We start from the raw sequence: 57,671 nt of genomic DNA, 5'->3' as shown, positions 1-57,671 counted from the left end.
GTTAATAATTGCGTATTCGGACTCCACGGCGGTTGGTAACGGTCGGCTGGGAGCCGCTTTTTAGGTGGTATGAAACAGCTCATCAGCTTTATTTTACGAAACGTACCGCGCCCGGCCTTGCAGCGCGTCAGCCATTACGCCATGAAAGTGATGATGGTGTTTTACCGGGGAAACAATGTAGAGTGTACGGTTTGCAGCAAACATTTCCGGGAATTCATGCCATTTGGGCGAACCAACCCACGCCCAAACGCCTTATGCCCCAACTGTCTGGCCCTGGAACGCCACCGGCTGATGAATCTTTACCTCGAGCGAAAAACCAACTTTTACCGGGATAAACTGAAAGTGCTGCACGTGGCCCCGGAATACTGCTTTATCGACCGGTTTGATAAATTACCCAACCTGGATTACATCACCGCCGATATTGAGTCGCCACTGGCAAAGGTGAAGATGGACATTCACCAGATTCCGTTTCCCGACAATACGTTCGATGTAGCGTTTTGCAACCACGTCATGGAACACGTTGAAGACGACGTGAAGGCCAGTAGCGAACTGCACCGCGTTCTGAAACCCGGCGGCTGGGCCATCATCCAGTCCCCGATTGACTACAACCGCCCCACTACCTTTGAAGACCCGACGGTTACGGACCCCAAAGAACGCGAACGGCTTTTCTGGCAGAGCGACCACCTGCGGCTTTTTGGCCGGGATTATGCGCAGCGGCTGGCCAAAGGCGGCTTCACCGTCATCGAAGACCGGTTTGTGTTTGAATTACCCCGGGAAGAAGTCAAACGGTTTTCGCTGCCTGCGGGTGAGGTCATTTACCTCTGTAAAAAATAGCGTAAGTTTTCCTGCACGTTTACTCCACCGGATACGGCCCTTCCGAAAAAGTATCGGCATGATAGTCTTTTGATCCGATCTGTTTGGCCAGCGGACTTTTCAATTCTTCGCCCGCTTCCAGCCGGTTAATGACGGCTTTAAAATCATGCCGGGGCTGCCAGCCCAGTTCGGTTCTGGCCCGCTCGTTGACGTATACCCGGTCAATATTTGGAAACATCCGCCAGCCCCGACGCTGGTAAGCGGCTTTGTATTCCGGCACCAGTCGTTCCACCACCCCGGTTGCGTTTACCCGAAGTTCCGCCGTGTCGTCCGGAGAGAACGGTGTTGTGGCGCTGATGATGTACGTTCCGAAGCCGATGGATTGCGCCCGTGCAGCCGCCACCAGATGGGCGCTTACTGCATCTTCAATGTCCACGCGTCGGAACAGATATTCGTTCGCTTTGACATTATCATCCGCAAACGCATCCCGCACGCCCTTGTTGTCATCGTCTTCGGGAAAAAACCGGGAGGTTCGCAGGACCAGGCACGGCAGGCCGTAATTTCGGTAAAAAAGCTGGCAAAGGTTTTCAGCGGCCGCTTTGGTAACTCCGTAGATATTTTTGGAAACAGGCGTCACGTCCTCCGTAATCCAGGCCGCGGGGGCTCCGGGCGGTGGCACGAGCGCGTCCCCAAAAACGCTGGTGGTGCTGGTAAAAATAAACCGTTGTACACCGGCAGCGAGGGCTTCCTGCAACAGATTGAGCGTACCGGTAATGTTGGTATCAATAAAATCCTGATGACTATGGGTAGCAACGTGCGGTTTATGCAGCGTTGCGGTATGAAAAACCGTTCCTACACCGTCCAGACAGCCTTGCACAAAGGTAGGATCGGTAATTGAACCAACGTGCGTTGTGAAAGGAGATGCCCGTTTATCCAGCCCCACAACCTCGTAATCCATACCTTTCAACGTGCGGGCCAGGGCTTCACCAAGATGTCCGGCACTACCTGTAACCAAGACTTTCATGCGGTAATTGTACTGAATATATCCTTAATTAATGGCATTCCGTTACGAAGGGTATTCCAGATTAGCCCCGGTTTCCTGATGGCCTTTGGGTTCACGCAGCCGTTTCCAGCCCTCTGTTAAAAAGCCGATTCCGTATCCGATCAGCTGAACAAAAGCCGCTCCCACACTCAGAAAAGCCACTTGCCAGCGTTTTTCTTTCCCGTAGGCATCCAGCAGAATCAGCACGGAGAACAACAACAACACCGATACCGCCAGCCCAAACAGAACCGGATGAATCAGCAACCAGATGGGTAGCGAAAAAACGAAGAGGGTGAAAAGCGCGGGAAACGTATGCACCAGCCGAAGTTCCGAGGGATAGAACCGGGCGATATTGATGCGGGCGCGGCCAAAAAACCGGAGCTGGCGGTAAAACTGCCCCAGACTCGTCCGGCGCTTGTGATAAATGAACGCTTCGGGCAGCAAGCCGGTTTTAAAGCCGGTTTCAATAATTCGAATGGCGAATTCGATATCCTCCCCCATCCGGCTGATTTTGTAACCGCCAATCGTCTCATAAACCTTCCGCGAAAACCCCATGTTGAAGCTGCGCGGATGGTATTTCCCACCCAGGTTTTTCTTGCTTCCCCGAATACCGCCCGTTGTAAAGGGAGAAGTCATCGAATAGCTGATGGCTTTCTGAATAGGCGTAAAACTCGGATGGGCCGCATCCGGACCGCCATAGGCATCGAGCCAATCCGTTTGCAGGTGTCGTTCAACGGCTTCAAAATAATGGGCAGGCACCAGCGCATCAGAATCAAAAATCACGAAATAGTTGCCGGTAGCCCGCTCAAAACCGTAGTTTCGGGTAAAGCCCTGCCCGCTATTGGGCTTAGAATAATAGTGAATAGTCAGCCGGTTCTTAAACGACTCCACCACGCCGTCCGCCCGGTTTACCGAACCGTCTTCAACCACCACAATTTCATCCGGAATACGGGTTTGCTGACAGAGCGTATCGAGCAGTTCGCGCAGTTCGTCCGGGCGGTTATAAACGGGAATGATAACAGAAAATCGGAGGGTCATTGACGAACAGGTTAATGAAAACACCACATTTAAGGCCAGAAAGTCAGTTTGCCAGCTTCGCTTCCAGCCAGTGCCGCAAATCCGACACCGAGAAAAGGAGCGCGTCCGGTTCCATCGAACGCAGCAGGTCCGGTTCGGCCGTTGCGGCCCAGGCCGCCGAGACAATGGGAACCCCGGCTTCCCGGCAGGCCGTTATGTCGCTGGGGGCATCGCCCACATAAACGACCTCATCGGGGGTAAGATTCCACTCGTTCAGAATGCGCTGGATGTTCTTTGCCTTATGCCCTTTCGTTAAATCGCCGTGGCCGATCTGCTCAAAGCAGTCGCGAATCTGGTAAAAATCCAGCGAAATGAGCGCACTCTTGAGGGCCTTACCGGTAACGAGCGCCAACCGGACATTCCGCTGCTTCAAAAACGCCAGCAGTTCTTCAACCCCTTCAAAAAGCGTCGGAACCTCGGAATGAAAGGCCACGTAATGCTCGTGGTAAGCAGCCAGCCCCTCGTCAAACCGGTCGGGAATCAGGACCTTGATGGTACCCTCTTCCGATGGTCCGAACGTTGCAATGATCTCTTCATCACTCAGCGTACGGCTCAGGTGCGGCTCAATTGCCATTCGGAACGCTTTGATACACAACGGCAGCGTATCAGCCAGGGTACCATCAAAGTCAAGTATAACGGCTTTTAACATGCACTCTAATTGATTACGCCCGCTCCACTACTTCTTTTAAGGATTCCTCATTCGCCCAGACAATCTGATCGACCAGTTGATCGGTCAGGGCAACCGACAGGAACAGACTTTCGAACTGGGAGGGAGCCAGGTAAACACCCCGCTTGAGCATGGCCTGAAAATACCGTCCAAACAGGGGCAGATCAGCGGTTTTGGCATCAACAAAATTGGCAACCGGGCGCTCGGTCATGAACAGCGTATACATGGAACCAATGTGGTTGATCGTAAAATTCAACCCCAGCTTGAGCAGGCTGTTTCGGAAACCGTCGGTGAGTTTGGCACCAGTTGCTTCCAGTTGCGTATAAACCTCCGGATGCTCGTTCAGATACCGCAACATCGCCAGTCCGGCCGACATAGCAATGGGATTCCCCGACAAGGTTCCGGCCTGATAGACGGGTCCAGCGGGTGAAACCATATCCATAATCTCCTTCCGACCGCCGTAGGCGCCCACCGGCATCCCGCCACCGATGATTTTACCCATCGTCGTCAGATCGGGCGTAACACCAAACCGTTCCTGCGCACCGCCTTTGGCCAGTCGAAAGCCGGTCATTACCTCATCAAAAATCAGGAGAATATCATTTTTATCGCACAAATCGCGTAAGCCTTGCAGGAAACCCGGATCGGGCAGGACACAACCCATGTTGCCCACAACCGGCTCCAGAATGACAGCCGCAATCTGATTCGCGTTGGCATTTATCAGTTTTTCGACGGCTCCCAGATCGTTGTAGGGAGCAGTCAAAGTATCCAGAGCCGTTGCTCTGGTAACCCCGGGGCTATCGGGCGTGCCCATCGTAATGGCCCCGCTACCGGCGGCAATCAGAAACGAGTCGCCATGCCCGTGGTAACACCCTTCAAATTTGATTAGTTTGTCGCGTCCCGTAAAACCACGGGCCACCCGAATAGCCGCCATTGTGGCTTCCGTTCCGGAATTAACCATCCGCACTTTCTCGACGGACGGCACCATTTCGACGATCAGTTCGGCCATTTCCACTTCTTTGCGGGTGGGGGCACCAAACGAAAAAGAATGCTGAATGGCTTCCCGGACGGCTTCTTCCACCGGCTCAAACGCGTGGCCCAGAATCATCGGACCCCACGAATTGATTAGTTCGATATACCGATTTCCATCCTCGTCGAACAGGTAAGCCCCATTCGCGGATTTAATAAACAGCGGATTGCCACCCACGGCCCGAAAGGCCCGGACCGGTGAGTTTACCCCGCCGGGAATCAATGTTTTTGCTTTCTCGAAAAGTTGTTCGCTCTTTGTCATATTTCAATGAGTGAATGAATGAATGAGTGAATGAGTGAATAGCTGCGCAGAAAGTAACTAATCAGCAACGCTATTCACTCATTCACCACTCCGGCGGTCCGGGTCATTCGCTCATTCACAATTAGGTTCAGTTCACTCATTTAGCCAGTACAAACCGGGTTCCGTCGAATTTGATGATGGGCACAACCTGGTTTTCATTGCTGACCGTATAGTCGTAGCCCGACAGCAGATAACCATCTTCCGGCTCGGCCCGGAGTTGAGACCGGTTGGTCAATTCCCCCCGGGTGCGGGCCAGCGCTCGGCCAAAAAACAGCAGCATGTCGTACCCCTGATAGGCGTAGGTCGACGGAATCAGGTTTCGTTGCTCCAGGTATTGTTCCTCAAACTCGGTCGTCTGCGGACGCTGCGGATCGACAAACTCAGGATATACCAGATACAGATCGTTTTTTATAAACGTTGACAACGGATCTTTCACAAAATCGAACGCCGAGGACGTAGCAATCACCGGCGCACTCACTTTTCGCTGGGCCAGAACCCGGAGTAGTTTCGGTCCCGCATTTTCATCGCTGCTAACCAGAAAAATATGGCCCGGCTTGCTGGTTTCAGTGATCCGAATGGCCTCCGGATCGTTCCCGATTTTCCGAAAATCCATCACTGCAAAGCCCAGCCGCTTCATTTCATTTTGGTACAGAACGGCCAGTGTGGAGTCCTTTCGGCTTGTTCCAAAATAAATGGCCGTTTTCTTAACCGTCGACAGCGTTCGGGCAAAATTGGCCGTTTTGAGTGCCTGCTGGTTTAGCGAAGGCGCAGCCAGGAAAGCCAGCGGCTGATTGGCCACCAGTTCACTGCTCGTCGAAATGGGGTTGACGAGCAAAATATTGTTTTTATTAGCGAACTCGGTGGCGATACGGTTCGGTTCGGCGTAGAGCGGACCAATCAGCAGATCATTCTGTACAAAAGCCGGATTGTTTACCAGAGCCGTCATTTTGGACGCGTCATTATCTACATCGTAGGCAAACAGATTAACCGTTATTCCCTCCGACTGTAGTTTACTTTTTGCCAGCTTCATGCCATTATACAAATCCAGCGCGTACTGATTCGAACGCCCTGTGGCTCCGGGATCAATCTCGTTGACGCGGAACGGAAACAGCACCGCCACGTTGTAATAGCCTTTGTTACGGTTTTTTTCCGGCTTTGAAGCCGTGCTTGTGCTTGCCGTCGGTTCGGTCGTAACAGGCCGCGTAACGGTCGGTACGCCAAACCGGTTGGATAGACGGTCCGACAGTTCCAGATCAGCCGTGGCCGTCGATGTGCGTTGAATCAGGCCGATCAGGGCCAGCGCCAGATTGCGATTGTCCGGAAACTCCTTCTGCATCTGCTTCAGACGATTCAGGTCGTTGATCTGGCTGAAATGATGGGTTTCGAGCTTACCGGCTTCCGTCTTCAGGGCCGAATCACCAATGCGGCTGAGGCTTTCCGTTCCTTCCTCATATTGCCCCCCTTCAAAATAAGCGGCACCCATCAGGTAGTGAGCATCGTCCATCATTTTCCAGTCTGGAAACCGATCCATCAACTGCTTCAGCATCATCCGGGATTCCGAAAACCGCTTTTGCCTAAAGTCAGCCAGCGCGTGGTAATAATAGGCAAACGGCACAATACCACCAGAACGCAGTTGGGTTAACGGTATTAACTCCGCTTTGGCCTTCACATACTCTTTTTGCTCAATGAAACGCACCGCCAACCGGAACCGTCGCTCGTTCGCATCGGTTTGCGCCAGTGCCGCGTGCATAGCCATCCACAAAAGAAGGCCTAAACTGAACGATCGTAAACGTGTCTGAGAGCGAGAAAATGGTTTCATCGATTTGGATACGGAAGCTGTACAAAACTAACAAAACCAACGCAGACGCGTTGGTTTTGGTTATTAATGATACCAAATTTCGGTTAACTTACTGCTTTTTGGCCCGTTTCTTGGCTTCTTCAGCTTGTTTCTTAGCATCTTCGGCCTGTTGAAGCGAACGTTGCAGCATCTCCTGGAATTTCGACTTCTTCACATCGCCCTTGGCAAACTTCTTCCGGTTTTCTTCCAGAACAGCCTTGATTTTATCTTCGTCGACAAACTTCCGGATCAGCAATTGCTGCGCGATCGTAACGACGTTGGACACGAAATAGTAGAAGGTCAAACCAGCCGGGAAAGAGTTCAGCACAAACATGAACATCAGCGGAAATACGTAGCTCATGGCCTTCATATTCACCGGACTGTTGGGCTGGGCGGGCGTCATCTGGTTGTTATAATACGCGTACGCCAAACTCGAAGCCGTCATGAAGATGGTAAACAAACTCAGGTGAGAGCCTAAGAACGGAATCGTGAACGGGAATTTGATAAACGAATCGTAGGTCGACAAGTCATTCGACCACAGGAACGTCTTCTGCCGAAGCTCAATCAGGTTCGGAAACAGGAAGAACAGCGACATCAGGATGGGCATTGTTGCCAGCACCGGAATACAACCGCTCAGCGGACTAACACCCACCTGCTGGTACAGCTTCATGGTTTCCTGCTGTTGCTTGGCCATGTCGTCGCCCACTTTCTCGCGAATCTCATTTACTTCCGGAGCCAGCACGCGCATTTTCGCCATGCTGACATACGAACGGTAGGTCAACGGTGTCAGCAGCAGTTTTACAAAAACCACCAGCACAATGATCAGCACACCGTAGTTCGAGATAAACTGCTCCAGGAAGTTGAACACCGGCACAAAAAAGTACTTATTAACCGGCTTCAGTATAGCGTACCCCAGGTAAACGTTGCGGTCAAATTCGGGTGCCACTTCGTCGAGCAACTGGTAGTCGTTCGGCCCGAAGAAAAACCGAAAATTCCCTTTGCCGCTTTTTACATCGGCCATCGGAATCATCACATCGGCAATGGCGGTTTTGACCGTAATGGGGTCGTTGGGATTTACCTGCGTTTTGAAAACGGCATTTTTGAATGGGCTGCCTTCGGAAATAAATCCGGCCAGAAAATACTTGTGCTTGATGGTAAACCACTTAACGGGTTCCTCCAGTGTGGCCTCCTGATCGCTGGTTCCTTCCGATAGACCATCAAAATTCTCGTCGGCCGACAGGTAGTTAATGGTAGCCGATTTGCGGTTTTCGGTCATGTCATTCTCGAACTGCCGCATCTTATCCTGCCACAGGAACCGGATATCATTGTTATTCACGATATTATCCAGCCCGTTCAGCTTCAGATCATAGTCCACCACGTAGCCTTTGGCCGGAATGGTATACGTCTGTTCGACGGTCTGGGTGGGCGACAGTGCCAGTCTGAACGTGATGGTTTGGGCATTTCCCTGAACCGTGGACTGGGCTGGCGTTGTTGTTTCAAAATACAGCTTTTCGACGTTGACCTTGCCGCGGTTGGTGGGCAATTCCAGCGCCATCTGGCTGCTCTGTTCGTTGATCAGGACCAGCGGTTTCTGGTCGTAGGTCTTATAATTTTTCAGCAGAACCTCCTTCACGCGTCCGCCCTGCGTACTGAACGTTACCCGAATGTCGGGGTTTTCAACAACAATATCGCGGCTTTGACCGCTGGCAGCCGCGGCAAAATCACCGTACAGGCGACGGGAAGCAACCGAATCCAGGGGTTGTTCGGCGGGGCCACTAGTGGCTTTCTGGGCAGTTTGTTGGGAAGGAGCAGAAGTGGTTTTTTCCTGTTCGGGTTTGAGTTCCGGAGCGGGCTTCGGCATCAGCAGTTGGTAGCCCAGCAACATCCCCAGAATCAATACAATACCAATAATTTGATTACGATCCATTTTTTTCGATTAATGCCTAAAGCTCAAGGTTTAATCCGCACAGCAGACGCAGAGGGACGGCAGCACGGGTTAAACCTCAAACTTTAAACCAATTTTAGTCCGCAAAAGTACGGATAAGCCTATGCTTAACCAACATTTGCCGTTGTGTCAACCATGCGTTTTTCCTGAGAGTGCCCCAGCGACGCCCGCACGAACTGCACAAACAACGGATGCGGGTCCATCACCGTACTCCGGAGTTCGGGGTGAAACTGCACGCCCACGAACCAGGGATGGTTTTTCAGCTCCACAATTTCAACCAGACCGGTTTCCGGATTGATTCCCGTCGCGGCCATCCCGGCTTTCTCAAACTGACCGATATACTCGTTATTAAATTCGTACCGATGACGGTGACGCTCACTGATTTGCGTCTTTCCGTAGATCTTATACGCCAGCGAATCTTTCTTGATTTTGCAGGGATACGCGCCCAGCCGCATCGTGCCCCCTTTGTTGGTCACCTTTTTCTGGCTTTCCATCATGTCGATAACCCGGTGTGACGCATTTGGGTTCATTTCAGCCGAGTGCGATTCGGTCCAGCCCAGCACGTTCCGCGCAAACTCGATGCAGGCACACTGCATACCGAGGCAAATACCGAGGAAAGGCACGCCGTTTTCGCGGGCACACCGGATGGCATTAATTTTTCCCTCAATACCGCGTTCGCCAAAACCGGGTGCTACCAGAATACCGTCGAGATCGCGCAGACGCTCGGCCACCTGGTCAAAATCGCCCAGCGTTTCCGATTGAATCCACTCGATGTTGACCTTGCACTCGTTCTCGGCACCGGCGTGAATAAACGCTTCGGCAATGGATTTGTAGGCATCACGCAGTTCGACGTATTTCCCGATCAAACCAATCGTAACGCTATCCGTCGGATTTTTCAGATGCCCCAGAAACTCCTTCCAGCTATCGAGGTCGGCGTCCTGATCGTTGTAAAGGTCGAGCATATACAACACCCGCTGATCAAGTTTCTCTTTCTTCATCAGCAGCGGAACGTCATAGATGGTTTCGGCGTCGATGGCTTCGATAACCGAATTAACCTGCACGTTGCAGAAGAGGGCAATTTTCCGGCGGATGTCGTTGGGCAGCGGATGTTCGGTGCGGCAGACGATGATGTCGGGCTGAACCCCGTTTTCGAGCAGCATCCGAACCGAGTGCTGCGTCGGTTTGGTTTTCAGCTCACCCGCCGACGCCAGATACGGCACCAGGGTCAGGTGAACCACCAGCGTGTCGTGCTCGCCCAGCTCAAATTTCAACTGCCGGACAGCCTCCACAAACGGAAGCGATTCGATGTCACCCACACAACCACCAATTTCGGTAATCACGATGTCGTATTCACCGGTTTCGCCCAGCAGGCGGATGTTGCGTTTGATTTCGTCGGTAATGTGGGGTACGACCTGTACCGTCCGCCCGAGGAAATCGCCCTTGCGTTCGCGGGTGATGACGTTGTTGTAAATCCGGCCCGTGGTAACGTTGTTGGCCTGTGAGGTGCGAATATTCAGAAAACGTTCGTAGTGCCCCAGATCGAGGTCGGTTTCTGCGCCGTCGTCGGTGACGTAGCATTCGCCGTGTTCGTAGGGATTGAGCGTACCGGGATCAATATTTATATATGGATCGAATTTTTGAATCGTGACCGACAGGCCGCGAGACTGAAGTAATTTTGCCAGCGAAGAAGCAATAATGCCCTTGCCTAATGATGAAGTTACACCGCCCGTAACGAAAATGTACTTAGCGGTTTTCTGACCGGATGAAGCCATGTCTGAAAACGAATTGGGATTGTTACGGGATATAAAGGTACGGAAATTTCCGGAGAAAAGGCGGACCTGGTCCGATAAAAAGTTAAGAAATACCAGTAACCGGCTGACGGTCAGCGGAACGGCGGGTTAGGCAACAGCCGCCATCTTATTGTATTTGTTCCGGTATTCGATCGGCGACAGTCCCGTGATTTTTTTAAAGATCGTCCGGAACGCTTTTGTGTCTGAATACCCGACGTCGTACATGATTTCGTTAATGTTCTTCCGGCTGATTTCCAGATTCTTCTTGGCCGCTTCGATTTTCACGCGCTGAATGTATTCGGCTACGGTATTGGAGGTGGCTTTCTTAAACCGGCGCTCCAGATTCCGCCGGCCCAGGGCGTGCATCTCGGCCAGTTGATCAATGGTTATCTTGTCCTGAAAGTTGTTTTCGATAAACTCCTGCGCCTTTCTGACCGGCTCATCCTCGTGTTCCTTCTGCCCCCGGAAAATCGTAAACGGCGACTGCGTGTCCCGGTCAAGCTCAATGGCAAACACCTTGGCCAACAGCACGGCGAGATCGCGACCGGCGTATTTTTCGATCAGGTACAAGATCAGGTTGAGGTACGAGAAGGCCCCTCCGCTGGAATAAATACCGAATTCGTCGGTAATGATTTTCTCCGTCACCAAGTTTACATCCGGGAACCACTTCCGGAAGTCGTTGGCGGCCATCCAGTGCGTAGCGCAACTCCGTCCCTTCAGCAAACCGGTCGAAGCCAGCAGAAAAGCGCCCAGACATAAACTGGCCACCTCCGCTCCGCTTTTGTAATGATGGGTAATCCAGGGTATGAAATCCTGATTTTTTTCAACGGCCAGCCGCAGATCACCATCGAGGGCAGGAATGATAATTAAATCGGTTTTTTTTACTTCATCGATCAGAACATCGGTATGGGCCGTAAATAAACCGCCACTCAGCGGGGTCTCTTTGGAAAGCCCCACCAACTGAACCTGAAACATGGGAGGAGCGCCTTTCGCGACAGCGAACTGATTGACCTGCGTAAACAGCTGGCGGGTTCCTTCCAGACTACCTAAAATAGCCCCGTTAGGGACTAAAATCGATATATGTTTCATAGTTCCAAAAGTATACAAAAAGGCCTATTCTCTTTATTCACCGTGCTGGGATCCCAAAGGCTGGCCTACTAACGAGTTTGTCTTGCAAACCGACCTGTCGGGACTTACCCAGCGTCCGCAGATCGTTCTGTACCATAAGCATGATGCTGTCATGCTATTCTCTCATTGGACCATTGTGCAGGTTAATGCCGCAGCCTACGGCTCGTGAGCTGGACACTTATGGAAATCTCTTTGAGAAGGCTGCCCGGAATACGACACTAATACAAGGCAAATATAAAGAAAAACAACTATCAAACACTTGTATTATATCGATAAAATTTAAACCTATTTGCGCATCTCGCTATTTAAATTTCAAACGTTGGTAATTTAGCTAATCCTACGGAGCAACCGATTATGGGAACACGCGTCTGCCTGCGCCCCGCGACCTTATCAGATCGCCAATCGATTTATGAGTGGCTGGCCCACTCGGATCTAACCGCCCTCATGCTGGGTCCGCCCACTTTTCCGGAGAATCCGGCCAACTTGGAATGAACTTGTGAGCGACTATGTCGAGCATTATTTTGACGGTTCCCAGCCGCTACTGGGCCGCTGCTTCGTCATCGAAGTGAATAACCAGCCTATCGGACAAATCAACTACAACGCAATCAATACCAGCGACCTATCGACCGAACTGGACATCTGGCTGGCGGGTAGCCAGTACACCAATAAAGGCTACGGAACCAACGCCCTGCTTACACTCTGTAACTATGTACATAACGAGTTTGGCTGCACAAAATTTATGATTGCGCCATCCCGACGAAATCCCTGGGCAATCAAATCCTATCAAAAAGCCAGCTTTGTCGAATCAGCGTTTCATTCAGGGCATTGTTCGACCGAGTATGAGGATACCGTCGTAATGATCAAGACAATGGTAAAACAGTGAGATCAACGGGAGGGCTTCCTGGTCTTAACCGCTATAGCAATTCCAAAGACGCCGAAAATCCCAGCGTTACCTTAACTCAACCGGTCTTTGAAGCTTTCGTAGCCGTAGGTTTTCACCAGCCGGAAGGTTTTGTCTTCCTGCCAGATACCGATGGCGGGCAGATTAACCCCGTTAAAGGTGGTGGTTTTCACCATCGTATAGTGAATCATGTCGTCAAAAATCACCCGGTCGCCAACGTTCAGCGGCTCATCGAAGCTGTAGTCGCCCATGAAGTCGCCGGCCAGACAGGTCATGCCGCCGAGCCGGTAGGTAGGCTTTCCGGCCACGGGTTCGTGGTACGAATTCAGAATACGGGGTTTGTACGGCATTTCGAGCGTATCGGGCATGTGTGCGGCAAAAGACGTATCCAGAATAGCCACCTCAATTCCCTGGCTGTTCACAAGGTCCAGCACGGTCGAAACCAGGACGCCCGTTTGCCAGGCGATGGCCGAACCGGGTTCCAGAATCACCTGTACATCGTACTTCTGCCGGAAAGCCGTCAGCAACTGAACCAGGTGGTCGGTGTTGTAGCCTTCTCGCGTCATGAGGTGCCCTCCGCCCATATTCACCCATTTAGCCTGATGCAGTAAATCGGCAAAGCGGCTTTCCAGAGCTTCGAGCGTCCGTTCGAGCGTGAACGAATCGTTTTCGCAGAGCGTATGAAAATGAATTCCTTCAATGCCGTCGGGCAGCGTATCCCCGATCAAATCCCGGGTAATGCCCAGCCGGGAACCCGGTACGCAGGGATTGTACATATCCGTACCTACTTCCGAATACTGCGGATTCACGCGGATTCCGCAGGAAACGCCCGAATTCATTGCGCGGTCCTTATACCGCTCCCACTGGCTCAGCGAGTTAAAAGTAAGGTGGCTGCTGCGTTCCAGAATTTCGTCGAACTCATCGTCGCGGATGGCCGGGATGTACGTATGCGCCTTTACGCCCATGTACTCGTTCACTAGCTTGATCTCGTTTAGGGAACTGGCGGTAGCTCCGGGTAAATACTGCTTGACCAGCGGAAAGGCGCTATACATCGAAAAGCCCTTGAGGGCCAGAATAATTTGAATACCCGCCCGCTGCTGAACGGAATTGATGAGTTCCAGATTGGCGCGGAGCCTGGCTTCTTCCAGGACAAAACAGGGCGAGGGAATATGGCTATAGTCAATCATCAGATCGTGCAAACTTGGTTTTTCAAACCGCAAAAGTAGAGAAAACCGTCGTTTGCTAACCACAAAAAATCCCCGCCGGTTCCAGACCGGCGGGGTAACCCAACCATCGGGTCCGTTATTCCAGCGTAAACACCACCGGCAACGTAAACTTAACCCGCACCGGGCGACCTCCCTGCTTGCCCGGTTGCCAGGGCGGCATTTTCCGGACTACCCGAAGGGCTTCTTCATCGCAACCAAACCCAATTCCTTTTACCACCGACACATCGACAATACTGCCGTCGGTATTGACGACAAATTGCAGATAAACCCGACCGGAAATATTGGTCCGGGCGGCTGCGGGCGGATAATTCAGGTTTTTTTGCAGAAAATTAGCCATTGCCTTCGGGCCACCCGGAAACTGCGGCTGCTGTTCGACGGTAACGAAAACTTCATCCGGTTTGCGCTCCACCTCGAGTGCCTGCTCCACTGGCGCGGGGCCAACGGTTTCTGCCGGAGCCTCGATGGCGTCAAGCGCGTTTGGATCACCCTCCACCGTTTTGTCGCTGGCTACCCTGTCTTTCAAATCATCGACTGTCGGAACCGTCACCTCATCGGGCGCATCCGTTACCACTTCGGGCGGTAAGCTGCGAATGGTAGGAACCTTTGGCGCAAGTTGTTTCGGAGGAGGTACCACAACGGGCGGTTCTTCTTTCGGTAGTGTTTTAATATCCGTCAGTGTCACGGGCGTCATATACGGCTCCGGCGCTTTCTCTGGCTTCAGCCGGTCATAGAGCGTTGGCGTGACTAAAGTGGCCACAAACAGGGCAATCCCCAACCACAGCGCCCGGTTGGTAATGCGGTTATAAGACCGTCGCAGGTCGTATGCGCCGTACAATTTGTTGCGGTTTTCAAACACAATGTCGTCAAGCGACGCAACCTGAAGCTGTTCGGATGTCATAGCGGTTAAGATTTAATAGTTGATTCAAATATATATAAATAAATTATATATAAAATATACAGCTAATATATTTTGTTATCTAAACTTTATCTTTCGGTACGACTCCGCTTAACCATCAGGTAATCATGCGTTTCAATGGGTTAAAAAAATGGCACGCTGGCCTTTCATTCCGCTTTATGCTCCGAGTGGGGCTATTTATGCTGCTGTTCATTCCTTTTCAACCAGCTGCACAAGCCCAGTTGCGCGGAATTTCCTACTCGAAACGGTTCCTGGACTCCCTGCAACGCGATACGTTTCGTTATTTCTGGGAACTGGGCGACAACCCGCACGGCCTGATTCCAGACCGCCACCCAACCCCTTCTTTTGCGAGCATTGCCGCCACTGGTTTTGGCCTGACGGCTTATCTGGTAGGCGTTGAACGGGGGTATATCAGCCGTCAGCAAGCGGCTGAACGGACTTTAAAAACACTACGGTTTTTTAATTCTGCTCCGCAGTCAGCACAGGAGAAAGGCACAACGGGATACCGCGGTTTTTTCTACCATTTTCTGGACATGAAAACCGGGCATCGCTACAAACAGGTGGAATTATCGACTATCGATACGGCTTTACTGCTGGCCGGTATGCTGAGCAGCCAGTCGTATTTTAATCAGAATACGGCGATGGAAAAAGAAATCCGAACGCTCGTCGACCGGATTTACCGCCGGGTCGACTGGCAGTGGATGCAAGTCCGCAAACCGCTGGTGTCGATGGGCTGGCATCCCGAAAACGGGTTTATCCAATCCGACTGGAAAGGCTACAATGAAGCGATGATTCTGTACATTCTGGCTCTGGCGTCGCCCACTCATCCGGTCAGTTCCGACGCCTGGACCGAGTGGACTTCTACGTACGAATGGCGCGAGTTTCAGCGATTCCCGCACGTCAATTTCGACCCGCTGTTCGGGCATCAGTATTCACACATCTGGATTGATTTTCGGGGCATTCAGGACGCCTACATGCGTCAGAAGGGCATTGATTACTTTGAAAACAGCCGCCGGGCAACACTCGCCAATCGGGCCTACTGCATGGAAAATCCGGGAAAATTCGAGGGGTACGAAGCCGACCTGTGGGGTTTAACCGCCTGCGACGGCCCGAAGGATACCGTCATCAACGGCCAGACTTTCTATTCATACCGTGCGCGTGGGGCCGCAGCAACGCAGGTTGTCGACGACGGCACGATTGCTCCCACCGCAGCCGGGGGCTCCATACCGTTTACGCCGGAAGAAAGCATCCGGACGCTTCAACTGATGAAACACCGGTACGGCAAAAAACTCTACGGTCCTTACGGTTTCAGGGATGCCTTTAACCTCTCCTACCCGGGTCAGTGGTTCGACAACGACTACCTGGGCATCGACAGTGGCCCCATCCTGCTCATGACCGAAAATTACCGCACCAACCTGATCTGGAACCTCATGATGCACAACGCCATCCTTCGTAAAGGCTTGCTGCGCGCCGGATTCCGGGGAGGCTGGTTGAGGAGTTAGGAGTTATTAATTAAGAGTTAAGAGTTGGCTACCGCAGCACAACTCTTAACTCTTAACTCTTAATTCTCAACTGTTAAAGGCTGGTTGACCTGATCCTGAACCGGGAGGCCCTGCTTATTCATTTGTTCGATGAACGGGTCGGGGTCCAGTTGTTCGCAGTTCCAGACACCGGGCTGCATCCAGACGCCTTTCAGCATCAGCATGGCACCGATCATGGCCGGAACGCCTGTGGTGTAGCTAACGGCCTGTCCGCGAACCTCCTTGTAGGTTTCGGCGTGGTCGCAGTTATTCCAGATGAAGTACGTTTTTTCCTGTCCGTCCTTAATCCCCTTAATCTGGCAGCCAATGGAGGTCTGGCCGGTGTAGTTTTCGCCGAGCGTGTCGGGCGCGGGCAATACGGCTTTCAGAAACTCCAGCGGCACAATTTCGGTACCCTGAAATTTAATGGGTTTGATGCTGGTCATGCCGACATTTTCCAGCACCTGCAAATGGGTAATGTACTGCTGCCCGAAGGTCATCCAGAACCGCGCCCGCTTCAGGGTCGGGAAGTGTTTGACCAGTGATTCCAGTTCTTCATGGTAAAGCACGTACGATTCTTTCGGGCCAATACCGGGGTATTCAATCGGTTTATGAATCGACATGGGTTCAATCTCGACCCATTCGCCGTTTTCCCAATACCGTCCGGGCTGGGTTATCTCGCGGATGTTGATTTCGGGATTGAAGTTGGTGGCAAATGCCTTGCCGTGATTCCCGGCGTTGCAGTCAACAATGTCCAGGTAATGCATCTCGTCAAAGTGATGCTTGGCGGCATAGGCCGTAAAAACCTGCGTGGCGCCGGGGTCGAAACCGCAGCCGAGCAGGGCCATCAGACCGGCTTCCTTAAACCGTTCCTGATACGCCCATTGCCAGCTATACTCGAATTTGGCCACATCCTTGGGTTCGTAGTTGGCCGTGTCGAGGTAGTGGACTTTGGTTTCCAGACAAGCCTCCATGATGGTCAAATCCTGGTACGGCAGGGCAACGTTGATCACCAGTTCGGGCTTGAATTGCTTGATCAGGATCACCAGTTCGGCCACAATGTCGGCATCGACCTGCGCCGTTTTGATTTCCACACCGTGCATATCCCGGATTTCGGCGGCAATCTTTTCGCATTTGGAAACCGTCCGGCTCGCCAGCATAATCTCCGTAAAGGTGTCTGCATTCATCGCGCATTTGTGCGCTACGACACTGCCGACTCCACCGGCACCAATAATTAGCACTTTAGCCATTGCGTATGTTCGCGATTTAAGGTTGCCATTCATCAGTCTGATAACACAACTGAATAATGGCAAGAGAGGTTAAACAAATTCGCGCAAAGATAGACAGCCGGGTCACGTCGCGCTAGAAAATAAAAAAAAGATTGTGGGCGGGTCATTTGCTAAAGATTTCCCATAACAGCTAGGACTTCTCCAGGCTAAATCCTATATTTGGTTATTAAGCAGCTAGTTATCTCTCAACTCAACCCTCCCGCAACGTTATGAAACTCAACAGTACAACCGGCTCATTCGAACTCCTCATCAAAGGATACGGCCTCAAGGCCACCAACTGGCGGGAACGCAACAGTCTCCTGTGCGAGCTGTCGACCGAACGCCAGCACGAACGCTGCAAACGTTCGGCTCCGCTGCAAACCTATGAAATCCGGCAGTTGATCAATAACCTGAAACAGCTCTGGAACCGCGCCAGCAACCACGTAACGGTTTCGTTTGCCGAACCGGGTCTGAATATGGAAGCCTCCTCGCTCCCGAACGGAAATTACCATCTGCAAATTCAACTGGATCATTCCCTGACACCGACCTGGCATCCGTATCCCGATTTTCCGTTGCAACTGAATGTGACCCTAACCCGTTTTCAACTACGCGAAGCCATCAGGGATCTGGCCAGACAACTTTCTCTTTTTCCCGAACGGTAAACCGCCTGCAAAAAATGACGGATTGGTCGTTTTGGCATTCCTTCTGCCAGGGGAGTGCTGAAACGACCAATTCCATTTATAAGACAACCGGGATACGGAATTAGTAAGGTTTCATATGTTACCACTTGCTATTTTTTTTTAACTTATTGTAAACTGTTTCTTATTTACTGGCGATTTTTTCACGAATATATGCCTACATTTGTCCAGCTTTAGACACATAAACTACCCAAAATGAACTGTTAACGGGCTTTACCGCCGGTATACGGTTTACGAACAGACGAATGACAGAAGTACGGAAAAGAAATCGTACGCAGACGATGGCACGTTTACTTCAGGCCGTCGGTGAGGTAATTTCAGAACGAGGAGTCAACCGGGTTGGGATTAACGCAGTAGCTGAAAAAGCGGGCGTCAACAAAGTGCTTATTTACCGGTATTTTGGCGGTTGGGAAGGTCTTCTGCAACAGTTTTTGACGGAGGGCAATTTCCTGACTGATTATAATAAGCAGTTTCTGGACACGAATACAGAGGCAGCACCGAGCCCCTGTCAGATCCGGATTGATTACCTGAAGGGTCTGCTTCGCCAATTGAAGAACCACCCACCCGCCCAGGAGATGCTGAAATGGGAAATTAGTAGCCCCAGTTCAGCATTAAGCCAGCAATTGGTGCTCAGTCGCAACGAATCGTACCAAAAGGTCCTCGATAAATTCTTCCAGTCTGATCAGGAAGACCTTAACGCCGTTACTGCCCTCCTGACTTCCGGTATTGCCATGCTCCTTTTGATTGCACCCAGTCAGAAACAATTCATGGACCTCAACTTACAATCCGAAGAAAGTTGGAAACGAATTGAACACGCCATTGGCCGCATTTACAATTCATTGCAGTAACATTCTGTTTTGATTGTCGAAGATAAACGATTGAACTTACCCAGACCATTCAACCGCTTATCTTCGACAATCAAAAATACTATTGTTTATTCATCAGGTCCTCGATTTCTTCGATTTCCACCGGAATGGAAGCCATGAGATCGATGTTGCCGTCTTCCGTAATCAGGATGTTGTTTTCGAGCCGGATGCCCAGTCCCTCCTGGCGTATATAGATTCCCGGTTCGCACGTAAAAACCATGCCTGGTTCAAATTTCCGGTATTTGTTTCCAACATCGTGCACATCCAGCCCCAGGAAGTGCGAGGTGCCGTGCATGAAATACTTCCGGTACAAGGGGGCATCGGGGTCCTGTTTTGCTACTTCGTTGCGGTCGAGCAGGCCCAGGCCGATCAGTTCGGATTCCATAATCTTCCCCACTTCCTTGTGGTACTCATCCCACAGGTTGCCCGGCACCAGCATCTTTTTTGCCTCTTTCATAACGTTCAGGACGGCCTGGTACACGGCTTTCTGCCGCTCCGTAAACCGTCCGCTCACGGGCAGACTGCGGGTCAGGTCGGCGTTGTAATTACCGTATTCGGCTGCTACATCCAGCAGAATCACCTGTCCATCCTGGCATTGCTGGTTGTTCTGAAGGTAGTGTAGCACGCAGGCGTTGGCTCCTGTGGCAATGATGGGTTCGTAGGCAAACCCGCGCGACCGCTGCCGGACAAATTCATGCAGCAATTCGGCTTCAATTTCGTACTCCCAAACGCCCGGTTTGATAAAGCCCAGCAACCGCCGAAAACCGTCTTCCGTAATCCGGATGGCTTCCTTCAGCAGCGTCACTTCTTCCGGTTGTTTGATGGCGCGCAGGTAGTGCATCAGGGGCGCCAGCCGTTCGTAGCGGTGCAGCGGGTACTTCTCCTTAAACTGCCGGATGTTGCGAACGTCGCGCGTTTCAACCTCCGACGAATTGCGGGTGTGTTCGTTGGTATTCAGATAAATATGTTCTGCTTCAAACACCATCTGAATAAAAATCCGCTCGAACTCGTGGGTCCAGAAAATCGTTTTCCGGGAAATGCCCGACGTTTGTTCGGCTTCTTCTTTGGTGAGTTTATGGCCCTCCCAGATTTCAATCAGTTCGCTGGTTTCGCGCAGAAACAGGACTTCCCGAAACCGTTCGTCCGGATGATCAGGAAAAAGCACCAGAATGGTTTCCTCCTGATCGACGCCAGACAGGTAGAAAAGGTCGTTGTTCTGCCGGAATCCCATTGTGCCGTCGGCATTCGTCGGCATACTATCGTTGGCATGCAGCACCACCACCGATTTGGGCTTCAGTAATTCCGCCAGTCGCCGGCGGTTTCGGATAAACAATTCGTTGCTAATGGACGTATACTTCATAGGGTTACTATTTCAAAAGCCGTGCGGTAATCTGACGATCATTTAGTACTTTAATGCCTAAAATTGACGCTTTCGTTTCAATGAAAAAAATTGTTTTGCTTCTTTTTGGGATAATAATCGGCTGGGCCGGTACCGCAAACGCCCAATCCAAGTACTGGATCACGCTGAAGGACAAGCCGTCTGCCGGTCAACCCTCCCTTTCTCTCCGCACCCTTGCCAATCGACAGTCGCTGGGCCTCTCCATTGACGAAACCGACCTGCCCCTCAATCCGGCTTACCTGCAAGCCCTGGCGACGGAAGGCATTCGTCCTTTGCACCAGTCGCGCTGGCTCAATGCCGTCTCGGCCCAACTGACACCCGCGCAAATGCAGCAGGTCAAAGCCTTACCGTTTGTGAAAGAACTGGTTCCGCTTGATCAAAATATTGTCATTAACAGCATCGACCACGATGTAACCAAAACCCTGATGGCGCCGGTCATGTCGCAGATTCAGGCAGATGTTTTCGGTCGAGCGGGTATCTCGGCCAAAAATGTAACCATCGGCGTCATTGATGCCGGTTATTTCGGGGCCGATTCAGCCAGCGCTCTGAAGCATATTTTTCAGCGCAACGGAATTAAAGCCATTCGGGATTATGTCAATCCGGGTCGGGCACGCGACGCTTTTTTTGGTTCGCTCGAAACCCTCTCCGACTTCCACGGTACCGAAGTAATGGCAGCTATTGCGGGCCACGATCCAAACGAAAATATTCAGTACGGTCTGGCAACCGAAGCGACCTTTTACCTGGCCCGCACCGACCACGGTGCCCGCGAATTCCGGGGCGAAGAAGACAACTGGGTGGCTGCGATGGAGTGGCTGGATAGTCTGGGCGTGCGCATCATCAACACCTCACTCGGTTACGCCAAAGGCTTTACGAACCCGAAAGAAAACTACCAGCCCAGCCAGATGGACGGCCACACGAGCCTGATCAGCAAAGCCGCGCAACTGGCCGCCGATAAAAAAGGCATTCTGGTGATTGTGTCGGCCGGTAATGAGGGTGACGACCGTTCGTGGCGCATCATCTCCACCCCCGCCGACGCGCAGGGCGTGCTGGCCGTTGGCGCTACCAACCATAAAATCTGGAACCGCATTGGTTACAGCAGCATTGGCCCCGAATTTTTGCCCTACCTGAAGCCCAATGTCTCCTGCTTCTCGTTGTATGGCACGTCGCTTTCTGCGCCCGTAATCACCGGTTTTGCGGCCTGTCTGATGCAGGCGAATCCGAATCTGACCAACAAAGAGCTAATCAGCATCATCGAAAAATCCTCGCATCTGTATCCGTACGGTAATAATTACATCGGCTACGGTGTGCCTCAGGCTTCGCGGGCGCTGGCAATGGCGAAAGGTCAGTCGACGGCTTCAACGGCTCGGTCCATTAAAGTTTCCGGCAAGACCTACTCCTTACCCTTGGCCGAGTATGCCGATGCCTCGGTATCGGTTTTTCACAAGAAAGACGAATTTCGGGTGTTGCAGCAGGAAGCCATGCGGGTTCAGAATGGCGCGCTAGTCCTGCGTCGAAACCACGACGAAAAGCGCACGACGGTCGATTTAAAGAAAGAAGTAATCGAAATTATCTGGCAATAAGGATTTCCCAAAAACGTCTAGCCCGTTTGTCTTTGCCTAAGACAAACGGGCTAGACGTTTTTAATACGGTATATTACAGGTACTTGCCCGGAACCAGGTAGTTTTTCACGTAATCGGTGATGCCTTCTTCCAGCGACTGAAACGATTGCGTATAACCGATGGAACGCAGTTTGCTCATGGAAGCCTGCGTATAGTACTGGTACTTGTCACGGATATCTTCGGGGGTGTCGACGAATTCGATCTGGGGCGTTACGCCCATCGCCACAAACGTATTATTGGCCAGATCCAGAAAGGTGCGGGCTTTGCCGCTGCCAAGGTTATAGATGCCCGAATTCCGGCGGTGATGCATCAAAAACAGACAAACGTCCACCACATCCTTTACGTAGATAAAATCGCGCATCTGTTCGCCATCTGCAAAATTAGGATTATGTGACCGAAACAGCTTCATGGTGCCTTTTACCTTGATCTGGCAGTAGGCGTGGTAAATGACCGATGCCATGCGGCTTTTGTGGTATTCGTTCGGACCGTAAACATTGAAGAATTTCAGCCCGGCCCAGAAAAACGGATGCCGCTCCTGCTCCAGCACCCATTTATCAAAATCATTTTTTGAATCGCCGTACGGATTGAGCGGTTTCAGCTGCGGAATCAACGATTCATTGTCATCATACCCCAGTTCGCCCAGGCCGTAGGTAGCCGCCGAAGAAGCGTACACCAGCGGAATCTGGTAGTCGATGCACTTTTGCCAGATTTTTTTCGAATATTCGACATTAAGGTGTTCGAAGATACTCCGGTCGAACTCGGTCGTATCAGTCCGGGCACCAATATGGAATAAAAATTCAATCTCGTGGTAATTGTCATCGAGCCAACTGAAAAACTCCTCGCGGTCGACCCGTTCCAGGATGCGTTTCCCTTCCAGGTTAGCCTGCTTTTCTTCCCTTGAAAAATCATCAACGGCAATGATGGCATTGAAGTTTTCCTGATTCAATCGTGAGATCAGACAGCTTCCAATGAAGCCGGTTGCGCCCGTAACAATTATCATATTTGGTAGAAATTGAACAACGATTCTTTTAGGTTAGATCAATTTTGTATAATCTTTCTTATAAACTGGTTGTAAAGTTAGACTATTTCGTTACACCAACCTATCCACCATTTAATGAAAAAATAGGATTATTTTCATTTTAACTTCGCAGACGGCTACTTAAAACAAGCCGTCCGTATATCTGGTCGGACCTTATAATCCCGTTGAATTTGGATTTTTATTAACGCTCCGAAGACCGTAATTTTGTAATCAGACAAGAGCAGGCAACGGCCTGCCGAAAATGATGCATCGCTCCGGCGGTGGTATGTAATGGTATACGTTAGCAGAAAAGAACACTTCAACGCGGCTCACCGGCTCTTCAACCCGGCCTGGTCGGACGAAAAGAATAAAGAAGTTTTTGGCGCCTGCGCCAATGTAAACGGCCACGGCCATAATTTTGAATTGATTGTAACCGTCAAGGGGCAGCCCCATCCGGACACGGGTTTTGTGATCGACCTCAAAGTACTGGGCGATCTGGTAAAAGAGGAAATTATCGATAAAGTCGATCATAAGAATCTCAACGTAGATGTCGACTTTATGCAGGGAAAAATGGCCAGTTGCGAGGTATTTATCGTCCAGATCTGGAACATCTTGGAACGCGCGCTCGCCAGAATTTCCGACGCCCGGCTGCACCAGGTTCGACTCTACGAAACCCCTAAAAACTACGTGGATTATTACGGGGAATAAACGATGATGTATTACCTGATTGCCGGTGAACGCTCCGGCGACCTCCACGGCGGAAACCTGATTAAAGCCATTCGGCAGCACGACTCCGATGCCCGCTTTCGGGCCTGGGGCGGTGAGCAGATGGAAGAAGCCGGGGCCACGCTGGTCCGCCATTACCGCGAAATGGCGTTTATGGGTTTTCTGGAGGTTGTTCAGAACCTGGGAACCATCCGGCGGAATCTGCGCGACTGCCAGCAGGACCTGCTCGCCACCCGGCCCGACGTGCTGATTCTGATCGACTATGCCGGTTTTAATCTGCGCATGGCCCGGTTTGCCAAAAAACACGGTATTCAGGTTTTCTACTACATCTCGCCCAAAGTCTGGGCCTGGAATCAGAAAAGGGCGCTGAAAATTAAGGCGGTGGTGGATCGGATGTTCGTTATTTTCCCGTTTGAGGTCGGGTTTTACACCCAATTCGATTACAACGTCGATTACGTGGGCAATCCGTTGATGGACGCCATTGCCGCTTTCCGGCCCGACCCGGGTTTTCGTGAAAAATACCGGCTGAGCGATAAACCCGTCATTGCGCTCCTGCCCGGCAGCCGTCGGCAGGAAGTGGTCCAGATGCTGCCCGCCATGCTGGAAACCGTTCGCCATTTCCCGGATTACCAGTTCGTCGTTTCTGGCGTCAGCAACCTGCCGGAATCGCTGTACAAAACGGCCATGACCACCAGCCCCGATCTACCCATCGTGGTTGACGATGCCTATAACCTTCTGGCCGTTGCCGATGCGGCCTTGGTCACCTCTGGTACGGCTACGCTGGAAACCGCCTTATTGAACACGCCGGAAGTGGTGTGCTATAAAACGTCGTGGATATCGTTCGAGGTCGCCAAACGCCTGATTGCCGTTTCTTACATTTCGCTGGTCAATCTGATTCTGGACCGGGAGGCCGTGAAGGAACTGACACAGCACCTGTTGACAACGGAGAACCTTATTCGTGAATTGGGTAAAATCCTACCGGGAGGCTCCAGCCACGCGCGTCAGCAGGCCGACTATGCCGAATTGCGGGAAAAAGTAGGCGGGCCGGGGGCATCCGACCGGGCGGGCCAGCTGATGGTCCAGTATCTCCGTACCGGCAAACGGTAGCCCACACGACTCCATCATTGAAGTGCTTTCTGAAGCATCTCACTGACCTTCATCCGCAGGTATTACATCAGGAGATTAAACCCGTTTGCTCATACCGTTTCAGCCACGTTTTCTTCTTGCCCTGAAGCTGGCTGAAAAACTCGTAAATGGGGCGCATATCTTCCTCGTAATTACCGGTAACATACACGGGGTCACTCAGAAAAATCGTTTTACGCGGATAATCGAACCCCGTCAGAATGAGCGGCACGTTGGCTTTCAGGGCAATGTAGTAAAAGCCGGTTTTGAGTCGTTCGACATCGGAGCGGGTGCCTTCGGGCAGAATACAGACGTGCAGGTATTCATTTTGATTAAGCACATCGGCCATCGCATCGACGAGGTTATTGGAACGGCTGCGATCGACCGGTTTGCCGCCCAGAATCCGGAACAGCCAACCGGCATACCAGGTAAAAAGCTCTTTCTTCGCCAGATACTGAATCCAGATACGGGTTGTGGCCCTTCCACCCAGCCCCACCGGAAAATCCCAGTTGGTCATATGCGGAGCCAGTACCCAAATGGCTTTAGGCACCGTCGGAACCGGGCCAACGAGTTTCCAGCCAGCCAGTTTATAAAGCCACCGGGCGATTGCATTGAACATACGCGTCAGTAACAGGTTAGCCTATCGGCTTCGGGGTTAGGAAAAAATAAACGGTTTCGGGCTGAAACAGAGAACAAAAATAAGCAGTGCGAGCCAGCCGAGAATAACCCGCCCGGTGCCCAGTGGCTCATCATCTTCTGTTTCAGGATGATAAACACCCAGAAATCGGCCCAGAATCAGGACAAATAACAAAAATCCGGGGTAGCCTTCCACCGTTGGAAAAAAGAACGATACCAGAAACTGCCCGGCCACCACACTCAATGCCAGTATCAGCGTGGTCATGCGGTTGTCACTGATGCTCCGGAAGCTGGTAAACAACCCGAGTACGTACAAACCGAGATAGCCCAGTTCATTGACAAAATCACGGTCCTTGGGAACCATAAAATCCGTCGGCTTGATGAAGCCCAAACCCGCATAAAACGCGAAAGCGACGAACAGAACCGGCGCTACCGTCCGAAAAGCCCGACGACCGATGAGGCTATAGAGCACGTGGCCGCCGTCCAGTTGTCCAATCGGAATCAGGTTAAGCGCCGTGAAAAACAGGGCGAAATAACCCGCCATCAGATACGGGTAATGAATCATCTCGTAAGGATGCGGCAGCCGGGCCGGATCGGCTACGTAGGTCTTGAAAAACCAGAAAATCAGGTTGTCGCCCAGACTCATTACACTATCCGGCGGCAGATTCTTGTAGACATTCTCGCCAAATGCCAGACCGTATTGCCGGTATTCGGGGTGGATTGTAAAGATATGCTCCGGGGGTGGCAGATGCGTAAAACCGTACCACAGTACGATCAGGGCCAGCACAAACCCCGCCAGCGGCCCCGCAATGCCGATGTCGAAAAACTTTTTACGGCTGTTGATGAAATCCTGAATCCGGATAAATGCCCCCAGCGTACCGAGCGTTTGCCCGATTCCGAACCAGAGCGGGATGTAATACGGCAAGGTAACCCGGACGTGATGGTAACGGGCCGTAAGGAAATGCCCGAATTCGTGCACCGTCAGAATCGCCAGAAAGGGAATGGAATAATGCAGTCCATCCCAGAATTCGGGCCAGCCAATACCGTGTTCCAGATCCAGAAAAAAACGACCGTACATCCATTCCGCACCAGCCGCGGTCGTCGAAAACAGGGTAAGGACAAAAAGGCTAGCTTGAATGAGGTACGTCCTCGTTTGTGGATTCATCGCGCAGATAATCAAGAATCGTCAGGGGCGGCTGCACCTGCACCGCCTGAATACCTAACTCGGCAGCCGCCCGGATGTTATGCGGATTGTCGTCCAGAAACAGGGTTTCTTCCGCTTTCAGCCCTGACGTATTTAGCACGTACTGGTAAATTTCCGGCGACGGTTTAGCCAGTTTTACCTCGTACGAATAATATACCCGCTCGAACAGGTCCTCGAGCACTGGCTGTCCGAGTTCGGCAAAAATTTTATTGACTTTGGCAATGTGAATGGCGCTGGTATTACTCAGCAAAAACAGCCGGTATTGGCCATGAAGCTCCTGGATGCGCTGGACCCGTTCGATGGGCAAATCGAGCAATACGGTATTCCAGGCGGTGTCGATCACCTCGTCGGCCCAGGTATCATTTTTCAGTAGTTGGCGAACGTGCTGTCGAAAACCAGCGTCGTCGATCAGGCCCGTTTCGTATTGCAGCGTCAGGCCGTGTTCGCGCCAGAGTGATTCCACTTCGTCTTCGCTCAAGCCCGAAAGCACCGCAAAATTTCGGATGGGACCCCGTAGATCAATGGGAATGATTACGTCGCCGAGGTCGAAAATAATGTTTTTAATACCGGATTTTAAGACACCTGCCATCGATTATTCATTATTCAAGTACGACACCCATTGCGCAGAATTTCTCGATCCGCTGATCGATCCGTTCTTCGGGCGTTAATTTAGTTAACTCAGCGAGTGTGTCGATGATGGTCTTTTTAATCCGTTGGGCCATTTCAGCATGATCGGTATGCGCACCGCCCTGAGGTTCTTCAATAATACCGTCCACGAGTTTGTTTTTCTCCATATCGCGGGCCGTTACTTTCATGGCTTCGGCAGCCTGTTCCTTATAATCCCAGCTACGCCAGAGAATGGTCGAACAGTTTTCGGGCGAAATCACCGAGTACCAGGTATTTTCGAGCATCAGGACCCGGTCACCGATTCCGATGCCGAGCGCACCGCCCGACGCCCCTTCGCCAATCACTATGCAGATAACCGGCACCTGAAGCATGAACATCTCTTTCAGGTTACGGGCAATAGCCTCACCCTGACCACGTTCTTCGGCTTCCAGACCCGGATACGCACCCGGCGTGTCGATCATCGTCACGATGGGCTTGTTGAATTTTTCGGCCAGTTTCATTAACCGCAGTGCCTTCCGGTAGCCTTCCGGATTGGCCATCCCGAAGTTACGCTGCTGGCGTTGCTTGGTATTGCGCCCCTTCTGCTGACCGATCAGCATCACCGTCTGACCGTCCATTTCCACAAAACCACCCACCATCGCCGGATCATCCCGAACGGTGCGGTCGCCGTGGAGTTCAATAAACTGTTCGCTCATCAAGGCGATATAATCGAGCGTGTAGGGCCGGTCGGGGTGGCGGGAAAGCTGTACGCGCTGCCAGCGGGTAAGATTGTCAAAAATCTCCTTGCGGAGTTTTTCAATGCTGACTTCCAGCGACGCAACAGCTTCAGTAACATCTACGTTACTGGTTTCGGCCAGTTTTTTCATTTCGACCAGTCGTACTTCTAAATCAGCGATGGGTTTTTCGAAATCCAAATACGTCCTCATCCAAAGTTAGGTTGAGTTACCAATGATTTGACGTGAAATCCGCTCCCTTCCAAAAGTGAATGTAAGCGAAAACCGACGACTGGTAACTTTTTTCAGTTGGCAAAGTTAGCGGAAAATCCGGTTCAGCAACCTTCTCAGGTTATAACTCGTACTGCTGACCCTTCGCCGGGATCTCTACCTGATTAAATCCTTCTTCCTGTAAGGTCTGCTGAAAAGCCACCATACTCGGATAATCTCCATGGACCAGAAAGATTTTTTTAAGTCGGTCGGGCGACTGGTGTTTCACAAAACGGACCAGGTCATCGCGGTCGCCGTGTCCGCTGAACACGTCGGTGCGTTCGACTTTGGCCAGAACCGGTTCTTCCTTATCCTTGATCGAGATCGTTGGCTGACCGTTCAGCAGCCGCCACCCCAGCGTACCCTCGGCGCAGTAGCCGATAATCAGAATGGTACAGTACGGATTGCTGATGTTGGCCGCTACGTGCTGTTCGACGCGCCCGCCTTGTACCATACCCGACGACGAGATGATGATGCAGGGCTGGTTGTAATTGGAAACCTCCCGACTGGCTTTTGAACTTTCCAGGTATTCGAAATTGGCAAAGTCGAACAACGACTCGTTTTCGTCGTAATATTCCTTGGCTTCCCGGTTCAGCATCCGCAGATTTTTCTGGTAAACCTTCGTGCTTTCCAGCGCCAGCGGACTGTCGGAGAATACTTTAATATTCGGGAAGCCCTGTTCGGTATACAGCCGATTGAGCGTATACAGCAGCGCCTGCGTACGGCCTACCGAAAATGACGGGATAATCAGCCGCCCCGGAATGTCGATGCACGTCCGTTTGATCACGTCAGCCAGCACAGATTCCGGCGTTTGTGTATCAATGTGCAGCCGGTTGCCGTACGTTGATTCGCAAATCAGGTAATCGACCGGCGGCATGGGTTCGGGATCGGTCAGCAGCGGGTAATTGCGCCGTCCGATGTCGCCCGAAAAACCAATGCTTTTTTTCTCGCCGTTTTCGTACACGTTGATCACAATGTGGGCCGCCCCGAGTAAATGCCCGGCCGGAATAAACGTGACATCCACGCCGTCGGCCAGCTTAAACTTCCGGTTGTATTGAATCGGCACCACATTGTCCATCGATTCGCGGACTTGTTTTTCCAGAAACAAGTCTTTTTGCAACGAGACAAATTTCTTCTGGACCTTCTGCTTTTTGCTTTTCCCCATCTCGCTGAGTCGCCGGGAATTGAGCGAAGCCGCGTCCTGCAACAGCAGGTTGGTAAGCGAAAAGGTAGGGTCGGTACACAAAACCTGACCTTCGTAGCCTTCCCGGTACAGATTCGGAATATTACCGCTATGGTCGATGTGGGCGTGGGTCAGCAGAACAACATTGATCGTGGATGCCTCGAACGGGAAAAAACCGGTATCCAATTTAGGAGATTCGTCCTCCTGGCCGTTCGAGCCGGCTTTTTTATCCATATCTGCCCCGCAATCAATCAGAATCCGGTAATTATCCTCGGTTTCTAACAGAAACATACTACCGGTTACCTGACGGCTTGCCCCCCAAAATGTTAACTTCATTCGATTCAGTTATGCCTAAAATACCTGATTATCACGATTCTGTAGCTTCAAAGGACGCTACAAATCTTTATTATTTTGTTAGAACAACAGAAAAGGGCTTTAAATTCTATCTATTTTTGCAAAGCTACAAATCCGCTTTCATATTCTATCAGTACTTTTCGTACTTCCATGCACCGGTCCTTCACCTGTCTGTTAAGTTGTTTTTTACTAATTGCTCAGGTTAGTCACTCCCGTCCCTGTACGGATTCGCTGGCGCTGCAACGGCTCCAAAATACCGTTCATCAATTGCAGACGAGTCCGTTGGTTCGCAACGGAACGGCGGCTCTCTCGGTACGACGCGTGCGGGATGGCGTGGTCCTGCTGGATTATAACGCCCAGATGAGCCTCCCCTCGGCCTCAACGCTGAAACTGGCTACCACCGCCACCGCCCTGGCCGTGGTGGGCGACAATTACACGTACCGCACGACGCTGGAATACGACGGAACAATCCGGGATAGTGTGCTGAACGGGAATCTATACATCCGGGGTTCGGGTGACCCCTCACTGGGAAGCAACCGCTTCGCCGAGTTTGCCGACGCCCCCACCCTGCTCCGGACCTGGACAGAAATGGTGCAAAGTGCCGGTATCAAACAAATTGGCGGGGCGGTGATTGGGGATGCCACGGCCATCCGGTCGCTGCCGGTGCCCGATACCTGGGTTTGGGGCGATATGGGCAACTACTACGGCGCGGGTGTTTCCGGCCTGAACTTCAACGAAAACCTATACCGGGCGGTGTTTAAACCCGCCAGAATCGTGGGCCAACCCGCTCCGCTGCTCCGCACGGAACCCGCTACGCCGTTTCTCCGGCTTCAGAATAATGTTCGAACCGGCCCCAGGGGCTCGGGCGATGAAGTGATTATTTACAATGCGCCTTTCACGACGCAGGTATTTCTGGAAGGAACCGTTCCGACCGGGGTGAGCGAATTCGGAGTAAAAGGCTCACTGCCGGACCCGTCTTTTTTTACGGCATTCGCCCTGCACGAACAACTCGCCAGGGTGGGCATTACGGTCAGTAATCCACCCCAGGCCATCGGACCGGGCCGAAATCCGGAAATTGCCATTGCGCCGGGCGGCAAACGTACGCAACTTCACCTGCATACGTCGGTTCCGCTGGCCGAACTGGCCCGGCTGACCAATCACCAGAGCATCAATTTATACGCGGAGTCGCTGCTGCTGCTGGCCGGTAACGCACTGGCCCAGGCGCCGGTAACCACCGAACAGGCCATTCAGCACCTGGTGCGGTTCTGGCAGAGCAAAGGAGTTGATCTGAGCGGTTTCCGGCCTAAAGACGGCAGCGGTCTGTCGCCCATTGGAGCCGTGACAGCGGCCAGTTTGTCGGGTATTCTGGCGGCCATGTCAAAGGAGAAAAGCTTCCTCCCGTTTTACGACAGCATTCCGGTCGTGGGCGAATCCGGCACGGTGAAAAGTCTGGGACGCGGTACGGCAGCAGCAGGAAATGTTCGGGCCAAAAGCGGCACCATTGAGGGCGTTCGGGCGTATGCCGGTTATGCTACGTCGGTCGACGGTGAGCTCCTGAGCTTTACCCTGCTGGTCAATAAATACCAGCCGGGTTCGCTAAAAGGCGTCATGAGTTACCTGGAACAACTCATGGCGGAACTAACCGCCCTGAAAGCCAACGACTAAATGTTCCGCCAGGTTGAGTACGGGCGACCGCTTACTTTAACGACGTTGAACCAGTATTCACCGATCGTTTGCGTAATATCCATCAGTTTTTTAAACGATGCCGGTTTGGTAATGAAGCTGTTGGCACCCCACAGGTACGAATTATCGATGTCGATGCTGGCGTCGGACGTCGTTAGTACCACTACAGGAATATGCCGCAGGTCGCGATCGGCTTTAATTTCCTGCAGGGCTTCACGGCCGTCTTTGCGCGGCATGTTCAGATCCAGCAGAATCAACTCCGGCAGAGGATGCTCAGCACGCTCGTAACGGCCTGTACGACGCAGAAACTCCATGAGTTCCTCGCCATCCTCCACCACATTCATTTCGGTTACAGGAAATTGCTGGCGAAAGGCTTCACGCGTCAGGAAGCGGTCGTCTTCGTCGTCATCAGCCAAGAGAATATGTACTGGTTTCGTGGATTGCTGCATTGTCATGAACAGATAGGGTCTGTTTTTCGGGTAAAATAATAATAAAGGTTGTACCGACACCGGGTTGGCTCTGGGCCGTAATCAGGCCTTTATGATAGCTGACAATCCGCTTGCAGATGGCCAGTCCGATGCCCGTTCCTTCGTAGGTGTTCTTGCCGTGTAGGCGTTGAAAAATCTTAAAAATATGGTCAATGTACTTTTCATTGAAACCAATTCCATTATCCCTGACGGTTATCTTATAATATTTTTTACCGGGAATTAGTTCTTCATACCCCTCTCCCTCCATGGTCTCTCCGGTAATTTTTATCAACGGTACCTGATCCGGTTTGGTAAACTTCAGGGCGTTCGAGATTAGGTTCGAAAAAAGATGATCCATCTGACTCTGGACCGCTTCAATTTCGGCTAACGTATCCATCTCAAACGCAGCGCCGACCGCCTTAATGGTAATCTCCTGATCACTCAGCACTCCCTCCAGAACCTCCGACAACCGAACCCGCTGGAACGGCTCCTTCTTGCTGGAAATTCGCGAAAAATTAAGCAAATCCTTGATCATTTTCGACATTCGCTCGGCCGACTGGAGGATTTTACTGAGATAAACCGTCGCTTCGGGCCGAAGGTCACTGCCATACCGGTCGCGCAGCAGATAACCAAACGACTGGATTTTTCGGAGCGGTTCCTGCATGTCATGCGAGGCCACAAAGGCAAACCGCTCGAGTTCTTCGTTGGATATTTCCAGCAACTGAATCTTCTCCCGCAACTCATCTTCATAAGCCCGCAGCTGATCTTCGGTTGACTGCCTCGTATTCAATTCATTCTCAAGAACATTGTAAGAAAGAATGAGCGTAACAGCCATTAAAAGCGTTACCGTAAAAATGCCGACAAGCGTGTTCCAGAAGTAGGCGGTAGCAGACTTTGAATAAATATTGAACCGGTTCTGCTCCAGTTTGTTCATCGCTCTGAGTTGGTCGCGTACACGGTCCATCCGGCTTATTCCGAGCATCATGTACGTCCGGGCGATGGAAAGGGGCAGCTTCTTTTTAACGGCATCGACCTGCTGGCTGGCCATCTCAATCTTCATATCGATTCGTTTCGATAGCGAATCGAGGTTCCGGAGTTGATCCGGCCTGTCGGCTAGCAATTTGTTGAGCGAATCCAGTTCGGTTGGAAACTGAGGCAACGCATTTTCATACGCTTTCAGATAAATAGGGTCGCCCGAAGAAGCTAAAAAGCCCCGCTCCCCGGTTTCGACCTCTGTAATAAGCGACAAAATACGCCCCAGCCGGTTAATCACCTCCTGACTGTGCTTGATCTGATCGCTCGCTTTCCGGTACTGATTATAGGTGTATAACGTCAGTCCAAGCGCCACGACAATCAAGGCCAAAGCCACTCCAAATCCAATAATAATCCGCTTTTTAACGGTTTTTGGTAAAACTGATCGCAAACCCTTCATATAAAACAGCTGGCCAGTTTCTAAAGCATGGTTTCGGTTTCTACGCTGCCGTATTTCGGCAACAATAGTGTGCCCCGCCGGATCCTGAAAACTAAAACAAAATAGGATTAATCGCTACCGAATGGTTTCAACCACCAGGTTATGGTTGGTATAGATGCAAATATCAGCCGCAATATGCAAACTTTCCCGCACCATTTCTTCCGCCGTTAATTGGGGAGCGTGCTTTTTTAAGGCAACGGCCGCCGACTGCGCGAACATACTGCCCGACCCGATAGCCGCAATCTGATGGTCGGGTTCGAGCACATCGCCCGTACCGGAAATCACCAGCAAATCTTCTTTGGAGGCCACAATCAGCATCGCTTCGAGCCGGCGCAGATACCGGTCCGTCCGCCATTCTTTAGCCAGTTCAATAGCCGCCCGTTTCAGGTTTCCGCCGTAGGCGTTGAGTTTTTCTTCAAACCGTTCGATCAGCGTGAAGGCATCGGCGGTGGATCCGGCGAAACCCGCCAGCACTTTGCCGTTCATCAGGCTCCTGACTTTCCGTACATTACTTTTTGCAATCGTATTGCCCATGGTGGCCTGTCCATCGGCACCAAGCGCAATTTCGCCGTTGTGCAGAATACCAACGACGGTCGTGGCGTGAATTTTTTGCATTCGTTCTATTATCAATGGATAAGGTTTAACACCTGACAGCCAAAAACCGAAATTCGATCTCCGGGTCTGTCAGGCATTAAACCTTAAACGAAAAAAACTAGCTTTTTATACCAGCATACCGAATGGATTTTCCAGCAAGCCCTTGAAGGTTTGCAGGAAAGCCGCACCCGTAGCGCCGTCAACCGTCCGGTGGTCGCACGAAAGCGTCACCTTCATTACATTCGTCGGCTTGGCTACATCGCCTTCAAACTTAACGGTCTGTTTAATCGCGCCCACGGCCATGATACACGAATCCGGCGGGTTGATGATGGCCGTAAATTCGTCGATGCCAAACATACCAAGGTTTGAGATCGAGAACGTGCTGCCTTCCCAGTCTTTCGGCTGGAGCTTTTTATCTTTCGCTTTTCCAGCCAGGTCTTTCACTTCGGCCGAAATGGTCGACAACGTTTTCTGGTCAGCGTTCCGAATCACCGGCACGAGCAGCCCTTCGTCAACGGCCACGGCCACACCGATGTTGACGTAGCTGTACCGCCGGATTTTGTCGCCCAGCCATGAGGAGTTCACCGCCGGGTGTTTTTTCAGCGCCAAGGCTGCGGCTTTCAGTACAAAATCGTTAAACGATACTTTTACCGAACTGACTTCGTTGACTTTGCCACGCAGTTCCATTGCCTTGTCCATGTTGATTTCCATGGTCAGGTAGAAATGCGGAGCGGTAAACAGGCTTTCCGACAGACGGCGGGCAATGGTTTTCCGCATCTGGCTGACCGGAATATCTTCGTAGTCGCCGTAGGTGGCCGGTGCGGGTTGAGCCGCTGGCGCTGCGGGTGCCGGAGCAGCCGGTTTTTCGGCGGGAGCGGATGCCGGAGCCGGTTTGGCCGCAGGCTGGAAGGTTTCCACATCCCGTTTCACAATCCGTCCTTCAGGACCGGAGCCCTGCACCTCGGCCAGATTCACCCCTTTTTCTTTGGCAATCTGTTTCGCCAACGGAGAGGCCAGCACCCGGTCGTGGCCGTTGGTGCCTGCGGTTTCTGCCGGAGCCGATTGGGCGGCCGGTTGAGCCTCCGCCGGGGCGGCTTCAGCCTGTGGAGCCGCTGCGGATTGGCCTCCGCCTTGCAGTAACACTTTGAAATCGGTGCCTTTTTCGCCCACCACCGCGATGACTTCATCCACGGCGACGGCGCTGCCTTCTTTCACACCGATGTAGAGCAAGGTTCCTTCCTCATACGCTTCCAGGTCCATCGTGGCTTTGTCGGTTTCGACTTCGGCCAGTACATCGCCGGACTTAACGGTGTCGCCTTCTTTTTTATGCCAGGCCACAATGGTGCCTTCGGTCATCGTATCGCTCATTTTCGGCATCCGAATCACCGTCGCGTTGACGTTGGCAGCCGGAGCGGCCGAAACAGCTTTCGGATCGGGCGTCTGGCTGGTTGCCTGTCCGGGTTGCGCACCGTTCGGGCTGGGAGCCGGAGCGGCCGGTTTTTCGGCGGGAGCAGATGCCTGGGATTCAGAAGACCCGTTGGAGGAATCACCGCCCTCCAGCAAACCCTTATAATCTTCGCCAGCTTTCCCGACCACAGCAATAATGCCGTCGATGGGTACAGCCTGGCCTTTCTCAACACCAATGTATAACAACGTCCCTTCGTCGTACGCTTCCAGATCCATTGTCGCCTTATCGGTTTCGACCTCGGCCAGCACGTCGCCCGACTTGACGGTGTCGCCCACTTTCTTATGCCATTCAGCGATGACACCTTCGGTCATGGTGTCGCTCATCTTGGGCATTCGGATTAATTCTGCCATATGCGGTTTTGTGCAAGTATATCAGTAGTTCTACTTCGAGTGTCCAAAATTAGAAGAAAGCGGGGAAAGTTGGTTAACCTGACGCGAAGTTTCCACTTATCCGCTTTGATTTGCAAATTGCCGCCGAATCATCACCCACCCTTTATTTTCCGGTATTGACCGTATGAATCGAAGAAATTTTCTTGAATCCGTTACCCTGGGCAGTGCAGCTGCCTCCGCTTTCTCACCAGTTTTCTCAAGTCCGGCCCAGGCCGAATCCCGTTGGGTTGCTCCGTCTAAAGGTAGTAACGAATTTTCGGCGGATGTGGTTATTGCGGGCGGTGGACTAGGCGGGTGCGCTGCGGCTCTGGCGGCTTTACGGTCTGGCTTACGGGTTATTTTAACGGAAGAAACCGACTGGATTGGCGGACAAATCAGCCAGCAGGGCGTTCCGCCCGACGAACATCAATGGATTGAAACCCACGGCGCCACCCGGCTCTACCGGACGTATCGCACGGCGGTTCGGGAGTACTACATCCGGAATTATCCGCTCACCGACGAAGCCCGAAACCGTCAGTACCTGAATCCCGGCGACGGGGCGGTTTCGCGCCTGTGTCACGAACCCTGCGTGGCCGTGGCGGTTTTGCAGGATATGCTCGGCCCTTACCAGAGTTCGCAGCAGTTGACGGTATTGCTTGAACACAAGGTGATCAGCGCCGATACAACCGGCGACCGCGTACGGGCCCTGAAAGCCGTCAGTTTTCGCAGCGGCAAAGAAATCGTGCTGACGGCCCCCTATTTTGTGGATGCGACCGAACTGGGCGATCTGCTGCCCCTGACCAAAACCGAGTTTGTCACCGGCACGGAATCCAAAAAAGAAACCGGCGAACTACACGCGCCCGACCAGGCCGATCCGACTAACCAGCAGTCGTTTACGATGTGCTTTGCAATGGATTACGTGCCGACTCTCCGGAACAAACCCGTTCAGCATCTGATCGAAAAACCAAAAGAATACGATTTCTGGCGCAATCTGGTCCCGAAACTTACCCCGGCCTGGTCCGGCAAGCTGCTCGACCTTTCCTACTCGAATCCATCAACGCTGGAACCCAAAAAGCTCGGTTTTCACCCGGAAGGCATCGCCACCGGATCCATGCTCAACCTGTGGAATTACCGGCGGCTGATCAGCAAGAACAACTTTAAACCCGGTACTTTCCTCAGCGATATTACCGTTGTCAACTGGCCGCAGAACGATTACATGCTGGGCAATCTGGTGGGTGTCAGCGAGAAGGAATTCAAAAAACACGTCGAACGGGCCAAACAGCTCAGCCTGTCGCTGTTCTACTGGCTCCAAACCGAAGCGCCCCGCCCGGATGGGGGTCAGGGCTGGCCCGGTCTGCGGCTACGCCCCGATATTATGGGCACGGAAGACGGGATGGCCAAATATCCGTACGTTCGGGAGTCGCGCCGGATCAAGGCGGTTTTTACGGTTTTGGAAGAACACGTTGGGGCGGCCAACCGGGCCATGATCACGGGCCAGCAGTCGGGCAACAAAGCCGCCGATTTTTACGACAGCGTGGGCACCGGCTATTACCACATTGATTTACACCCGAGCAGTGGCGGCAACAATTATATCGACTTTGCCTCCCTGCCTTTTCAAATCCCGCTGGGGGCCTTGCTCCCCAAACGAATGGAAAATCTGCTCCCCGCCAACAAAAACATCGGTACCACCCATATTACCAACGGCTGTTACCGTCTGCATCCGGTCGAATGGAGCATTGGCGAAGCCGTTGGCCAACTGGTTGCTTTTGCGCTCGACAAAAACGTGATCCCGCGCGCCGTTCGGGAGAAAAAACCGTTGCTGGAAGAATTTCAGAACCTGGTTCGCAAACACGGCATCGAAACCCAGTGGCCGAAGTAAAAAGCAAGTCCGGGTAACGAAATCCGACCTGTTCCACCTTCCTAAACACTTTAACCTTTTAAAATCTATGATTTCAAGACGTCAATTGCTGCAATCGGGATTGGTGTTATCGACGATCCAGCCAGCGACAGCAAAACAATCTGACAGTTTGTTGCAATCTTTTTCCGTTGATCAGCAACGGGTTCGGTTGTATAGCAAGTCTGTAAATCAGCCGGTTAAACTCCTGTTTGTTTCTGACACCCACCTTTGGCGCGATGATGCCCGGGGAACGTCTTTTGCAGAGTACAGCGGACGCATGGCAAAAGCCTACAACGCGACCAAACATTTTTTAACTCAGGAACCGACCAACCCGGAAAAAGAATTTCAGGCGGCCCTGACGCTGGCGAAAAAAGAAAACGTGGACCTGCTGGCCCTGATTGGCGACATCGTTAGCTTCCCATCCGAGGCTGCCATAAACTGGGTGCAGGAGCAACTGAAAGATTTTCCCATTCCTTATGTCTACACGGCCGGGAATCACGACTGGCATTATGAAGGGATGGAAGGAAGTCTGCGGACCTTACGCGCTAGCTGGATTGAAAAACGGCTCAAACCGCTTTATCAGGGGCGTAATCCCCTCCTGGATGTTCAGAATGTGCAGGGCGTGCAGATCATCACCCTGGACAACTCTATTTATGAGATCGAAGAACAACAATTGGCCGGGGTAGAGAAGGCACTGGCTACGGGCAAACCGTGCGTGCTGATGATGCACATCCCGCTCTATGCGCCTGGCCGAAGCATAGGCTACGGGTGCGGACATCCGCAATGGGGATGGGAAACCGACAAAAATTATACGATTGAGCGCCGGGAGCGCTGGCCCAAAACAGGCCATACCAGGGTGACGCAACGCTTCTATCAAAAGGTCATTGACGCGCCCAATCTGCTCGGGGTTTTTGCCGGTCATGTTCACCGTCCGGGCGTGGATGCCATCCAGGGGAAGCCCCAGGTTGTTAGCGAAGCCAATGCCACGGGAGGTTATCTGGTAATCGAAATCCTGCCAACTGTGTAAGAGCAAACGGCTTCGGATGCTCAACCTTCGTAATCATTCAGAAGCGGTTTTTCCGGATCATCCCAGGGTTTTATCCAGTTCCCGTATCTGCTGAAGGTAGGCCGTGGGCAACAGAATTCGTTGCGTCAGAGCCCGCAACTGAAGCCGTTCCAGCACTTTATAAAGCCACATCATCGACGCCAGCAGCGGTCGGTTGGGTAAGTTCAACCGGCTGCTAACGGCTTCGGGCACCAGCAGAGACTGGGCCTGCAACAACAAACCGTAGCGCCAGTTGCCTAATTCCTCCCGATACCGCGTAAACAGCTTATCGGTAAACGGACTGTGTACCAAATCCCGGTCCAGGTGAGCCTGCCGATCCACTTTCCATTCCTGATAGGTTTGCGGTAACTCCGGAATTCCCATTCCCTCGCCTACCCGCCGGAACGTATCAAAAACCTCCTCCCGTTCCGGGGCTGTCAGGGGGCGATGCAACAGTTGAAAGGCCCGTTCCGAGTAATCAATCAGCATATATAATACGTCGCGATAGGCCCAATCCGGAATTCGGGAACCCCGGCTTTTTTCCACCCCCCCGTGAATGGCCCGCATCCGGTTAATACTCCCTACGGCTTTTTCGTAGGGCATGAACACAATCTCCTGGGCATACTTGACGGTCGAAAACAAACGACCAATGGGATCGGCGGGCAGTTTGCCGGTGAAAAACAGCCAGTCAACGGCCCGGTTCAAGGCAAACTCAGCCGCTCCGCCCGCAAAAATGAGCAAAATCACATCGGCATCCCCCCATATTTTCCGCACAATGGAATCTTCACGAACAAAATAACGCATACCCAAATTCTTGAATTTTAAGTCAACAGACGGTATTGCTGGCCAATACCCAATTGGAAAACAACCCCTTAGCACTTTTCGATCAGTCTACAGGATAAGAAAGCCTGAACTCCCCCAGGTCTATGTTGAGAAGCTGACCGCTTTCATTTTATTTTGCGTCTTTACTGCATCAACACCTAACCATTCTATTGGAATGAAAAACTACTTACTTATTATTTTCCTTTTCTGCACTTCGTCAACATTTGCTCAGAAGCTTACGGTATCGGGAAAAGTGACCGATCCCAAAGGTGATGTGCTTCCGGGTGCTACCGTGCTCGAAAAAGGAACCAATAATGGCGTTAGTTCCGATGCCGCCGGGACCTATACGATAACGTGCCGAGCCGACAATCCGGTATTAGTTATTTCGTTTGTTGGTTTTCAGAATGCGGAAATTCCCGTAAACGGCCAGACAACGATTAATGTAACGCTGGAAAACGCTACGGAACTTCAGGAGGTGAACATTGTCGGTTCGCGCAACTTGAACCGCTCGGTAACGGATTCGCCCTCCCCCATTGACCTGATCGACATTAAGGATGTGACGACTAAAACCGGGCAACTCGACCTAAACCAGTTGTTGCAGTTTGCGGCCCCGTCGTTCAACTCCAACCGTCAGACCGGTTCGGACGGTGCCGACCACGTTGATCCGGCTACCCTCCGGGGGTTGGGGCCTGACCAGACGCTGGTGCTGATTAACGGCAAACGACGGCATCAATCGGCGCTCATCAATTTATTCGGTACGCGCGGACGGGGTAATACCGGTACCGACCTGAATGCCATTCCGGCTGCGGCCATCGAACGCATCGAAATTCTGCGCGACGGAGCGGCTGCCCAATACGGTTCTGACGCCATCGCGGGCGTAATCAACATCGTCCTGAAAACCAGCGCCAATGAGTTTACCGGCAATATAAACTACGGCGCTTATTCGGCCAAATACCGCTTTGACGACCAAAAATTTGACGGTGGCAATTTCAACATAAACGGCAACTACGGTTTCCGAATCGGTAAGGGCGGCTTTCTGAATCTAACGGCCGATTACAATTACCGGGGGCACACGCAGCGGGCCAACGTAGCAACGAACGTCGAGGAGCTGTCGCGCCGGGAATTTGGCGACCCACAGGTACAGAACACGTCCTTTTACGCCAATTCGAAAATACCGGTCAGTCCGAACGCGCACGTCTACGTATTTGGCGGCCTGAATCTGCGCAAGGGTGACGCCTACGCCTGGACCCGCTTTGCCGACAGCCCGCGAAACATTCCGAGCCTGTACCCCAACGGCTTCGACCCGATCATTACCAGCGACATTACCGACGGTTCGGTTGCCGCCGGAATCCGGGGCAAATGGAAAGGCTGGGATGTGGATTTAGGCAGTGTTTTCGGCAGCAATACATTTCACTACGGCGTCAGAAACACGCTGAACACCTCCTTGGGGCCGCAGTCGCCCACGTCGTTCGATGCGGGCGGTTTTCAGTTGCAGCAAAATGTTACCGGACTGCATTTCTCCCGGCTTTTTCAGGAGACACTTCAGGGGCTGAACATTGCATTCGGGGCCGAATTCCGGTCTGAAAATTACCAGATTTTTGCGGGGGAAGAAGCTTCCTACCGCAACTATGACCCAACCAGACCGGGCGGATCACAAGGCTTTCCGGGCTATCAGCCGGGCGACGTGGTGAATGAGGGCCGTACTAACCTCGGGATTTATTTCGATACCGAAGCCGACATTACGAAAGCGTTTATGATCGGGGCCGCCCTGCGTTTTGAGAACTACAGCGACTTTGGCAGCACCCTGAACGGCAAAATTTCGTCGCGGCTGAAACTGGGCAACAATTTTACCGTCCGTGGCACGGTCAGCACGGGTTTCCGCGCCCCTTCACTGGCCCAGATTTACTTCAACTCTACGTTCACGAACTTCGTGGAAGGGCAGCCCGTCGAAGTGTTACTGTCCCGGAACGAGAGCCCGGTGACCCGAAAGCTGGGCATTCCGAAGCTAAAACAGGAGACCTCCCGCAACGCTAGCCTGGGTTTTACGGGTCGGTTTGGCAGCGGTTTTTCGCTGACCGTAGACGGGTATTACGTCAAGATACAGGATCGGGTGGTTCTGACGGGCGCCTTCACCGCCGATGATCCGGATATTGGGGCGGATTTGCAGGAACTGAACGTGGGTCAGGCGCAATTTTTTACGAATGCCGTCACCACCTCTACCCGAGGGGTTGACATCATTCTGGCGAATGGTTCGGCGGTCGGGCGGGGCCGGTTAAACACGACGCTCGCGGCAAATTTCAACAAACTAACCGTCGATGAAGTCAAAACCAACGCTCGGCTGGCCGGTAAAGAAGATACGTATTTTGACCTGCGCGAACGGAAATTCGTGGAAGCTTCGGCCCCGCCATCCAAAATTAACCTGACGCTTGATTACGGCCTTGATCGCTGGAACTTCGTAGTCCGCGCCGTCCGGTTTGGAGAAATCACGCTGGCCGATTACGATTATCAACTGAATGTCTACAAACCCCGCGTAACCACCGACTTCTCGGTAGGCTACAAAATTGCCAAAAACGTAAACCTGATTGTGGGCGGCTCCAACATTTTCAACGTGTACCCGAACCGTTTCAACCCGACGCTCACCGAGTCCGGTGGAGCCTGGGATCCGGTCCAGATGGGCACCAACGGGGCCTACTGGTACGGTAAGCTGAACCTGCGGTTTTAAGGAATTAAGAATGAAGAGTTAAGAGTGATGAGTTAAATGGGCGGCAGCCAACTCTTAATTCATCACTCTTAACTCTTAACTCATCACTCAATTTGCCAGTACGGTAAACTCGACGCGCCGGTTTTTCTTTTTGTTGGCTTCATTGTCGTTGGGAGCCGCCGGGCGCGTATCACCGTAGCCCTGGTATTGCAACCGGCGGGCGGCAACGCCCCGCTGGATGAGGTAATTGGTAATGACGCGGGCCCGGTTTTCGGAAAGGGATTGGTTCAGTCGGCGGTCGCCGACGTTATCGGTATGACCGGCAATTTCGATGACCAGTTTTGGGTAACTGTTAAGGGTATTCAGTAACTTATCGAGCTGCGGATACGATTCTTTCCGCAGGACGTAACTGCTCTGATCAAAATAGACGTTATCGAGCCGGATTTTGTCGTTTACCTTTAGGTTACGGAATATGCTGTCGGGTTGGGCGGCCTTTTCCGATTCGATTTTTTCCATCAACGCCAGATGCTCGTAGTTGGCGCAGGTATCACACGGCACCAGCAGCACTTCCTCCATCGGGTAATAACCCTCCGCCGTTGTATTGATAATCAATGTATCGGTTTTTCCGAGGGAAAACACAAAGGGCCGTCCCGGCGAACTCTGCCCATTGAACTCCCTTTTCGACCGAGTTACCTTGATTCGATACGTAGCCGATAGTTCCGCTTTGGTCTGTTCATCCAGTGCCTTCAGAACAAATTCCGTCACGTGAGTTCTTACCAGCCGGGGGCCTGATTGGGCCAGCGCTGAATGCGCGGCAAACATAGTTAGCCAAACAACAACTAGTGCGTTACGCATCAGAAGATTATCGAAAATACACGTTTAAAATACGGCTGGTTCGTTTACGGGACGTTGCCGTAAACGAACCAGCCGTTTCAATTAGTTAATCTTCAGGACGGCCATAAAAGCTTCCTGCGGAATCTCGACGTTACCAACCTGGCGCATCCGCTTCTTCCCTTTTTTCTGCTTTTCGAGCAGTTTCCGTTTCCGGCTAATGTCACCACCGTAACACTTGGCCAAAACGTCTTTGCGAAGGGCTTTTACGGTTTCGCGGGCAATAATCTTCTGCCCGATAGCCGCCTGGATGGCAATTTCAAACTGCTGACGGGGCAGCAACTCGCGCAATTTTTCGCAGAGCTTTTTCCCCCACTCATACGCTTTATCCCGGTGCACAATGGCCGAAAGCGCATCGACGCCTTCGCCGTTGAGCATGATATCGAGCTTCACCATGGTCGATTCGCGGTTGCCCAGAAACTCGTAGTCGAGCGACGCATAGCCGCGTGAGATGGTTTTCAGCTTGTCAAAGAAGTCAAAAACAACTTCCGCCAGCGGCATTTCAAACTGAAGTTCAACGCGGTCGGCGGTCAGGTAAAGCTGGTTTTTGAACACCGAGCGTTTATCCATACAAAGGCCGATGATGGCCCCGACGTATTCCGCTTTGGAGATGATCTGCGCTTTAATGAACGGTTCTTCAATCCAGTCGATGCTGCTGGGATCGGGCATTTCGGCCGGGGCACTGACCTGAAGCGTCTCACCCTTGGTCGTAATAACTTCAAACCGTACGGACGGCACGGTTGTAATAACTGTCATGTCGAACTCCCGTTCGAGCCTTTCCTGCACAATTTCCATGTGCAGCATTCCGAGGAAACCGCAACGGAAACCGAAGCCCAGAGCCGCCGACGTTTCCGGCTCCCAAACAAGCGACGCATCGTTCAGCTGGAGTTTCTCCATCGCTTCCCGAAGCTCTTCAAACTCGCTGGTATCCACCGGATAAATACCGGCAAAAACCATCGGTTTCACTTCCTCAAAACCCTGAATGGCCGAGGAAGCTGGATTTGCCAGGTGGGTGATGGTATCGCCGACCTTCACCTCCTTCGCCACTTTGATTCCCGAAATCAGGTAGCCTACGTCACCACATTCGATGACATCCTTCGGCTCCTGCGTCAATTTAAGCGTACCGATTTCGTCGGCAAAATATTCTTTCCCGGTTGCCATAAACTTGACCTTGTCACCCTTGCGGATGCGGCCGTTTTTAACCCGGAAAATAACCTCGATACCGCGGTAGGAGTTGAACTGCGAATCAAAAATCAGGGCCTGCAATTCGCCGTCCGGATCACCTTTCGGGGGCGGAATCCGCTCGACAATGGCGTTCAGAATGGCTTCAATACCGATGCCCTCTTTTCCGCTGGCCGGAATAATGTCGTCGCGTTCGCAGCCAATCAGGTCAACCATCTCGTCCTTTACCTCTTCCGGCATGGCGCCGGGCAGGTCGATTTTATTCAGGACCGGAATGATCACCAGATCATTATTCATCGCCAGATACAGGTTCGAAATCGTCTGGGCTTCCGTTCCCTGTGACGCATCGACCAGCAGCAGGGCGCCTTCGCAGGCGGCAATGGAACGGGATACTTCATAGGAAAAGTCGACGTGGCCCGGCGTGTCGATCAGGTTGAGCGTATAGCTTTCCCCTTTGTACAGATAATTCATCTGAATGGCGTGGCTCTTGATGGTAATGCCGCGCTCCCGCTCCAGATCCATATCGTCCAGCAATTGGGCCTGCATATCGCGTGACCCAACGGTTTTGGTAAATTCCAGCAATCGGTCGGCAAGAGTACTTTTGCCGTGGTCGATATGGGCAATAATGCAAAAATTACGAATATGCTTCACGCTGTGAAAACGGTTGTCTATCTCGGTGTAAATACAAAATTACTTAAAAAAGCGCAGATTGTCGTCGAACTCTGCCGGCTGTCCGCACAGACCCGGTTTCTTTTTGTCCAAACGGCGTTTTTTGCCGGAAAATCAGGGCGAAACCAGTTGCATCAGGATACCGCAAACGTACCCCATGTAAGTACCGACGGCATACCCCAGAATAGCCATCAGCACGCCCACCGGGGCCAGAACCGGGTGAAAAGCAGCCGCAATAATCGGCGCGGTGGCCGGGCCTCCAATACAAGCCTGACTGCCTACGGCCAGGAAGAAATACGGCGCCCGGATTAACCGACTGAAACCGATCATTAACAGCACATGAAAAAGCATCCAGACCAGTCCTACCAGAATCAGACCGGGATGATCGGCAATAGCCAGAATGTTCATTTTCAACCCAATGGTAGCAATCATCAGGTAAAGAAAAACCGTGGCCACTTTTGATGCACCGGCCCCTTCCAGATTGCGGGCCTTTGTAAACGACAGACCAATACCGATGGCGGTAGCCAGCCCCACAATCCAGAAAAACGGCGCATTCAGGCTGAATTGGCTTAACAAAGGCGAATGCTGATCGATATAGGGTGCAATCACTCCGGCCAGCGCGTGAGCCACCGCCGTAGCGCCAAACCCAATGGCCAGAATGACCATCAGATCGGTAGACGACGGTATTCTTCGAATAGCTTCCACCTGATGACGAACCCGGTCTTTGACTTCCTCCACCGCACTGGCGTCGGCCCGAAGCCAGCGGTCGATGGTGGTTGCCTGACCGGTCCCGTACAGCAAAACGCCCAGCCAGAGGTTGGAAATAAATACATCGACGGTTACAATGGCCGAAAACAGGTTGCTGCTGGGCTGAAAAACTTCCTTCAACGCCGTTTGGTTGGCCCCTCCGCCAATCCAGGTTCCGGCCAGCGTGGCCAGTCCGCGCCAGACGGCATCCGGCCCCTGCCCTCCTACCAGCTCCGGAGCAAGCTGTGCAATCAGCCAAACCGCCAGCGGCCCGCCCAGCATGATGCTGACGGCCGAAGCCGCAAACATCAGCATAGACTTTCGGCCCAGCCGCCGAAACGCCTTAAAATCGACACTGAGCGTAAAAAGCACCAGCGAAGCAGGCAGCAAAACACGCGAAACGATCGGGTACAAAGCCGTGTTGTCGGCATCGACCCAGCCAAACGTATTTAATAAGGAAGGCAGAAAGTAACAAAGTAAGGTGGCCGGAACATAGTGGTAAAACCGTTGCCAGAATGGCCGCGGGCTATCCGCCGTGGAAAGAACAACCGCAAGAATAAGGAAGAGAACGCCAAGCGTAACGGGGTCGGACATCGGAATTGTTCATTTCGGCGGAGGAAAATCAGGTCCGCCGTCAGAATGGCAAAGAAAGCGCAAATGGCTTAAAAACAAACAACGCCGGCCTCAACCTGAGCCGGCGTGTTAAGATTACACTTCATCAACAAACTAAAAACCAATCGGAATGCAGCTACAGAATTGAGCTGCCGAAGCCATTAATTTTGTTGCGGCATTTAAGCCAGTGCTGTAGGAGGGGGACTCGAACCACCCACGGTGCGGTTAGCTACAGTACAACTTCTGGTGGTCAACCCCAGTCGCTTTTGCAAGCGGCATTATGCTGCGTTTATCCCGAACTCACCACCCCCGAGACAGGAGGGCACGTCTGCCAATTTCGACACCCTACAGTGTAGTAGAACTTTGTCAAATCATCACCGCTTGACCTGCCTGCTTTGATTTAACAATACAAAGTTAATACAAAACGCCACTCATTTGCAAATCTTTTATAAAAATTTTGTAAAAATTTCTGTTTTTTCAAAATATGGCGTATTTTGTTGATGAAATTAAAATTTTCTCAACTTAGATGGAAAAAAATTTAGAGATTGATAATGTTGATCTCAAAATCCTGACCCTGTTAATGGAAGATGCCAATATGGCTTACACCGAAATAGGAAAACGGATTTTCGTCTCAGGAGGGACTGTGCACGTCCGGATGAAGAAAATGGAACAGATGGGGATCGTGCGGGGTTCGCAACTGGTGATTGACCACACCAAACTGGGGTGGGACATCAGCGGTTTTCTGGGCATTTATCTCGACAAAAGCTCCCTGTACGAAACCGTCGCGACCGAATTGCTGAAAATTCCGGAAGTGGTTAACATTCACTACACTACCGGTATTTACAGCATTTTTGCCAAAATAGTCTGCCGCGACACCCAGCACCTGCGCGAAGTGCTGCACGATAAAATTCAGAAAGTAGCCGGGATTCAGCGGACCGAAACCTTTATTTCGCTGGAAGAACGGATTTCGCGTCCCATTCCTTTCGGCGTCAACGTACCGATGGACAAAGACTGACGGCCCACCAAACCAGTTGAAGACCACCGGATTCTAGACATTTATACGAAGTAACGGGAAACTTTCCGATATTTGCCTATCCTGAGCGGAACAGACCTCCCATCCGTTTTGTTTATCCTATAGACTTTTGCGTGTATTAGTCCGCAACCAATCATGAGCAAAGACGTTGAAATTTTAGAAAGTATTACCAATTCCGAATACAAGTACGGTTTCGAAACATTAATCGAAGCGGATGAAGCACCGATGGGTCTGAATGAAGACATTGTTCGGTTCATCTCCGCCAAGAAAAACGAGCCGGAATGGTTATTGGAATGGCGGTTGAAAGCATATCGGTATTGGGAAACTTTGAAAGAACCACACTGGTCAAACTTGAAGTATCCTCCAATTGACTATCAGGCACTTAAATATTATTCCGCTCCAAAGCAAAAGAAAACCGTAAACAGTCTGGACGAGATCGATCCGGAACTGCGGGCTACTTTTGAGCGGCTTGGTATCTCCCTACAGGAACAGGAACGCCTGTCGGGTGTTGCAGTGGATGCCGTTATCGACTCGGTTTCCATTGCCACTACGTTTAAAGATAAACTGAAAGATCTGGGCATTATTTTCTGCTCGATGACCGAAGCCGTTCAGGAACACCCTGAACTGGTCCGCAAATACCTGGGTTCGGTGGTTCCACCCCGCGACAACTATTTTGCGGCCCTTAACTCGGCGGTCTTCTCCGACGGTTCATTCTGTTACATTCCGAAAGGCGTTCGGTGTCCGATGGAATTATCGACCTATTTCCGGATTAATGCCGCCGGAACCGGGCAGTTTGAACGGACACTGATCGTGGCCGACGAAGGTTCGTATGTAAGTTATCTGGAAGGCTGTACGGCCCCGATGCGCGACGAAAACCAGTTGCATGCGGCTGTGGTTGAGCTGGTGGCGGCTAAGGAAGCCGAAATCAAGTACTCGACGGTTCAGAACTGGTATCCGGGCGACAAAGAAGGCCGGGGCGGTATTTACAACTTCGTTACCAAACGCGGTATTTGTGAAGGAGCGCACTCGAAAATCTCCTGGACGCAGGTGGAAACCGGTTCGGCTATCACCTGGAAATATCCGTCGGTGATTCTGAAAGGCGACTACTCGATCGGGGAGTTCTACTCCGTAGCCGTTACAAACAACTTCCAGCAGGCCGATACCGGAACCAAGATGATCCACGTCGGTAAAAACACCAAAAGCCGGATTGTATCGAAAGGAATTTCGGCGGGTCGGAGCCAGAACGCTTACCGGGGGCTGGTGCAGGTGTTTAAACGGGCCGAAAACGCCCGTAACTACTCCCAGTGTGACTCCCTCCTGCTGGGCGACCGCTGCGGAGCGCACACGTTCCCGTATATCGAAGTAAACAACCAGACCGCGACCGTCGAGCACGAAGCCACGACGTCCAAAATCGGTGAAGATCAGTTGTTCTACTGCAACCAGCGGGGTATTCCGACGGAGCAGGCTGTGGCCCTGATCATCAACGGATACGCCAAGGAAGTCCTGAATCAACTGCCGATGGAGTTTGCCGTAGAGGCTCAGAAGCTCCTCGAAATCAGTCTGGAAGGCAGCGTTGGTTAATCCCGTACTTCCCTGTTAATAAATCTTGAAAAGGCAGGCTCCGGCTTGCCTTTTTTAGTATCGGATTTTAGACGTGTCAATACCGTCTCATCGTTTCCATTAATTTAGCGAACCCTCGCTATCTTTGTCATATCCATCGCTAACTGTACTATGTCACTTTCGCTTAAATCGTCGCTCGGTCGTTTTCGTATGATCGGTATTCTGGAAGGTATCTCCTACCTGGTTCTGCTTGGAATTGCCATGCCGTTAAAATATTGGGCGAACCTCCCAATGGCCGTCAAACTGGTGGGCTGGGCTCACGGTGTTCTGTTTGTAGCCTATATGCTTTCTCTTGTTTCCGTTACGTTTGACCGTCGCTGGTCCTTCGGCCGGGTTCTGGTTGCCTTTGTTGCCTCGCTGGTTCCGTTCGGTACGTTCTGGCTGGATGCCCGGTTGAAAAAAGAAGACCAGCAATCCGCAGTATAATCCATTTGCCAGGCCGGAAAATCGTTTTTAATTTTTCTACAGCCTGATTGTCAACTGGTAACAATTCCACCAATTTTCGCATCACTTCAGAAGTGACCTTTTCTGTATATTGCCCGGGAATGAGTTCAATTTACCATCTTGTTGTCTGGATTAACGATGATTTTCAAAGGCCGTCTCTTCTTACCCATTCTGATTTCATCACTTACTGCTGGGCCGTTCTTTTCCTGCACACAACAACAGGCTTCGACCAGCACACTGGAAGCCAGTGCCGCTTCGGTTGAAGACCCAAAGGAAAAAACCGCTCCGGAATCAAAGCCCGAACCCACTGCCAACATCGATCCAGCGAGCATTCCGGCCAGCAAGATTGCCGATGCCGCCACCATTTTAGGTCGTAAACAGGTACCGATTTTGTGTTACCACCAGATCCGCGAATGGCGTCCGAAGGATTCCGAAAACGCCCGCAGTTACATCATGCCGGTGCAGGTGTTCAAGGATCAGATCAAGATGCTGGCCGACAGCGGCTACCAGTCTATTTCGCCCGATCAGCTTTACGCCTATCTGGCCACTGGGGCACCTTTACCCGAAAAACCGGTGATGATCACTTTCGACGACGGTGATCTTGAACAATACGAACTGGCCGCGCCCGAACTGGAAAAACACGGTTTTAAAGGAGCTTTTTTCATCATGACAGCCTCCATCGGCCGCCGGGGTTATCAGCATTACATGGATAAACAGCAGATCAAGGACCTGGCCGACCGGGGACATACCATCGGCTGCCATACCTGGGACCATCATAATGTCAAGAAATACCAGGGCCAAGACTGGGTGACGCAAATCGAGGAACCCACCAAAAAGCTGGAAACGATTACGGGCAAACCCGTTCGACATTTCGCTTATCCGTTCGGGCTCTGGAATCACGAAGCTACCGTTGAATTAAAGAAGCGGGGTTATCTGGGCGCTTATCAGCTAGCCGAAAAGAAACGCGACGAGGAAAATCCGTTATTGAGTGTCCGCCGGATTATTGCCAGCGGGTACTGGAGCCCCCGAACCCTGCACAACAGCATGATTAATAGTTTTAAATAAGCGATTCGCCCACGACTCAAACCGTGGGCGAATTGCTTAAAGGGAGTACGTATTTCGCATACGGAATCTCATCCTTAAAAAACACCTCCCCTTCCGGTTCCATGCCAAATCGCTGGTAAAAAGCAGCCGCCGAAAGCCGGGCATCGCACCAGAGTTTGTCGGCCCCGAGTTGTCGGGCTTTGTCGATCACCTGATTTAACAAATGAGAGCCAATGCCTTGCCGCTGGGCGTCCGGGCGGGTGGCAAACTTTCGGAAGCGGGCAATACCGTCTTTCTCAAACAGGGAAATAACCGCTAACAGCTCGTTCTCGCGAAAAGCACCGAAATGATACCCGTCGGCATCCTCGGCCAGCATTACATACGCAAACGGTTTGTCGGGCCACAAAACTTCGTGACGAAGTGGGTACGTCTCTTCGGGTCTGATAGGTCGAATCGTTATCACTACATTGCCTTTTTCGGCGAAGGTACGGTTTCAACCCATTCCGGATGGCGAAAACCGTCCTTATTTTCCCGTTATTTCGGGGTTACTCCGCTGCACCGTTACAATCTTGAATTCGGTTCGGCGGTTTTGCTGATGTTTGCTTTCAGGACAGGCAATCTGATCCGTGCAACCGTTCAGAATCTCGCTTTCGCCGTAGCCCTGGGCGCTCAGACGGTTTGGCTCGATTCCCCGGTTAACGAGGTAATCAACGGCGGCCCGGGCGCGGTAGGTTGATAGTTGCAGGTTGTAGGCGTCGCTGGCTCGGCTGTCGGTGTGTGAGCGCAACTCAATTTTCATTTCCGGGTATTTCCGCAGCAGCGCCACCAGATGATCCAGTTCGCGGGCAGCATCCGGCCGAATAAAAAATTTGTTATAATCGTAATAGATGTTTTTCAGTTCAAACACATCCCCCTCGCCGTAAATGCCCTGCTGTTTTTCAATCAGTTTAGGATTTTTACCCGCTTTCATTTTGGGAAGTTTCTCCCGGTTGGCCGTATACCGGTTTTTCTCGGTCGTGAGCGTATAAGGTGCGCCGGGCTTCATTTCAAATTCGTACTTACCGTCCGATCCAGTCACCACCCGCTGCTCCGACTTGTCCTTATCGTTTCGCAGGGTGACGGTCACGCCCGGCGCCGGTTGCTGGTTTACTTCGGTTTTTACCGTGCCTTTTACCAGCGTATTTTCGCTTTTTTCCAGATAAATCGACACGTTCAGGACGGGCCGTTCCGATTGCGTCATGGTTGAAAACCGAACGCTGTTGGTGGCGTAGCCCTCCTTGATGGCCTTAAACTCATAGTCGACGTTGGCGTCCACGCAAAAACCGGTTTTGCCGTCGGTTCCTGTAAAACGCAAATCCTGATTTACACCCGCTTTAATCACCCGTACATCGGCTACGGCAATGGGTTCGTTGGTTTTTGCGTCATACACAAAAATGTTGAGTTGTTTACAGGTGCGCCGGAAGCTGTAAATATTATCATCACTGACACCGCGTTTCCGGTTACTGCTGAAGTAACCGGTCGAACGGTTCTGGCTCGTAATCAGCCCAAAATCATCTTTCTCAGAATTAAGCGGATACCCCAGATTCTGGACACCCTTGAAGGCCACTCCGTCGCGCAGTTCGGCATAGAACAAATCCAGTCCCCCCAGGCCTTCGTGGCCATCGGACGAGAAGTACAGGTTATTATTTTCGTCAACAAACGGAAACATCTCGTTGCCCTCGGTATTAATTTCCTTGCCCATATTTACCGGCGACGACCACTGCCCATCCTTGTATTCAACCACATACAGGTCCGTTCCGCCATATCCACCCGGCATATCGGACACAAAAAACAGTTTGGTATCATCCGCCGACAGGGCCGGATGCCCTACCGAATAATCGTTGCTACAGAAGGGCAGTTCTTCGATGTTCTGCCAGCTTCCGCCGTTATTTTGGGCGATGTACAGTTTCAGCTTCCGGATTCCGTCGGCACTCTTCCCATTTTTCCCTTTAGCCGTGTTGTTGCGGGTAAAAATAATCCGGCTCTGATCCTTGAAAAAAGTCATGGGGCCTTCGTGGTACTTGGTGTTGAGCGTTCGGCTAAACACTTCGGTCTTCGAAAGCGGCCTATCATTCCCCGGCATCACTTCCGTACTTTCCGTTATAACGTCTCCTCCTCCCAGCGAAGCAGCCTGAACGCCAGGATTGGGAGTCGTCCGCAGTTCGGTCGTATCGGGAAACAGGTATAAATCCAGAAACGGAGTCTGATTCCAGCCGAAAATTCGTTTGACGGGTCCGGATTCGTTGCGGGCCGATACAAACGCCAGACCGTTCTGGTAATACATCGGGCTAAAATCAGCCTGCGGTGAGTTGATGGGCAAATAATCGACCCGGTATGCGGAAGAATCCTGAAAAAACCGACTCATGTCCATGTACGAAACCGTAAATTTCCGGCCACGCAGATCTTCCTTCTGCCGCTCACCGTACTTGCTGTACATCTTTTGGGAATCACGGTATTTTCCGTTGGCAGCCAGGGCCTGTGCGTAATACAGGTAATTTTTTGCGTCGGTTTCCGGAAACTCTTTAATCAAATCGGCATAAATCCGCTCGGCGTTTTTCGTGTCCTGTAGCGCCCGGTAGCTGTAAGCCAGCTTCGTATAGGCTTCCTGGGTCTCGGCGGGATCTTTCCGTTTATCAACCCGCAAAAAGTCTTCGTATGCCTGTGCGGCATGGGCATACGCCAGGTTCTCAAACTGTTTATTGGCCGCTTTCAGGCGTGTGCTCTGGCCCTGAACCGCCAATGCCACTACCGAAAAAATAACACTCAATAGTAAACGTAAATAGTTCATAATGAATCTAGTGGTTCGTGAATCATATGGAACCTAACTTTAAATTGCTTGTACATCGCACAATTATAAGGGTATTTTCTGATAATGCCAGCAGACAAGGGAGAAAAACAAAAAGATGAAAACGAATGCGTTAACGGCTTTTGGTCAGCGTTGGGCCGGAAAGCGTCGTTCGATCTTTAGAATGGTCCGGGTTTGATCGGTAATGCGAAAATAATCATCGGGCCGGTAACCGACCAGCCAGGCAATCCGGTCGCCCGACACCAGCACCCGGGCCGACTGTCGCTCGGCAATGGTTACTTTCCGGTTCGTCAGAAAATTTCCGACGGTCTGGTGTCCTTTTACGCCCAGGGGTCGGAAGCGATCACCGTTTTGCCAGATCCGGATTGTCAGGGGCCATTGAATTCGTTCGGCATCCAGGCAGGCGATGTTCGAATCCACTGGAATCTGAAAATCACCCGATCGCGGAATTAACTCAAAATAAAGTTCGTACTGCCCGAAAACGTTCAGCGTAGTGGCCGGTATCGCATCCAGAATAAGGGTTTGTGCCGGAGCCGCCTGCCGGGGTTTGATCATCAGGTAGTCGCGATCCCGAATGAGCAGGTGGGTTGCGGAATAAAACTGCTGACCAAAGCCGTCTGCCCGCACGGTCTCTGCCATATCCCCCAGTTGCGCGTATTGAAAACCGTACGGTTTCAACCACTCCGCCAGACGGTACTCCCATTCCTCCAGCAGCAGCAGTTGCTCAATGGAAAGAAAGATGCCTTCCGGACGCATTTCGGCCAGCTTTTCCCACGACCGGCGAATCTCGGCATCGACCAGGGCATCCGCCGACCGCAACCGGGCCACCGTCGTCTGCAACGTTTCGAGCAGGTTCGGATTGATCTCCTTCAGGACCGGAACGACCTGGTGGCGCAGCCGGTTTCGGTGGTATTTATCAGACGCGTTGGAACTATCTTCTCGCCAGCGTATCCCCCCGTTTTGGGCGTAGGCTTCAATCATCGTCCGATCAGCAAACCACAGGGGGCGGATGATTCGGCCCTGACGGACGGGCACCCCTTTTAGCCCAGTCAACCCAGTTCCGCGCACCAGATTCAACAGAATGGTTTCCAGGACGTCATCCTGATGGTGAGCCGTTGCAATACGGGCGTAATCAAACTCCTCAGCTACCTGCTCAAACCAGTCATACCGCAATTTCCGGGCGGCCATCTGGGTCGAAATGCCCTGCGCTTCGGACTCGTTTTTAGCGGCCAGCCGGACGGTATGAAACCGGACACCGTGTTGTTCTGCCAACTCCTTCACAAACGCTTCATCACCCTCCGACTCCGCACCACGAAGCTGAAAATTTACGTGTGCCATTCCGTACCGCAACCCCGCCGACCGGAACAACTCCGCCATTACCACCGAATCCAGTCCTCCGCTAATTGTCAGCAGAATGCAATCAGTTTGGTCAAAAAGTTGTTCTCTGTTAATAAAGCTTAAAAACCGGCGTTCCAGCGCCCCGTTTTGCAGTAAAGCCATACTTTTGCACTTGAATGTCGAAACCGATTCCGCAGGCCGTTAGGATTAACCGGGATTCCATAGACCGCGAAGCATCATAGTTAATCCTTTAATCCACGGAATCCAAGTTTAGACGGTTCAGAAGATTTTTTTTCATGTTTAGCAACCCTTTGAATAAAAAGAGCGTCTATAATAACAAAATGATTCACAGGCTACTGGTTTGGATACTGGTTTTGCTGGCGGGTACGGCAAGCGCTCAAATCGGCAGCCCTTCGGCTGGCGGTACGAACGATCTTGTGATTTTGAAACGCGCCGACCAACTGGAAGGCTTGCAGTCGGGAACGGAGGAGATCCGGAAATTGATTGGCAATGTGCAGCTTCAGCAGAAAAATGTACTGATGTACTGCGACTTAGCTATTCAGAACCTCTCCACCAATGTCATTGAAGCCTACGGAAACGTGCGCATGACCCAGGGGGATACACTGAGCGTTCGGGGTGATACCATGTTCTATTACGGAGGAACGCGGCAGGCCAAGGTGACAGGCCGGACGGTGGTTCTGAAAGACCGAAAAATGACGCTTACCACCCGCCGTCTGGACTATGACCTGAATACCGGCATCGCCTATTATCCCGTAAAGGGACGGATTGTAGACCGGGAAAATATTCTGACTAGTCGGGAAGGGTATTACGACACGCGGACCAAGCTGTTTACATTTCGTCAGGATGTTCGGCTGGTTAACCCGAAGTATACGCTAACGGCTGATTCGTTGCTGTACAACTCGCTGAGTAAGATTGCCACGTTTCAGGGGCCGACCAAAATTGTAAGCAAGGAAGGGACGCTGATTGCCAAAGACGGTGATTACAACACCGTATCCCGTTTGTCGAACTTTCAGCGCCGGGCAACCATCGAAACCGAAAAGTACACCCTGACGGGCGATACGTTATTTGGCAATAACGCCAGTGATTTTTACACCGCCCGCGGTAACGTGGTGTTGGTTTCCAAGAACGACCGAACGACATTGACGGGTGATTTCGGGCGGTATAACCGAAAAGCCGGCGTAGCCCGGATGACGGGTCACGCGCTTGTCAAGAGTATAACGAAAGCCGATACGTTGTTTATGCGGGCCGATACGCTCTGGTCGTTTGAACTGCCAAACCCGAAACTGGTGAAAGGCAGCAAGACGGCAGATTCAACGTATCGAAGACTGATCGGGCATAAAAATGTCCAGGTTTTTAAAAATGATTTGCAAAGTAAATGTGATTCCATTGTGTACGAAACCGTTGATTCAACGATCTATTTTTTCCGGGATCCCATCGTGTGGAGTACAAATTATCAGATGGAAGGCGATTCCATAACGGCCTTGTTAAAGAACAACCGGATTTATAGGATGTTACTTCGGGGCCATTCTTTCGTCATATCACAGGATACTTTGCAGAACTTTAACCAGGTAAAAGGCCGGACGCTGACCGCTTTTTTTGCTTATGACCAGCAGAAAGACCGCTCGGATATTGACCGGGTGATTGTGGAAGGCAATGGCGAAAGTCTCTATTTTGCCGTTGACGAGCAGAATAAAATGATCGGAATGAACCGGGTGTTGTGTAGTAAAATGACCATCCGGTTTGCCGATCGCAAAGTGAAAAAGATTAGCTTTTACGGACAACCCGATTCGAAACTGGTTCCTCCGAAAGAACTGAAAGACACCGATAAAAAACTCGACGGTTTTAACTGGCGGATAGCGGAACGACCGACAAGGGCGCGGCTGCTGGGTTTACCGGAACAGTCGTCGGGCCAGCCCGTTAGCTCCGGCACCAAACCGGGTAAAAATAACCCGGCACCAGCCCAGGCTTCGGCCACACTAAAGCGGGAGGTGCCCGTTGGTGAGCAAAAGTTCAAGGGGATGCTTCAAAAAAATGCAACCAGTCCAGCCGAAAAGGCAGTGGGCAGCCCCGGCACGAATCCCGTGCGTTCGTCGACTACGGAGAGCGACCTGGAACGTGAATTAAATAAAAAGCCGGTTCGTAAAACCGGTAATTAAAAGGTAGTCTGGGATTTATAAATATTTTTTTGAGACTCTTTTAAACCTTTAGGTTACTCTAAGGTTCTAATTGACAAAAAAGGGGGTATCACCAGCAATTTTTCGAGTTTGTGGTCGTTGACTTTCCCGCTTTTATTAAATATGTTTGTGATGGGGTAATATATCCACCCAAAAGCTGAATGAATTTTTATGAAACAACCTGTACGTTTATATGCCTGGCTGACCGGACTGGCCTTACTGTTATCGCAGAGCCTGATGGCTCAAACCGATAGCAGCAAGCCTAAGAGTCGGCTGGAGTTGGGACAAAAACCCACTCCGACCGGCCGTGTTATCCATTCCCGTAATTTCCCGTTTCTGAAACACCCTACCGTTGCCAGTCTGGACCGGGGTGTAACGATCCAGAAAAATGCCGCGATTAATCAGTATTACCGAAATCAGTTATTAAATTCCGCTAATAAAACGCCGGCTCGTACAACCAGTGCAGAAGCTGGAAATTTAGCATCTCTCGAAAACCGTCCGCCAACGGCAGAGGAAAACCGGAAAAATGATAATCAGATTATGTATTCGAATGACCAGATTACGGTATCGAATATCTACCCTAATCCGGCCAACGAATTTGCCGAAATTGATTACCAGATTTCAGGTAACGTCAAAGATGCAA

General features: G+C 51.8%; 48 protein-coding genes (1 of these 48 cut by a window edge). 19 read left to right on the top strand and 29 right to left on the bottom strand.

Going from position 1 to position 57,671, the window contains the following annotated elements; translation table 11 throughout:
• Positions 1–69 precede the first annotated feature (69 nt).
• On the top strand, positions 70–834 hold the full coding sequence (locus LX87_RS07775; protein ID WP_111627657.1) for a methyltransferase domain-containing protein: 765 nt from the start codon (positions 70–72) through the stop codon (positions 832–834).
• A 19-nt stretch (positions 835–853) separates the two neighbouring features.
• Here the strand turns inward: LX87_RS07775 and LX87_RS07770 are convergent, their stop codons facing one another.
• The 8 genes from LX87_RS07770 to LX87_RS07735 form a co-directional block, all read right to left on the bottom strand.
• Positions 854–1,837, bottom strand: a complete 984-nt coding sequence (locus tag LX87_RS07770) for an NAD-dependent epimerase/dehydratase family protein (RefSeq protein ID WP_111627656.1) — start codon at positions 1,835–1,837, stop codon at positions 854–856.
• Positions 1,838–1,879: 42 nt separating this feature from the next.
• Positions 1,880–2,893, bottom strand: a complete 1,014-nt coding sequence (locus LX87_RS07765) for a glycosyltransferase family 2 protein (protein WP_111627655.1) — start codon at positions 2,891–2,893, stop codon at positions 1,880–1,882.
• A gap of 43 nt (positions 2,894–2,936) precedes the next feature.
• Positions 2,937–3,581, bottom strand: a complete 645-nt coding sequence (locus LX87_RS07760) for an HAD family hydrolase (RefSeq protein WP_111627654.1) — start codon at positions 3,579–3,581, stop codon at positions 2,937–2,939.
• Positions 3,582–3,594: 13 nt separating this feature from the next.
• Complete coding sequence (gene hemL, locus LX87_RS07755; RefSeq protein WP_111627653.1) at positions 3,595–4,887, bottom strand: glutamate-1-semialdehyde 2,1-aminomutase; 1,293 nt, start codon at positions 4,885–4,887, stop codon at positions 3,595–3,597.
• Between the two features lie 136 nt (positions 4,888–5,023).
• Positions 5,024–6,676, bottom strand: a complete 1,653-nt coding sequence (locus tag LX87_RS07750; protein WP_229310585.1) for an ABC transporter substrate-binding protein — start codon at positions 6,674–6,676, stop codon at positions 5,024–5,026.
• 157 nt (positions 6,677–6,833) lie between these two features.
• Positions 6,834–8,690 (bottom strand): membrane protein insertase YidC, encoded by a 1,857-nt coding sequence (gene yidC, locus LX87_RS07745; protein WP_111627651.1) that lies wholly within the window; start codon positions 8,688–8,690, stop codon positions 6,834–6,836.
• 125 nt (positions 8,691–8,815) lie between these two features.
• The gene (gene pyrG, locus LX87_RS07740; protein WP_111627650.1) at positions 8,816–10,480 is read right to left on the bottom strand and encodes a CTP synthase; all 1,665 of its coding nucleotides are present in this window, start codon (positions 10,478–10,480) and stop codon (positions 8,816–8,818) included.
• Between the two features lie 126 nt (positions 10,481–10,606).
• Positions 10,607–11,587: a GlxA family transcriptional regulator gene (locus LX87_RS07735; protein WP_111627649.1), complete on the bottom strand. Its 981-nt coding sequence runs from the start codon at positions 11,585–11,587 to the stop codon at positions 10,607–10,609.
• A 393-nt stretch (positions 11,588–11,980) separates the two neighbouring features.
• On the opposite strand from LX87_RS07735, the gene LX87_RS28755 reads away from it, so the two are divergent.
• Positions 11,981–12,118, top strand: coding sequence for a GNAT family protein (locus LX87_RS28755; protein ID WP_170139324.1), 138 nt, complete (start codon positions 11,981–11,983; stop codon positions 12,116–12,118).
• Positions 12,119–12,122: 4 nt separating this feature from the next.
• Positions 12,123–12,509, top strand: a complete 387-nt coding sequence (locus LX87_RS07730) for a GNAT family N-acetyltransferase (RefSeq protein WP_170139323.1) — start codon at positions 12,123–12,125, stop codon at positions 12,507–12,509.
• A 71-nt stretch (positions 12,510–12,580) separates the two neighbouring features.
• Here the strand turns inward: LX87_RS07730 and nspC are convergent, their stop codons facing one another.
• Both nspC and LX87_RS07720 read right to left on the bottom strand, forming a co-directional pair.
• The gene (gene nspC, locus LX87_RS07725) at positions 12,581–13,714 is read right to left on the bottom strand and encodes a carboxynorspermidine decarboxylase (RefSeq protein ID WP_111628322.1); all 1,134 of its coding nucleotides are present in this window, start codon (positions 13,712–13,714) and stop codon (positions 12,581–12,583) included.
• Positions 13,715–13,829: 115 nt separating this feature from the next.
• A complete protein-coding gene (locus LX87_RS07720) occupies positions 13,830–14,651 on the bottom strand; it encodes an energy transducer TonB (RefSeq protein ID WP_111627647.1) in 822 nt (273 codons plus the stop codon).
• Positions 14,652–14,848: 197 nt separating this feature from the next.
• On the opposite strand from LX87_RS07720, the gene LX87_RS07715 reads away from it, so the two are divergent.
• Positions 14,849–16,171, top strand: a complete 1,323-nt coding sequence (locus LX87_RS07715) for a glucoamylase family protein (RefSeq protein WP_229310584.1) — start codon at positions 14,849–14,851, stop codon at positions 16,169–16,171.
• Positions 16,172–16,230: 59 nt separating this feature from the next.
• On the opposite strand, the gene LX87_RS07710 is transcribed toward LX87_RS07715, so the two are convergent.
• Entirely contained in the window at positions 16,231–17,439 is a 1,209-nt protein-coding gene (locus LX87_RS07710; protein WP_111627645.1) for a saccharopine dehydrogenase family protein, read from the bottom strand.
• A 248-nt stretch (positions 17,440–17,687) separates the two neighbouring features.
• On the opposite strand from LX87_RS07710, the gene LX87_RS07705 reads away from it, so the two are divergent.
• Together LX87_RS07705 and LX87_RS07700 are read left to right on the top strand one after the other, a co-directional pair.
• Positions 17,688–18,119, top strand: a complete 432-nt coding sequence (locus LX87_RS07705) for a WapI family immunity protein (RefSeq protein WP_111627644.1) — start codon at positions 17,688–17,690, stop codon at positions 18,117–18,119.
• Positions 18,120–18,436: 317 nt separating this feature from the next.
• The gene (locus LX87_RS07700; protein WP_170139322.1) at positions 18,437–19,003 is read left to right on the top strand and encodes a TetR/AcrR family transcriptional regulator; all 567 of its coding nucleotides are present in this window, start codon (positions 18,437–18,439) and stop codon (positions 19,001–19,003) included.
• 79 nt (positions 19,004–19,082) lie between these two features.
• Here the strand turns inward: LX87_RS07700 and LX87_RS07695 are convergent, their stop codons facing one another.
• Positions 19,083–20,381: an aminopeptidase P N-terminal domain-containing protein gene (locus LX87_RS07695; RefSeq protein ID WP_111627642.1), complete on the bottom strand. Its 1,299-nt coding sequence runs from the start codon at positions 20,379–20,381 to the stop codon at positions 19,083–19,085.
• Between the two features lie 80 nt (positions 20,382–20,461).
• Here LX87_RS07695 and LX87_RS07690 point away from each other — a divergent pair, with 80 nt between their 5' ends.
• Positions 20,462–22,000, top strand: a complete 1,539-nt coding sequence (locus tag LX87_RS07690; protein WP_111627641.1) for a S8 family serine peptidase — start codon at positions 20,462–20,464, stop codon at positions 21,998–22,000.
• 73 nt (positions 22,001–22,073) lie between these two features.
• Here the strand turns inward: LX87_RS07690 and rfaD are convergent, their stop codons facing one another.
• Positions 22,074–23,039: an ADP-glyceromanno-heptose 6-epimerase gene (gene rfaD / locus LX87_RS07685; RefSeq protein WP_111627640.1), complete on the bottom strand. Its 966-nt coding sequence runs from the start codon at positions 23,037–23,039 to the stop codon at positions 22,074–22,076.
• 309 nt (positions 23,040–23,348) lie between these two features.
• On the opposite strand from rfaD, the gene LX87_RS07680 reads away from it, so the two are divergent.
• Together LX87_RS07680 and lpxB are read left to right on the top strand one after the other, a co-directional pair.
• Positions 23,349–23,765 carry a 6-pyruvoyl trahydropterin synthase family protein gene (locus tag LX87_RS07680; protein WP_111627639.1) on the top strand — a complete coding sequence of 139 codons (417 nt, stop codon included), beginning with the start codon at positions 23,349–23,351 and terminating at the stop codon, positions 23,763–23,765.
• 3 nt (positions 23,766–23,768) lie between these two features.
• On the top strand, positions 23,769–24,890 hold the full coding sequence (gene lpxB, locus LX87_RS07675) for a lipid-A-disaccharide synthase (protein ID WP_111627638.1): 1,122 nt from the start codon (positions 23,769–23,771) through the stop codon (positions 24,888–24,890).
• A 67-nt stretch (positions 24,891–24,957) separates the two neighbouring features.
• Here the strand turns inward: lpxB and LX87_RS07670 are convergent, their stop codons facing one another.
• The 5 genes from LX87_RS07670 to LX87_RS07650 form a co-directional block, all read right to left on the bottom strand.
• Positions 24,958–25,524, bottom strand: a complete 567-nt coding sequence (locus LX87_RS07670; RefSeq protein WP_111627637.1) for a 1-acyl-sn-glycerol-3-phosphate acyltransferase — start codon at positions 25,522–25,524, stop codon at positions 24,958–24,960.
• Between the two features lie 36 nt (positions 25,525–25,560).
• On the bottom strand, positions 25,561–26,706 hold the full coding sequence (locus LX87_RS07665) for a site-2 protease family protein (RefSeq protein WP_111627636.1): 1,146 nt from the start codon (positions 26,704–26,706) through the stop codon (positions 25,561–25,563).
• On the bottom strand, positions 26,669–27,334 hold the full coding sequence (locus tag LX87_RS07660) for an HAD family hydrolase (protein ID WP_111627635.1): 666 nt from the start codon (positions 27,332–27,334) through the stop codon (positions 26,669–26,671). Before LX87_RS07660 ends, LX87_RS07665 begins: the two co-directional genes overlap by 38 nt.
• A 10-nt stretch (positions 27,335–27,344) precedes the next feature.
• Complete coding sequence (locus LX87_RS07655; RefSeq protein WP_111627634.1) at positions 27,345–28,298, bottom strand: acetyl-CoA carboxylase carboxyltransferase subunit alpha; 954 nt, start codon at positions 28,296–28,298, stop codon at positions 27,345–27,347.
• Positions 28,299–28,437: 139 nt separating this feature from the next.
• Positions 28,438–29,874 carry an MBL fold metallo-hydrolase RNA specificity domain-containing protein gene (locus LX87_RS07650; RefSeq protein ID WP_111627633.1) on the bottom strand — a complete coding sequence of 479 codons (1,437 nt, stop codon included), beginning with the start codon at positions 29,872–29,874 and terminating at the stop codon, positions 28,438–28,440.
• A 168-nt stretch (positions 29,875–30,042) separates the two neighbouring features.
• On the opposite strand from LX87_RS07650, the gene dacB reads away from it, so the two are divergent.
• Positions 30,043–31,557: a D-alanyl-D-alanine carboxypeptidase/D-alanyl-D-alanine endopeptidase gene (gene dacB, locus LX87_RS07645; RefSeq protein WP_111627632.1), complete on the top strand. Its 1,515-nt coding sequence runs from the start codon at positions 30,043–30,045 to the stop codon at positions 31,555–31,557.
• On the opposite strand, the gene LX87_RS07640 is transcribed toward dacB, so the two are convergent.
• From LX87_RS07640 to LX87_RS07625, 4 genes are all read right to left on the bottom strand, one after another.
• Positions 31,554–31,991, bottom strand: coding sequence for a response regulator (locus LX87_RS07640; protein WP_374755114.1), 438 nt, complete (start codon positions 31,989–31,991; stop codon positions 31,554–31,556). The two genes, dacB and LX87_RS07640, sit on opposite strands and share 4 nt — an antisense overlap.
• On the bottom strand, positions 31,984–33,474 hold the full coding sequence (locus tag LX87_RS07635; RefSeq protein ID WP_111627630.1) for a sensor histidine kinase: 1,491 nt from the start codon (positions 33,472–33,474) through the stop codon (positions 31,984–31,986). Before LX87_RS07635 ends, LX87_RS07640 begins: the two co-directional genes overlap by 8 nt.
• Before the next feature lie 114 nt (positions 33,475–33,588).
• Positions 33,589–34,128 (bottom strand): ATP-dependent protease subunit HslV, encoded by a 540-nt coding sequence (gene hslV, locus LX87_RS07630; RefSeq protein ID WP_111627629.1) that lies wholly within the window; start codon positions 34,126–34,128, stop codon positions 33,589–33,591.
• A gap of 105 nt (positions 34,129–34,233) precedes the next feature.
• Entirely contained in the window at positions 34,234–35,925 is a 1,692-nt protein-coding gene (locus LX87_RS07625) for a pyruvate dehydrogenase complex dihydrolipoamide acetyltransferase (RefSeq protein WP_111627628.1), read from the bottom strand.
• Positions 35,926–36,088: 163 nt separating this feature from the next.
• On the opposite strand from LX87_RS07625, the gene LX87_RS07620 reads away from it, so the two are divergent.
• On the top strand, positions 36,089–37,822 hold the full coding sequence (locus LX87_RS07620) for an FAD-dependent oxidoreductase (protein WP_111627627.1): 1,734 nt from the start codon (positions 36,089–36,091) through the stop codon (positions 37,820–37,822).
• A gap of 67 nt (positions 37,823–37,889) precedes the next feature.
• Positions 37,890–38,867 carry a metallophosphoesterase family protein gene (locus LX87_RS07615; RefSeq protein ID WP_111627626.1) on the top strand — a complete coding sequence of 326 codons (978 nt, stop codon included), beginning with the start codon at positions 37,890–37,892 and terminating at the stop codon, positions 38,865–38,867.
• Positions 38,868–38,924: 57 nt separating this feature from the next.
• Here the strand turns inward: LX87_RS07615 and LX87_RS07610 are convergent, their stop codons facing one another.
• Positions 38,925–39,689 carry an oxygenase MpaB family protein gene (locus tag LX87_RS07610; RefSeq protein ID WP_111627625.1) on the bottom strand — a complete coding sequence of 255 codons (765 nt, stop codon included), beginning with the start codon at positions 39,687–39,689 and terminating at the stop codon, positions 38,925–38,927.
• 193 nt (positions 39,690–39,882) lie between these two features.
• On the opposite strand from LX87_RS07610, the gene LX87_RS07605 reads away from it, so the two are divergent.
• Positions 39,883–42,429 carry a TonB-dependent receptor gene (locus LX87_RS07605; protein ID WP_111627624.1) on the top strand — a complete coding sequence of 849 codons (2,547 nt, stop codon included), beginning with the start codon at positions 39,883–39,885 and terminating at the stop codon, positions 42,427–42,429.
• An 87-nt stretch (positions 42,430–42,516) separates the two neighbouring features.
• Here LX87_RS07605 and LX87_RS07600 read toward each other — a convergent pair whose 3' ends face one another.
• From LX87_RS07600 to LX87_RS07590, 3 genes are all read right to left on the bottom strand, one after another.
• Positions 42,517–43,173, bottom strand: a complete 657-nt coding sequence (locus LX87_RS07600) for an OmpA family protein (RefSeq protein WP_229310583.1) — start codon at positions 43,171–43,173, stop codon at positions 42,517–42,519.
• A gap of 171 nt (positions 43,174–43,344) precedes the next feature.
• Positions 43,345–45,132: a translation elongation factor 4 gene (gene lepA, locus LX87_RS07595; RefSeq protein ID WP_111627622.1), complete on the bottom strand. Its 1,788-nt coding sequence runs from the start codon at positions 45,130–45,132 to the stop codon at positions 43,345–43,347.
• 132 nt (positions 45,133–45,264) lie between these two features.
• Positions 45,265–46,491: a DUF819 family protein gene (locus LX87_RS07590; protein ID WP_111627621.1), complete on the bottom strand. Its 1,227-nt coding sequence runs from the start codon at positions 46,489–46,491 to the stop codon at positions 45,265–45,267.
• A 544-nt stretch (positions 46,492–47,035) separates the two neighbouring features.
• Between LX87_RS07590 and LX87_RS07585 the strand changes: the two genes are divergently transcribed.
• The 4 genes from LX87_RS07585 (at position 47,036) to LX87_RS07570 (ending at position 50,671) form a co-directional block, all read left to right on the top strand.
• A complete protein-coding gene (locus LX87_RS07585) occupies positions 47,036–47,524 on the top strand; it encodes an Lrp/AsnC ligand binding domain-containing protein (RefSeq protein WP_111627620.1) in 489 nt (162 codons plus the stop codon).
• 153 nt (positions 47,525–47,677) lie between these two features.
• Entirely contained in the window at positions 47,678–49,123 is a 1,446-nt protein-coding gene (gene sufB / locus LX87_RS07580) for a Fe-S cluster assembly protein SufB (protein WP_111627619.1), read from the top strand.
• A 150-nt stretch (positions 49,124–49,273) separates the two neighbouring features.
• The gene (locus LX87_RS07575; protein WP_111627618.1) at positions 49,274–49,588 is read left to right on the top strand and encodes a DUF3817 domain-containing protein; all 315 of its coding nucleotides are present in this window, start codon (positions 49,274–49,276) and stop codon (positions 49,586–49,588) included.
• A 156-nt stretch (positions 49,589–49,744) separates the two neighbouring features.
• The gene (locus tag LX87_RS07570) at positions 49,745–50,671 is read left to right on the top strand and encodes a polysaccharide deacetylase family protein (RefSeq protein ID WP_111627617.1); all 927 of its coding nucleotides are present in this window, start codon (positions 49,745–49,747) and stop codon (positions 50,669–50,671) included.
• A 16-nt stretch (positions 50,672–50,687) separates the two neighbouring features.
• On the opposite strand, the gene LX87_RS07565 is transcribed toward LX87_RS07570, so the two are convergent.
• The 3 genes from LX87_RS07565 to tilS form a co-directional block, all read right to left on the bottom strand.
• Positions 50,688–51,113, bottom strand: coding sequence for a GNAT family N-acetyltransferase (locus tag LX87_RS07565; protein ID WP_111627616.1), 426 nt, complete (start codon positions 51,111–51,113; stop codon positions 50,688–50,690).
• A gap of 60 nt (positions 51,114–51,173) precedes the next feature.
• Complete coding sequence (locus LX87_RS07560) at positions 51,174–53,477, bottom strand: OmpA family protein (RefSeq protein ID WP_111627615.1); 2,304 nt, start codon at positions 53,475–53,477, stop codon at positions 51,174–51,176.
• A gap of 144 nt (positions 53,478–53,621) precedes the next feature.
• Positions 53,622–54,995, bottom strand: coding sequence for a tRNA lysidine(34) synthetase TilS (gene tilS / locus LX87_RS07555; protein WP_111627614.1), 1,374 nt, complete (start codon positions 54,993–54,995; stop codon positions 53,622–53,624).
• Positions 54,996–55,174: 179 nt separating this feature from the next.
• Between tilS and LX87_RS07550 the strand changes: the two genes are divergently transcribed.
• Positions 55,175–57,010: an OstA-like protein gene (locus LX87_RS07550; protein WP_111628321.1), complete on the top strand. Its 1,836-nt coding sequence runs from the start codon at positions 55,175–55,177 to the stop codon at positions 57,008–57,010.
• Positions 57,011–57,199: 189 nt separating this feature from the next.
• A protein-coding gene (locus tag LX87_RS07545; RefSeq protein WP_111627613.1) for a T9SS type A sorting domain-containing protein crosses the window boundary here: on the top strand, positions 57,200–57,671 show its 5' portion. It continues 173 nt past the right edge of the window; only the first 472 of its 645 coding nucleotides appear in the window; it begins with the start codon at positions 57,200–57,202; its stop codon lies beyond the right edge, outside the window.

Source organism: Larkinella arboricola (genome assembly GCF_003259745.1).
Classification (GTDB): domain Bacteria; phylum Bacteroidota; class Bacteroidia; order Cytophagales; family Spirosomataceae; genus Larkinella; species Larkinella arboricola.
This window is presented reverse-complemented; position numbering and strand designations above follow the sequence as displayed.

Coding starts and splice junctions, on each gene's coding strand:
- LX87_RS07775 (WP_111627657.1), top strand. CDS start 70: ATGAAACAGCTCATCAGCTTTATTTTACGAAACGTACCGCGCCCGGCC.
- LX87_RS07770 (WP_111627656.1), bottom strand. CDS start 1,837: ATGAAAGTCTTGGTTACAGGTAGTGCCGGACATCTTGGTGAAGCCCTG.
- LX87_RS07765 (WP_111627655.1), bottom strand. CDS start 2,893: ATGACCCTCCGATTTTCTGTTATCATTCCCGTTTATAACCGCCCGGAC.
- LX87_RS07760 (WP_111627654.1), bottom strand. CDS start 3,581: ATGTTAAAAGCCGTTATACTTGACTTTGATGGTACCCTGGCTGATACG.
- hemL (WP_111627653.1), bottom strand. CDS start 4,887: ATGACAAAGAGCGAACAACTTTTCGAGAAAGCAAAAACATTGATTCCC.
- LX87_RS07750 (WP_229310585.1), bottom strand. CDS start 6,676: ATGCACGCGGCACTGGCGCAAACCGATGCGAACGAGCGACGGTTCCGG.
- yidC (WP_111627651.1), bottom strand. CDS start 8,690: ATGGATCGTAATCAAATTATTGGTATTGTATTGATTCTGGGGATGTTG.
- pyrG (WP_111627650.1), bottom strand. CDS start 10,480: ATGGCTTCATCCGGTCAGAAAACCGCTAAGTACATTTTCGTTACGGGC.
- LX87_RS07735 (WP_111627649.1), bottom strand. CDS start 11,587: ATGAAACATATATCGATTTTAGTCCCTAACGGGGCTATTTTAGGTAGT.
- LX87_RS28755 (WP_170139324.1), top strand. CDS start 11,981: ATGGGAACACGCGTCTGCCTGCGCCCCGCGACCTTATCAGATCGCCAA.
- nspC (WP_111628322.1), bottom strand. CDS start 13,714: ATGATTGACTATAGCCATATTCCCTCGCCCTGTTTTGTCCTGGAAGAA.
- LX87_RS07720 (WP_111627647.1), bottom strand. CDS start 14,651: ATGACATCCGAACAGCTTCAGGTTGCGTCGCTTGACGACATTGTGTTT.
- LX87_RS07715 (WP_229310584.1), top strand. CDS start 14,849: ATGCTGCTGTTCATTCCTTTTCAACCAGCTGCACAAGCCCAGTTGCGC.
- LX87_RS07710 (WP_111627645.1), bottom strand. CDS start 17,439: ATGGCTAAAGTGCTAATTATTGGTGCCGGTGGAGTCGGCAGTGTCGTA.
- LX87_RS07705 (WP_111627644.1), top strand. CDS start 17,688: ATGAAACTCAACAGTACAACCGGCTCATTCGAACTCCTCATCAAAGGA.
- LX87_RS07700 (WP_170139322.1), top strand. CDS start 18,437: ATGGCACGTTTACTTCAGGCCGTCGGTGAGGTAATTTCAGAACGAGGA.
- LX87_RS07695 (WP_111627642.1), bottom strand. CDS start 20,381: ATGAAGTATACGTCCATTAGCAACGAATTGTTTATCCGAAACCGCCGG.
- LX87_RS07690 (WP_111627641.1), top strand. CDS start 20,462: ATGAAAAAAATTGTTTTGCTTCTTTTTGGGATAATAATCGGCTGGGCC.
- rfaD (WP_111627640.1), bottom strand. CDS start 23,039: ATGATAATTGTTACGGGCGCAACCGGCTTCATTGGAAGCTGTCTGATC.
- LX87_RS07680 (WP_111627639.1), top strand. CDS start 23,349: ATGGTATACGTTAGCAGAAAAGAACACTTCAACGCGGCTCACCGGCTC.
- lpxB (WP_111627638.1), top strand. CDS start 23,769: ATGATGTATTACCTGATTGCCGGTGAACGCTCCGGCGACCTCCACGGC.
- LX87_RS07670 (WP_111627637.1), bottom strand. CDS start 25,524: ATGTTCAATGCAATCGCCCGGTGGCTTTATAAACTGGCTGGCTGGAAA.
- LX87_RS07665 (WP_111627636.1), bottom strand. CDS start 26,706: ATGAATCCACAAACGAGGACGTACCTCATTCAAGCTAGCCTTTTTGTC.
- LX87_RS07660 (WP_111627635.1), bottom strand. CDS start 27,334: ATGGCAGGTGTCTTAAAATCCGGTATTAAAAACATTATTTTCGACCTC.
- LX87_RS07655 (WP_111627634.1), bottom strand. CDS start 28,298: ATGAGGACGTATTTGGATTTCGAAAAACCCATCGCTGATTTAGAAGTA.
- LX87_RS07650 (WP_111627633.1), bottom strand. CDS start 29,874: ATGAAGTTAACATTTTGGGGGGCAAGCCGTCAGGTAACCGGTAGTATG.
- dacB (WP_111627632.1), top strand. CDS start 30,043: ATGCACCGGTCCTTCACCTGTCTGTTAAGTTGTTTTTTACTAATTGCT.
- LX87_RS07635 (WP_111627630.1), bottom strand. CDS start 33,474: ATGAAGGGTTTGCGATCAGTTTTACCAAAAACCGTTAAAAAGCGGATT.
- hslV (WP_111627629.1), bottom strand. CDS start 34,128: ATGCAAAAAATTCACGCCACGACCGTCGTTGGTATTCTGCACAACGGC.
- LX87_RS07625 (WP_111627628.1), bottom strand. CDS start 35,925: ATGGCAGAATTAATCCGAATGCCCAAGATGAGCGACACCATGACCGAA.
- LX87_RS07620 (WP_111627627.1), top strand. CDS start 36,089: ATGAATCGAAGAAATTTTCTTGAATCCGTTACCCTGGGCAGTGCAGCT.
- LX87_RS07615 (WP_111627626.1), top strand. CDS start 37,890: ATGATTTCAAGACGTCAATTGCTGCAATCGGGATTGGTGTTATCGACG.
- LX87_RS07610 (WP_111627625.1), bottom strand. CDS start 39,689: ATGCGTTATTTTGTTCGTGAAGATTCCATTGTGCGGAAAATATGGGGG.
- LX87_RS07605 (WP_111627624.1), top strand. CDS start 39,883: ATGAAAAACTACTTACTTATTATTTTCCTTTTCTGCACTTCGTCAACA.
- LX87_RS07590 (WP_111627621.1), bottom strand. CDS start 46,491: ATGTCCGACCCCGTTACGCTTGGCGTTCTCTTCCTTATTCTTGCGGTT.
- LX87_RS07585 (WP_111627620.1), top strand. CDS start 47,036: ATGGAAAAAAATTTAGAGATTGATAATGTTGATCTCAAAATCCTGACC.
- sufB (WP_111627619.1), top strand. CDS start 47,678: ATGAGCAAAGACGTTGAAATTTTAGAAAGTATTACCAATTCCGAATAC.
- LX87_RS07575 (WP_111627618.1), top strand. CDS start 49,274: ATGTCACTTTCGCTTAAATCGTCGCTCGGTCGTTTTCGTATGATCGGT.
- LX87_RS07570 (WP_111627617.1), top strand. CDS start 49,745: ATGATTTTCAAAGGCCGTCTCTTCTTACCCATTCTGATTTCATCACTT.
- LX87_RS07560 (WP_111627615.1), bottom strand. CDS start 53,477: ATGAACTATTTACGTTTACTATTGAGTGTTATTTTTTCGGTAGTGGCA.
- tilS (WP_111627614.1), bottom strand. CDS start 54,995: ATGGCTTTACTGCAAAACGGGGCGCTGGAACGCCGGTTTTTAAGCTTT.
- LX87_RS07550 (WP_111628321.1), top strand. CDS start 55,175: ATGATTCACAGGCTACTGGTTTGGATACTGGTTTTGCTGGCGGGTACG.